Origin of the sequence: Acinetobacter sp. WU_MDCI_Abxd143, assembly GCF_025514195.1 — a bacterium.
GTDB classification, from domain to species: Bacteria; Pseudomonadota; Gammaproteobacteria; order Pseudomonadales; family Moraxellaceae; genus Acinetobacter; species Acinetobacter pittii_H.
On the sequence record NZ_JAHPTH010000002.1, the window covers coordinates 632248 to 673451 of the forward strand.

The following is a 41204-nucleotide window of genomic DNA, read 5'->3' on the forward strand; positions in this document are numbered from 1 at the left end:
GTTAAAGCTAAAACGATAATGCTGGTGCTGTTAAACCAGTCGCGTTCGTGCCCTAAATCGAGCATGAGCTGTAGTGCACCAATCCACAAAATTAACAGACCTAAACCGACCGTGTCGATTCTTAAAGAAATCGTTTCTGTTTCGGCAGGCTTGAGCAATCGTATTGCCGCTAAAACACAAATAATGCCGACCGGTATGTTAATAAAGAAAATCCAGTGCCAAGATAGGTTGTCACTTATCAGACCACCCAAAATCGGTCCTAAAATTGGCCCAACGACTGTAGTCATTGCCCATAGACCCATCGCCTGTGCATGCTTTTCTTGAGGGAAAATACGCATCAGCAAAGTTTGACTGAGTGGCATAAGCGGGCCACCGCATAAACCTTGTCCAATACGGAAAAACACCAGCATACCTAACGAGTTTGCTAGGCCGCACAAAAAAGAAAAAATGGTAAAACCAATCAGACCAAAAATAAAAACCCGAACGGTTCCAAAGCGGCCCGCAAGCCAACCTGTTAAAGGTACACAAATCGCTTCTGCAACAGCATATGACGTAACAACCCATGTTCCTTGTGTACTTGAAACAGCAAGATTACCGGTAATGTGCGGTACAGATACGTTGGCAATGGTCGTATCGAGCACGACCATAAAGTTCGACAAGGCAATAACAAACGCTGCCAGTATTAAACGGCCACCGCTTAGTTCGGCAAAAGGTGTTTGCGTTTTCATAAGCGTTTACTTCGCAGATAAGTCGACTTTTGCTTCCATCGACAAGCCAACACGCAGTGGGTGTTCAGCAAGTTCTTTCGGGTCAAGTGCAATACGAACCGGTAAGCGTTGAACCACTTTAATCCAGTTGCCTGTTGCGTTTTGAGCCGGAATTAAGGCAAAGGCAGAGCCTGTACCACCAGAGAAGCCCATCACTTTGCCGTGATATTCAACGTCATCGCCATATAAATCTGAAGTTAGTGTGACTGCCTGACCCGGACGGACTTTTTTCAACTGACTTTCTTTAAAGTTCGCATCTACATATAAATCGTTAAGCGGCACAATCATCATCATGCTGGTGCCCGGCGCAACACGTTGCCCGACTTGAATATTACGACGCGTAACCACACCATCGACTGGCGCACGAATCACGGTACGTTCCAAATCAAGCTGAGCTTGTTCTACATGCGCTTGTGCAACTTGTACATCAGGTGTTGATGTTTCGCTTACACCCTGAATTAACGCTTCGTTTGCAGCTAAGGTACTTTCAGCAGCTTTACGGCTCGAAGAGGCTTGCGCTAAACCAGCTTTAGCAAGCTCTAGCCCTGCTTTGGCTGTTTCAACTGCACTTTGTGCTTTAGTGAGTTCTTCTTTAGACACTGCACCAGAGGCTGCAAGCTGCGCACGGCGGTTTAACTCTAAAGCGGCTTTGTCATAGTCGGCCTGTGCTTGAGCAACCTGTGCTTTGGCACTGTTAATTTCGTCAGCACGCACCACAACTTGAGAGTTTAAAGAACTACTGTTTGCCGCAGTTTGTTTGTATTGGCGTTTTGCTTTGGCAAGTTCTGCCTCAGCTTGAGCTAATGCAATTTTGGCATCACGGTCATCAATACGAACCAGCACGTCACCACGATGTACCGTTTGGGTATCTTTTACCAAAACCTGAGCGACCTGTCCGCTCACCATTGAAGTAAGTTGCGCGGTTTCTGCACCGACATAGGCATTATCCGTACTCACGGAATTATTTAAAAATAATGCCCAGATTGCATACAAAATAGCGGCGATCAATAAAATCAGCGCAAAAAAACCAAGAAATTTTTTGCGCTTGTTTTGATTGTTTTCATCCGAGGCAGATGTTGTTGGCACTGTTTCTTGTACATTGCTTTGTGCATCAGTCATGGTATGTTCCTAAAGATGAGTTGGCTTTGCCATCAATCTCGCACTACACCTTGTTATAGAGTTTTTATTTTTCTATAAACAAGACATACCGCATTGTCAAAGGAGCTAATTTTAACGCTAAAACCTCATAATATGAGAATAAAAATTTATAACTCATGCGTTCGTTCTAATTAAATTAATGTTTATCTCAAAGATTTTGTAAAAATTTCTGCTTTTTACACACTAAAAAAAGCGCACTTGGCGCTTTTAAATGGTTCAATTCATTGCTTAATAGGCATATGAAGCAATGCCGGCAGCAATGGCTTTATCTTCATCATTGACCATGGTCATGCGCATGGTGCAGCCCTTACGACCTAAACGTAGTACTTCGGCACGGGCAATAAAATATTTACCACGCCCCGGTGCTAAATAATCTACACGCATATCGACTGTTGCCAAACGCGATACTTGCTTAATGGTTTCAGTTAAAGTTTCGGGAGTTGAACGGCGATATAGGTGTTCCATTGCCACAATTCCGCCAATACTATCGAGCAAAGTTGCAGCAACGCCACCATGCAAAATCTGAAATGCCAAATTACCAATTAGGTTGGGTTGCATCTCGATATAGCCTTCAATGTGCCCATCCACCACACGCATAATCATTCCACTATGCTTAAAAAAAGGAGAGCTATTAAACGCCTTACATAATTGGTTGAGAACCACAGTTAAGTCAGTTTTTGCACCTAAATGGATGTTCCCAGTCCAATTTTTCTTTTCTTCACTCATATGTTGCCTAAATTTAAAAGCATGATAAAGACCCATAATTTTGTACAAATACAGCATTATGGGGCTACAATACAGCAGTCGGTTGACAGTAATGGAATATCCGCCAACCTATCCTAGTGTAATACCGAACATCGAGATTGTTATGACTTATACGTTCAATCGTCCTGCATTTCCAGCCACTCGCATGCGCCGTATCCGTAAAAATGACCAGTTGCGTGCGATGGTCAGCGAAACACAGCTCACTACCAATCACTTGATTTATCCAGTATTTGTATTACCGGGACAAAATCAAACCCAAGATATTCCAAGTATGCCAAACATTCAGCGTTTGTCGGCAGATTTGTTACTGAAAAAAGCTGAAAGACTTCTGGAATTGGGCGTATCCAAACTGGCTCTTTTTCCAGTTACCCCGCAAGAAGATAAAAGCCTGACCGCAGAAGCTGCATGGCGTGAAGATGGTTTAGTCCAAACCACCTGCCGTCTGCTTAAAAAAGAATTACCAGAAATGGTGTTAATTACTGATGGTGCCCTCGACCCATACACGACTCATGGTCAAGACGGCATTATTGATGAAACTGGCTATGTGCTAAACGACGAGACTGTAGAATGCTTGATTAAACAAGCCTTAAGTCACGCAGAAGCAGGTGCCGAAGTGATTGCTCCAAGTGACATGATGGATGGCCGTATTGGCGCAATTCGTCAGGCTTTAGAAGCCAATGGTCACATCTATACCAACATCATGGCCTACTCTGCGAAATATGCGTCTAGCTTCTATGGTCCGTTCCGTGATGCTGTTGGCTCTGCATCCAACCTTAAAGGTGGTAATAAATATAACTACCAGATGGACTTTGCCAACCGTGCCGAAGCATTACATGAAATCGCGCTTGATATTCAAGAAGGTGCCGACATGGTGATTGTAAAACCGGGCATGCCATATCTGGATGTGGTACGTGAAGTAAAAGATACCTTTGGTATTCCGACATTCATTTACCAAGTGAGTGGCGAATATGCAATGTTAGCGGGCGCAATTCAAAATGGCTGGTTATCAGACTCAGTGATTTTAGAATCGCTCATGTGCTGCCGCCGCGCAGGTGCAGACGGAATCTGGACTTACTTTGCAGAAACCGCTGCTGAAAAACTCAAGGAAATGAACTAAGTTCGCAGAGAAAGGATAACACTGCATGCATATTGCAATCATTGGCGCGGGCATAAGTGGATTAATGTCTGCGCTGGAGTTGGTTGAACAAGGCTGTAAAGTCAGCATTTTTGATCAACAACAAGCGGGACAAGCAGCCTCTTGGGCTGGCGGAGGCATTCTCTCTCCGATGTACCCTTGGCGCTATGTGCATGCAGTGAACCAACTTGCTAAATTTGGCAAAGCCTCTTATCAAGCATGGAACCAAAAACTCTACCCTATTACAGGGATTGATTTTGAAATTCATGACACAGGCATGCTGATTTTTGATGAAGAAGATTTTGACGTCGGGCTTTCCTACGCCGAGCAGCATCAAGAACCGATGCAGCGCTGTGAATATTTACAAAGAGATGCCTTAGAACAAGTTAATCCGCATATTTCCGAACAATTTCAAGAAGCCATTTACTTCCCTGAACTGTCTAATATTCGCAATCCGCGCGTATTACAGTCCCTGATTAGCTATTTAAAGCAACATCCGAATGTTGAGTTTTTTGAACACACTCCTGTTAAAAAACTGATTCAACAAGGTGATGTCATACAAGCGCTCCAAACCGAAGATGGTCGCAAACATACAGCAGACCATTTTGTAATAACTTCGGGCGCATGGAGCCATTACTGGAACTCACAATTACAACTCGAAATTCCAGTCGAACCTGTGCAAGGTCAAATGCTGTTATTTAAAACCCCTGCTCACTGGCTACCGACCATGTGTATGAATCGAGTCATGTATTTGATTCCACGTATGGACGGTCATATCGTGTGCGGGTCAAGCATGGCACATCGTGGTTTTGACACCTCTACCGATGAAACGACTCAACACAATATTTTAGAAGCGTGTTTAGAAATGGTGCCTGAACTGGCCGATTTCCCGATTGTACATCGATGGGCAGGTCTCAGACCAAGTTCACCAAACGGTGTTCCATACATTGGCAAAATGCCTGAAATGGACAACCTCTGGGCAAACTTTGGGCACTTTAGAAATGGGTTGTGTATGGGCGCAGGTTCTGCGCAATTGCTCCGTCAGCTTATGCTGGGTCAACCGACATTAGTGGATGCCAAAGCATATTCTCCAGAGCGTTTGCAAAATAAAATCTTAGCCTGACGCTAATATATTCTCTAAAGCCATTTTTAATTGAGGATAGGCAAACTCAAACCCTTCTGCTTGTAAAGCTGCGGGTTTGACGTATTGCCCATTTAAGATCAATTGCGACTGCTCTCCTAACAAACAGCGAAAAACTATACTAGGCGCCGACAACAGTGGTTTCTTATTCAAAACTTTGGCAGCTTGTTCAACAAATATCTTTTGGGTCACATTTTCTGGTGCCACGACATTGTGAATTTGAGCAGATTGAGGATGCTTGAATATAAACTCAATTGCGTTTAATACGTCTTCAATATGTACCCATACTACAGGCTGACGTCCGTTACCAATTTGACCGACTAAATTGAGTCGAATAGGAAGCAACATTTTAGGCAAAATGCCACCGCCCTGCCCAAACACTACACCTAAACGAATAATTTTAGTGTTTTGCTGAGGATCTGCTAACGCTGCGCGTTCCCACTCTTGGCAAAGCTCGGACATGAAAATGGGCTGTGGCGAGCTTTGTTCTGTGCACACTTCTGTCCACTTTTCTTGATTATCTATACCGTAATAACCAATTGCGGAGCCAGACACAATTACTTCCGGAAAAATTTGAGATTGATTAAGCCATGCATACAGTTTTCGGGTCGTATTTACACGGCTTTCAATGAGTTGTTTTTTACGTGACTCGGTCCAGCGTTTCTCACCAATATTTGCACCCGCCAAATTCACCACATAATCAATTTGACGGGTCGAAATATCTTCAAACTTTTGTACCCATTGCAAGGCAAGATGGTCAGATGCCTTTCCAGCCTGCCGTGTCACAGCAATCACGTTATAATTTTTTTGTAAGAGGAACTTAATTAAATGCGTTCCGATAAAACCACTGGCACCCGTGATTAATACATTCTTATTCATATTTCCTCCTAAGCTGAGGATTCAAGTTTTATTTAATTGTATAAGACTCATTTATATTTAAACGTATGAGTTTTCGTTGTGATCTATTGCACGTTAAACATTTTGTCAGCCATGCGCTGTGCTTGTTTGCCATAAAACCAGTAGGTAATTAAATAAAGTGGAATAGCTAACATTAAAAGCATAATCACCATAATGCTTAAGAACTGAGGCTGTTTGAGGTAAAGCATAAAGTTTTGCAAAATCTCAGGGTCTTTTCTGGCAAATAAAAATAGGCCAAATAAAACACCGCATAAGTTATAGCCCCAAAAAATCAGACTAAAACCTAAAATAAATTTCTTTTTTTCTTGTACAGTCGGAGCACGGCGTTCTTTCTTTAAAAATTTAAATAAGACAAAAATCATTGCGCCTAAATATGGAACGGCTGTTAAAATACCGCCTACACTCGCTGGTAATAGTGCTGCAAGCACACCTACAATTAAGGTAAGTACAATGCATAAACCAAAAAACCAGAGAAAGTAAGAACGTAATTTGGTCATATTTTTGCCTAATTTATGGGTTCAAAAAAATAATTATAAATTTTTTTCGATTTTTTTTCATTTTTCTGTCAACCAATCCTGATCTCTTGACGTTATATAGGATAACAAGGTCGCAGCAACCGAATACTTCCTTTGCACGGCATCCGCAAAATTGTTTCGGTGACCTTTCATTACGACTCTTTCCTTCCTTCGGATTAGGTTTTGTTAGCAGCCGAAACCCTTGATGAAGTTTTTGACCGACGATTCTCTCATCACTCGAATCGTCGGTTTTTATTTTCTAGCACTTTCATTTATTTTACGCTCAGCATACACAATAGTCCTTTCGTGGCTATAAAGGCTATGCGTATACTTTTTACACCATAAAAATATGATTTAAATAATATGAACAACATTGCCTATTTTGAAATCCAGTCTTCAAACCCTGCCCGCGATGCGCAGTTTTATCAAGCTGTGTTTGGCTGGCAATTTAAACTCGATGAAAACTTACCGATTGAGTATTACCGTATCGAAACGCCTTCAATTATGGGGGGACTATTAAAACGCCCCGCTCAAACCCCTCCGATGGAATATGGCACCAATGCATTTACCTGTTCGGTTCAGGTGGAAAACTTTGATGAAGTGGCTGCAAAAATTTTAGCGCAAGGTGGTATTGTGGCGATGGATAAATTCGCTATTCCTGGTCGTGCTTGGCATGGCTACTTTGTCGATTTAGACCATAACGTTTTTGGTATTTTTCAAGTCGATGAAAATGCAGCTTAAAGATCTTATTTAACGGCTCTATTTATTTTTAATGTATAGCCACCGCCTTTTTATCGGTGGCTATTTCATATTATTTATTCGGCAAAGCTAAAAGTGGCTTCACATGTAATTGGGAAATTCACCGAATTGGCAATCATGCATTCGTGATGTGCTTCTTCATGCAATTTTGCTGCAAGCTCTTGGTCAGTACCTTTTTCTAAAATAACTTCTGGTCTTAAAATAATTTGAGTAAAGTGACCACGTTTGACTGGATCTGTTTCTTCCATAAAACCAAGTGCATGATCGACATAACTCAACACATGAATATGGTTGACTGCACATAGGTGCAAATACCAAAGCTTATGACAAGCTGAAGCTGATGCCACCAATAAATCTTCTGGGTTCCATCTGGTCACATCACCCAAATAAGCAGGGTCTGATGAACCTTGTATCGTGGTCTTTTGAGGATGTTGAATACTAAAATCGCGTTTATAAGAACGATAAGATGAAGTGCCTGTACCCGTATTGCCTTCCCACTGTATTTTTACTTCGTATTTATGAATAGCCATTTTGTTCTCAAAGTTCATGGTTTGACCTGATAGTAACAAAGCAGAGCTTAAGGAGACAAAATAATTCAGATTTCATTGCTGGCTTAAATAACGAGCACTTTAAAATGTCTTGATAAAATCTCCTGCCAATTTATGCTAACGTATCTGTGTTTATTTTGGCTTGATGTCTGTTTCTATGTCCGTACATTTTCTACATACTTCTGACTGGCATTTGGGGCAGTTTTTTTATAATCACTCACGACACTACGAACACCAACAATTTTTAAGCTGGTTGCTCACTCAAATTCAAGAAAAACAACCGCATGCCCTGCTTATTGCGGGTGATATTTTTGATGTTATTAACCCAGGATCTCAAGCACAAAAACAACTCTACCAATTTTTAGCAGATGCCCATCGTATTGCACCGCACATGCAAACACTCATGATTGCGGGTAACCATGACTCAGGCTACCGTATTGAACAGGTTGAACCGCTTTTAGAAAAATACAATGCAAAAACTGTGGGTGTGGTTCGCTGGAATGAAAATAAAACTCTAGATCTCGATCGACTACTTTTACCTATTTATAATCAAAATCAAGAGATTGTGGCGTGGTGCCTTGCCCTGCCTTTTTTACGCTCGGCCGAAATTACGGGCTTTAATGAACATACCACCAACAGCAAAAATGCGATTGCCTATTTGCACCAGCAACTCATTGCAGAAGCTAAACGTCGTAAGACACCAGACCAAGCGCTTATTTTGATGTCTCATGCGCATATGCAAGGTGGGGAAACATCCGACTCTGAACGCCCAATTATTATTGGTAATGAAGAGGCACTTTCAACGACATTGTTTGAAGATGCTGTCGACTATGTCGCTTTAGGGCATTTGCATAAGCCACAAAAAGTAGGCCAGCCGCATATTCGTTATAGTGGTTCGCCTATTCCGCTTTCTTTTAGTGAAATTAACTACAAACATCAAGTGGTAGAGGTCAAAATTGATCCAGCTCAAGAGACAGACAACCGTTTGCAATTTGAAGCTGTAGAAATTCCACGTTGCATACAATTGCACCGCATTCGTGGTGAGCTAAATGAAGTGCTACAACAACTCAAAGCCTTGCCTTACGGCGTGATTGAAAATATTGACCACCGTGAATATGTCGATATTGAATATTATAGCTTAACGCCGCCACAGCCTAATCTACGTCAGCAGTTTGAAGCGGCCCTACCACCTGATCGCTATCGTTTAGTACGTATTTCACGTCAATATGTGAATAAAGACTCGATCAACTCAAATACTACTCAGCAAATCGCACTTGAACCACCAACACCAGAAAAACTCTTTCAAAATATCTGGGAAAAACAAGGTTACAACGCTGATGATGCGGTCTTAAAAGATTTTCTAAGTCTAGTACAAGAAGCACAAAAACATCTTGAAAATGATGCAACACCTTAAGGATATGCCATGAAAATTTTATCCATTCGAATAAAAAATCTGGCATCTCTTTCTGATGAACACTTTATTGATTTTGAAAGCGCGCCTCTCGCCCATGCGGGTCTCATTGCGATTGTAGGGAAAACAGGCGCAGGTAAGTCAACCATTTTAGATGCCATGTGTCTGGCTTTGTTTAATCGGGTGCCTCGCTTGAAAGACAGTGATGGCAAATTAAAAGATGTTGATGGTTCCGAGTTACTGACCAACTCACCTTTAACTGTCTTACGCCGTGGTACAGGACATGGTTTTGCTGAGCTTTGCTTTATTGCACAAGATCAAAAACGCTATTTGGCACGTTGGGAAATTAAACGTGCGCGTGAAAACCCAAATGGCAAATTACAAAGTGTGCAGCGCCACTTAAAATGCCTGACCGACGGTGTCGTGCTTGCAGACAAAGCCAAAGCGGTTGATGAAAAAGTTAAACAAATTACCCAGCTTTCTTTTGAACAATTTACGCGTGCCGTGTTACTTGCTCAGTCAGAAGTGACCGCGTTTTTAAAAGCACGAGACAGCGAACGCGGTGAATTACTTGAGTACCTGACCAACTCCAGCATTTTCGCTAAAATCGGTGAATTGGCTTTTCGTAAAACAGCCGATATTGCAAAGCAGCGTAAACAGCTTGAAGAGTTTTTAGGACATATCGAAATTTTGTCTGATGAAGATATTGCTGCATTTACCGGACAATATCAGCAAGCCGAGCAAAACCATCAACAGTTAGAACAACAAAAAAATGTCTTAGAAAAACAGCAACAATGGTTTGAGCGTAAGGCAAAACTTGAGCTAGAAGTTCAAGTTAAACAGCAACAGTTTCAAACTCAACAAAATCATCATCAACAATTGGCTAGTGAACGTGAGCAATTAAAACGACTCGAAATTTTCTCTGAAATACGCCCACAAGTTTTTCAGCAATCTCAAAATTTACAAACCCTACAACAACTTGAGCCTCAAATTCAGCAAGCTCAAAGCAAGTTTAATGAATTGGTGCAAATTTTTGAAACGAGCCAAAAACAATATCAACTTGCAGAACAACAGCTCAAACAAACGCTCGATTTTGAACAACAGCATCAACAAGCTTTAAATCAAGTTCGGCAGTCTATTCAAGAACGTGCTTTTATTGCCGATGAATATAAAAAGTGCAAAGAAAAGAAAAATGTATTTGAGCAAAAACTCGGTCCATTGCAACAGCAGCAAAACATTGTGCAACAGCATATTACACAGCTTGAGCAGAACCAAGTTCATCTACAACAGCAGCTTATCCATACTCAGCAATACGCTGTATTGGACAAAGGCCTTTCAGCGCATCTGCATCAGCTTGGGCAATTTATTCAAAATTACGAAGCGATTGAACAACAGCTTGGCAATCCTACCCTTGCCCGCCAAAAATTATCGGAAGCTAAAAGTGAACTCGAACAACTCACAGCTTCACTCGGCACAGTTGAACAAGTTGAGTTAAAGCTTGAACAGCAACGTAAAGATAAAGATCAGAAACTTGCTCAAGTCACGCAGTTAGATCTGATTCAGCAAAAAATAAAAATTTATCATGAGCTATATGCTGAGCTTCAGCAATTCTCTGAAAAACAAACTCAAGTATCAGCCCAAGAGCAGCAACTTAAAACCGTTTGCCAGTTAGCTGAACAAGAATACCAAACAGCAAAAACTGAGCGTGAAAAGTTACAGCACATCCTGCAACAACAGCGTTTATTACATACTGAAAATATTGAACAATTACGAGCCAACCTTAAAGACGGCGATGCGTGTTTAGTGTGCGGAAGTACACATCATCCCTATCGTGTTGACAACAGTACAGTCTCTAAAGCTTTATTCGATTTGCAGCAACAACAAGAGCAGCAAGCTGTTGCACTAGAGCAAACTAAGTTTAATGCATGGCAAACCCAGCAACATGCACTTACCCAGTGCCGTGCCGAGCTTGAGCAAGTTCAGAAATATCTAGCTCAACTTCAAACAAAACAATCAAGCCTGCAGCAAGAGCTTGAGCAAACGTTTAAGCTCAATCAATTACATATTGAGCTTAATCAAGCTCCTGAGCAGATCTTGCAAACGCTTAACGAACTCAGACAAACCGCACAAACTGCCATAAGTTCATTTGACTCAGAAAACTTGCGTTTAGTCCAAGCGATTAAACAACACAATCAACTCGTTCAGTCTATTCAGCGTAATGAAAGCTTACTTAATACTGCACAGCAATGGCAACAACAGGTTCAACATATTGTTGAGTGCTTGTCTGAAACAGAACAGCATGCATGGCAGCAGTCGAGTAGCCAAACAGCTAAGCAGACTTGGACTATTCTTGATGCACGCGCTAAGCAGCTTGAGCAACAAGAACAGCTTTCACATCGTTTTGAACAGCAGCAACAAGAACTTAAAATGTTAACTGCTAACTTTGAACAAATGACCAAGCAAATTGATGAGATCGATCAAAATCTCCAAGAGATTACGCTTAAAGGCCAACAAAATAATGAAAAAGCGGTGTCGCTCATTCAGCAAATGACGGGCCTCTCTGATATTAAACCGCATGAATGGTTAATTGAGCATGATGTTAAACGTCAGCACCAACAAACGGCGTATCATGAGGCTAAACAACGTTTTGAACAAACCAGACAGCACTTTGAGCAGCAAAAACAGGCGCTCGATCAACTTAAACATCAGTATAAACACACAGAACAACATCAACAGCAGATTGATGAACAAATTCAAAACTGGTTAAAAGCCCATACTGATTTTGAGATGCATGATCTTACGGCGCTCATGCAAATTAATTCAGCTCAAGAGCAAGATATTCGTAACCGTCTTAATCATGCCGAGCGTTTATTAAGTGAAGCCTCTTCTGCCCTTAAAACCATGCAAGAGCAATTGAGCGAGCACTTACAAACTCAGCCAGATATTGAATATGAAAAGCTTGTTAGCCTTATTCAAGACAATATTGCACAGCTCAAAGCCCAGCTTGAAGTACGTGATCGGCTTAAGCTTAAGCTTGAAGTACATCAGCAAAACCTTGCCAAACAGCAAAAATACGCTGAACAAATTCAAAACATTCAACAAGAAGAACATCGCTGGAGCAAAATTTCAGGTCTGATTGGTGATGCTAAAGGTAAAGAGTTCCGTGACTACGCTCAGCAATATCACCTAGATATTTTAGTGGAACATGCCAACCAGCAACTGGCAATGCTGTCTCAACGCTATACACTAAAACGTCTTGATCAGTCTTTAAGCCTTGCCATTATTGACCATGACATGGATGGAGAAACCCGCTCTGTTGCATCTTTATCTGGCGGTGAGTCATTTTTAACTGCACTGGCCTTGTCTTTAGCGATTGCCAATATGGCATCGGGTTCAATGAAAATTGAATCACTGTTTATTGATGAAGGTTTTGGTACTTTAGATGCCTCATCTTTGCATATGGTCATGAATGCTTTGGACCAATTGCAAAATCAGGGACGTCAAGTCATTCTCATCTCACATATTCAAGAAATGCATGAACGCATTCCTGTACAAATTCAAGTGAAACCACTTGGCGCTGGTGCAAGTACCATTGAAATAGTGGGTTAAAACTAAAAAGCCCCGACATCCTGTCGGGGCTTTTTTAGATTCTGCGTTGGTATGACTCCTGTCGTACCTGTATGCATCCATTCATCACTGTTTATTGTTATTCTTAGAAACATCCTGTTTCCTGATGAGTTCATAGTACGAAAAAAGCGTTGTCTACCATAGCCGCAAAAGGCCGCAATTTCTGTAAGAAATCGCTTACATCAGCCTTTTTGCGAATAGTCTCTAGCTCCAAATAAAGCTGTCCCCACACGTACCATAGTCGAGCCAGCCGCAATTGCAGCTTCTAAATCACTCGACATTCCCATACTTAAAGTGTCCCAATCTTCTGGGTGCGTATGTTGGTCTTTCACAGCATCAAACAAGGCTTTAGCATCTGCAAAAGCGGCAGTATTGTCAGGCGCTGGAATGACCATTAAACCGCGTAACTTGATTTTTGGTAATTGACTGATTTGAGCAACCAGCTCGGCAACTTCATCTGGTGCACAACCATCTTTACTGTCTTGCCCATCAATATTCACTTGCAAACAAATATTCAGAGCAGATTGATCATCACCACGCTGGTTAGATAGGCGCTCGGCAATAATTAAACGATCTACACCATGTACCCAATCAAATTTCTCGGCCAAATGCTTCGTCTTGTTGCGTTGAACATGACCAATAAAATGCCATTCAATATCTAAATCCTGTAAAGCTTCGACTTTATCTAAAGCTTCTTGCAAATAGTTTTCGCCAAATGCTCTTTGCCCTGCTGCATACATTTCACGCAAACTTTCACTTGGATGTGTTTTCGATACGGCTAAAAGTTGTACGGTTTCAGGCGCACGTTGAGCATGTTCACAAGCAGTTTGGATTTGCTGTAATACGTGCTGCCGCGCATCTTGCAGGTAATTCATTGACAAGGTTCTCATTTTCAAAAAACTTTTTTGCTTTTCACCTAAAGCGAGGTGTTGGTAAGCCTCGGTGAAAGCCGTATATTATTCTACAAAATAATGACATATTTTGATTTACTTGGGGAAATTATGGATATTACAGAGCTACTCGCCTTCTCTGTGAAAAATGGCGCGTCCGATTTACACTTGTCTGCTGGCATGCCACCAATGATTCGCGTGGATGGTGAAGTCCGTCGCATTAACTTACCTGCTCTAGATCATAAAGATGTTCATCGTCTGGTCTACGACATCATGAATGATAAACAGCGTCGTGACTACGAAGAAAAACTCGAAACCGACTTTTCTTTTGAAGTACCCAACGTTGCTCGTTTTCGTGTTAACGCATTTAACCAAAACCGTGGTGCAGGTGCAGTGTTTCGTACCATTCCGTCCAAAGTACTCACAATGGAAGATTTAGGCTTAGGCCAAATCTTTAAAGACATTTGTGACTATCCACGCGGCATTGTACTGGTGACAGGCCCAACAGGTTCGGGTAAATCCACCACACTTGCAGCGATGATGGACTACATTAATGAAAACCGTTATGACCATATTTTAACGGTTGAAGACCCTATCGAATTTGTACACCAGTCTAAGAAATGTCTCATCAATCAACGTGAAGTGCATCGTGATACACATGGCTTTAATGAGGCGCTACGTTCGGCACTGCGTGAAGACCCAGATATTATTTTGGTCGGTGAGATGCGTGACCTTGAGACTATTCGTTTAGCACTTACTGCTGCCGAAACAGGACATTTGGTATTTGGTACGCTGCATACCACTTCTGCTGCAAAAACCATTGACCGTGTAATTGACGTATTCCCAGCCGAAGAAAAAGACATGGTTCGTGCCATGCTCTCTGAATCTTTACAGGCTGTTATTTCACAAACCCTGCTTAAAAAGAATGGCGGTGGCCGTGTCGCAGCTCATGAAATCATGATTGGTATTCCTGCCATTCGTAACTTAATTCGTGAAAATAAAGTCGCGCAAATGTACTCAGCTATTCAGACTGGCGCAAATCATGGCATGACCACCCTCGACCAAAGCTTAAAGAATTTGGTGTCTCGCGGTGTGATCAGCCCGCAAACCGCTCGTACTGCTGCAAAACAGCCAGAATCATTTCTATAAAAATAACTAGAGAATAAATATGGATTTTAATGACCTGCTCAACCTGATGGTTGAAAAAAAATCATCCGACCTCTTTATTACAGATGGCGTTGCACCATCAATGAAGATTAACGGGCAAATTGTTCCCATTTCAAAAAATAGTCTTTCAGGCGAAATTATTGGGCAACTCTTACATTCCATCATGAGTGAAAAACAACGCAAAGAATTTGCTGAGACTCGTGAATGTAATTTTGCCATTATGAACCGTGATAAAACTGCCCGCTTTCGTGTGAGTGCTTTTCAGCAACGTGATATGCCAGGCATGGTACTACGTCGAATTGAAACTAAAATTCCTTCAATTGATGACTTGCAATTACCGCCTGTACTTAAAGATTTATCGATGACCAAACGCGGTATCATTATTTTTGTAGGGGCAACAGGTACAGGTAAATCGACATCATTGGCTTCAATGATTAGCTATCGTAACCATAACTCTAAAGGTCATATCATTACCATTGAAGACCCTATCGAGTTTATTCATGAACATGCTGGCTGCATCATTACCCAACGTGAAGTCGGGATCGATACTGATTCATTTGAAGTAGCTTTAAAGAATACTTTGCGACAAGCACCCGATGTAATCTTGATTGGTGAGATCCGTACGCGTGAAGTGATGGATTATGCAATTGGCTTCGCCGAAACGGGTCACTTGGTCTTAGCCACAATGCACGCCAACAACGCTAACCAAGCACTTGACCGTATTATTCACTTCTTTGAAAGTGACCGTCATAGCCAGCTCTACATGGACTTATCGCTTAACTTAAAGGCCATGATTGCACAGCAACTTATTCCGACTCCAGATGGTAATTCGCGCCGTGCAGCGATTGAGATTCTTATTAACTCACCACTAATTTCAGACTATATTCGTAAAGGCGAAATTCATGAAATTAAAGATTTAATGAAACGCTCACGTGAACTCGGTATGCAAACTTTTGACCAAGCACTGTTTGATCTTTATAAGTCAGGCCAAATTACCTACAAAGATGCATTAAAACATGCCGACTCACCAAACGATTTGCGTTTAACAATTAAGCTTGCCGAAGAAGGACCTGATCAAATTGCAGGCACAAATCAGCATTTAACCTTCGACAGGCAGTAATTTCTTCATAAAAAAAGGAAGGTTAAACGTAACCTTCCTTTTTTATTTGTTTTCTTTGTGTGAAAACGATTATTTCTTGCGCAGTACTTCCTGACATTCAGGTTCGTTACAGTAACCGTAGAGGTTTAATGAGTGACCCGTTAAGGTAAACCCATGTTGCTCAGCTACAGCATGCTGTTCTTTCTCGATAACATCATTAGTAAATTCAATAACTTTGTTGCAATTATGGCAAACCAAATGATCGTGATGATCTTCTTGCATAATTTCGAAAACAGAATGATTATTTTCGAAATGGTGGCGCTGAATGATACCTGCAGCTTCAAATTGTGTTAACACACGGTAAACTGTCGCAAGGCCGACATCTTCCCCTTGTTCTAACAAAGTCTTGTAAATATCTTCAGCGCTAAGATGATGTTGTTTTGAATTTTCTAATAATTCCAAAATCTTAATTCGAGGAAGGGTAACTTTAAGTCCAGCTTTGCGCAAATCTTGATTGGAAATAGGCATGAAAAAAGGTCTCTCAACAAATCTCAAGTTGGAATAGGCAATAGAATTTAGATGAAGTATGATCTATCCTTTGATCAAATGCATCATAATTTATTGGGATAGTGTAGCAAAATGCAAAAACTCGTGCTGACGTTATTAGTCACTTCACTCCTTGCCGGTTGTTCAATCTTTGGTGTATATAAGGTTGATATTCCTCAAGGGACTCCATTGACCAAAGCTCAAGCCTCTCAAGTACAAGTCGGCATGAATTTCCAGCAAGTGCGTTTTTTGCTTGGTAGTCCAACTGTGACTGATCCCCTCAATCCTCTACGTTGGGACTACATTTACAACTATATCCCGGGAACTTATGCTAAAAAAGCAAAAATCCCCGCAGCACATGGTCAGCATTTAAAAATTTACTTTGATGGCACTGGCACAGTAACTAAAATTGAAGGTTTAGAAACTATTCCAGAATCGCAACCAGGTTTACCTGCTTCTAAAGAAGCGATTTTAACTGCACCACCACTATAATCGTTTTTTCTAATAAAAATAAACCCCTCAAGTGAAATACTTTGAGGGGTTTTGTTTATGGGGCTTATTGCTTAAAGCGATTACTTTTAATATATCGCCCCACAGGGTTTTTCTCGGCGCGTTTACGTCGTATATCTTTGGGGTTAATCGTTAAAGGTCGATAAACCTCAACTCGATCACCCGCTTGCAAAATCGCATGTGCTTCAACTTTTGCACCAAAGATGCCAAGTTGTAATGGCTCAGGCAAACTGACCTGTGTCTGCAAGCCACTCGCCTCAACTGCTTGTAATGCAGTCATACCAGCTTCAAATGGAATAGCAACTAAAAACTGTTGCTCTGGGGCTGCATAAGCAACCCACACTTGCTGAGCTTTTTCCATCAGATAATTTGTCCAATCACCGCAATCATGGCAATCACAATTGAAAGCGGCAATACAATACGTACCGCAATGCGCCATAAGTTATAAAACAACTCATTGCTAAAATTCATAGATTTACGCAAATGGCTAATTTTCATAATCCAGCCAGCAAAAATGGCATAGATCAAGCAAATGAGTAATCCCCAAAGCATCAAAATCAGCGTAAAGATGTTATGAAGCTCAGGTACAGCCCAAACAGCAATCGCTACAACAATAATCACCCACTGTAAAATAGGCATAAGCTGACGCTGAGCAAGCTGCTCTCTAGCCAATTGCACAAATAACGCTGTTGTCATTACTGCGGTAAAGATCCAAGTAAAAACAGGAAGCTGTGCTTGTAAAGAAAAGAAACCGAAGGCAATCACAGCAATGAGCTGAGCTAACCAAATTGGAAGAACAGTTTTCGTTGCGCCTTCTTGCGTCTGCACCGCACCTACACTATTTTGCCAGTAAAGCCCTAAGCCTAATCCACTCGCAACGAGCGCAAGTACAGTCGCATTACCCCATTCTTTAAACTCAACATTGGTCCAGTGCCAAGGCTGTAAAGTCGTTCCCATCGTGTTAGCTAAAACAAGAGAAGCAATTACACCAATCGTCATCAGTAAGATTAAAATCTGACGTGGAATAAAGGATAAAATGAGGGCCACAACAGCAAGGCCAGCAAAAACAAGTTGTCCTGAAACACTATTATTAAGTTGTGTAGTCAGTAAATTGCCAGCGGTACTTAATACATTACCAGCTAAAAATGGAATAAAAATAACTGCAAGCCAGCCAACCAAACGCCATTTTGGGGAACTATCAGCTTCACGAGTTAAACTTGATAAAGCATTTAAGGCTGTAGTCTTCGACCGTTTTGCTAACGCAATTTCCAAATAACAAACTGGTAGTGCCAATAACAACATTGTGCCTAACCACAATAACCAGAAATCGAGTTGACGATCAATCTGGATACCCATCGTGGGTGCCAATGTCGCCATAATGATGAAAGATAAGCAAAACGCCATCAGGGGCGATAACCATCGTGACATAGGTATGTCCTGCATTATGCATTCCTTGAAAAAGACTATAGATATTTTGCCCGTGTCATGCTTGAAAATCAAAGTTTGCTCAATAAAAAAAGCAAACTACCGAAACGATAGTTTGCCGCGCTAACTGAAATTATAAGTTATTTTTATTTCAGGTTATGAGAAAAACCGAGCAAACCAGTTTTTCCCTTTCTTTTTTTCTTTTTCTCTAATAATTCCCATCATATTTTCTTTTACTGCCCCCACATAATCGGCATCGTCATGTTGAATATGGTTAATTAACCATTTAGCCAAAATTTCCTGTAATTCGGCTTCAATCGTGTGACCCATTTCAAAACGTTCACGATATAGCTCTATTTTTTTAATAAACAAATCATGTACACGTTTATGAGGTACACGATATTTATAATCAGCTTCCTCTTGCAAACTCTCTTCGAAAGTAAAATGTGATTGGGTATAATCGATAATATTATCTAGAACATCTTTAATACGACGTCTATCCTCTTCATCTTTTACATCATCAATCTCATTAATATAATCAAGTATTCGTTTATGTTGCTCATCAATAACATCAATACCCGTATTATATTCTGAAGCCCATTTCATTTTCATACATCTCCCCAATGATGCTTAATGATTGTTGCATAAACTGCATGATATATTTAAAGAATATAAATAAAAACAAACCTATTTTGTCGGCTTTAGCATATAAAAATTAAATTTAACACAAGTTATTGTTTTTATATATTTTAATTAAAATTAACCAACTAAAATAATAAAGTATTTTTTAAACAAAATATTTTATTATTAAATGATAAAAATATATAAATATCCTTATTCATATATTTTAAATGTATTTTATATTAATACTGATCTGCACGTGTAATACGTTTAAGTTCAGGATTTTCCTGTTCGCGCTTTAATCTTTCTACAAAGGTAATAGCCTTTTTAATTGGTTTACCATGTTGAAATAAAATCATTTCACCAGGTTGGTACGCTGTCCAATTTTCATTATGTGTTAAAGGTTCAGTGGTTATTACTGCCACGCGGTCTTCTGGAGTCGTTACCTGGCTAAAATCGACTTCGACATCTAAGTCAATTAAATGAGCATGATTAAATGGATATTCACGAACGAGCCAATGTAATTTAGTAATGGCATAACTAAATAATGCTTTGCCATTAGATAGGCAATAATTAAATGTACCGTATTCTGCAATTTGCGGAGAAATCTTTTCTAATACTTCAAAGATTTGTTTAAGACTTGGCTCTTCATAACCAAATACTTCAACGAGTTGATCGAGCAAATAACAAAATGCCCGCTCACTATCGGTATTACCTACTGGTGTGAAACGTCCACTTAACGGCGGATTAAAGTCATGTAAATCGCCATTATGAGCAAAAATCCAGTGTCGCCCCCACAACTCACGAATAAAGGGATGTGAATTTTCTAAAGTGATTTTGCCTTGAGTAGCTTTGCGAATGTGTGCAATCACATTGCGTGATTTAATAGGATAATTACGAATAAGATCGGCAATTGGAGATTCAACTGCCGACTGGTTATCAACGAATAAACGGCATGCCTTATCTTCGAAAAATGCGATGCCAAATCCATCACTATGATCTGAGGTAATTCCTGCACGTTGTGAAAAACCACGGAAGGAAAAAGTAATATCCGTTGGTGTTGCACAATTCATTCCTAATAGCTGGCACATATCGCTTTTAAACTACTTCTAATTACCCCATCTGCTCTATTGTGCATGAGAGTAAAATGGCTTGCAAATCTCAATATGTGCTGGCTATTACAAAATAGGAAATATGATTAACGCTGCACCATTTTATTCATTACAAATGAGGTCGCGACTTTATTCACCTCAAGAAATACAAAATAATCTAGACAGTTAAATTCTTCATCAAAAAATGCCTGTTTCGATAGTTTTGACTGCATGCTCAGATACATTTGGAATAGCTTAGGCATACGTTCATCTTGTGGAAAGCTAAACTCAGGATATTCAGGTTCATAGATTTTTTTAGAACGAATATCAATCGTTTTGCTTTCAGATAACTGTTGAATCTGGCGATGTGTATAATACGCTCTAGCTAAATTATCTTGCAAATGAATACTGACACAGCCCATTAAATATTTAGCGCGCATTGACCAGAGTACTTTCGGTGCAAGGTTTAACCATAACATTGATAATGCTTTACCATTACGAAAGCGAGGATGTACACAAGTACGGCCTATTTCTAACACATTTGGAAGATGGGATAATTGAGGAACAATATCGAACTCATGAGCACTGTAGCTTTGTGCTATTTCGTGGCCTTGAAATAATTTTAAACGAGTATACGCTACAATTTCTCCAGTCCATTTTTCACGCAAGACTGCGTGTTCACAACCAAAATCGTAAATATCTTGGTCTAAATTATCTTCAAACTTGATTCCGAATTGTTGGCTAAATTGTTGTGCACGAAACCGTTGTACATCTTGTAATTCTTTTAAATTATCAACCCATTCAAAACGAAATTGCGTCTGATTTATTGCTTTATGACGATTTAAAGGTAAAGTCCAGGTTTGGCGATATTGATTAAATTTTTCCAGCATAATGAACGCTCCTAGTGACACCACCTACACTAGTCAAAGCTCATGACAAAAAAATGACTAAATTAAAATGGTATAAAAAAAGACCACCTAGAGTGATCTTTTTATTGAGAATAATGGATTTCTTAAGCTGTTTTAGTGCGGTTAGAAATCAGTGTTCCCACGCCATGATCAGTGAAGATTTCAAGTAAGGATGCATGTGGCACACGACCATCAACAATATGCGCGCTCACAACACCACCTTTAACAGCGTCAAGCGCACAGCCTACCTTAGGAATCATGCCGCCATAGATCACACCTGTTTCAATGAGGCGATCAACTTCTTGCGTCGTAAGGCCAGTTAACAGATTTTTATTTTCATCAAGCACACCACTAATATTGGTGAGCAAAATTAATTTTTCAGCGCCTAATGCTTCTGCAACCTTACCTGCAACTAAATCAGCATTAATATTATAAGTATTGCCTTCTTCATCTACACCTAGTGGTGCAATAACTGGAATAAAGTCACTTTGAGTGAACATTTCCAATACATCTGTTTTAACACCAGTAACTTCACCCACCATACCCAAATCGATATGTTTGATAGAACCGTCTTCTTCTTGCTTTTCCATAAGCAATTTACGGGCACGAAGTAAATTACCGTCTTTACCCGTTAAACCAATCGCACGTCCACCGTGTTTATTAATCAGGTTAACGATTGATTTATTTACACTGCCGCCCAACACCATTTCAACCACTTCCATGGTTGCAGCATCAGTTACACGCATACCGTCAATACGGTCAGATTCACGGCCTAACTGCTTTAAGAATGAATCCACTTGCGGCCCACCACCGTGAACAACAATCGGATTTAATCCTACAGTTTTAAGTAAAACGATGTCTCGGGCAAATGAACTTTCGAGCTCCGGATCAGTCATTGCGTTGCCACCGTATTTCACCACCAGCGTTTTACCAGTAAAGCGTTGAATATACGGCAAAGCTTCAATCAAGATTTTTGCTTTGTCGACACCGATATGCTGATGTTGTGGCATTACGCCTCTCCTTACTTAGGCCTCTGAAAGTTCTTGTGCAATTTGCGGATAGTGTTCTTGCAACATATCCACAAATTTTTGCTGGATTTCCTTTAATCGTAAAGGATTATCTGCATCAAATCGTACTGTAAAGTATTCACCAGTATTTGATGCTCGAATAATGCCAAAACCATCATCAAAATCAAGACGTACGCCATCAATTTTACTAATACGTGCCCCTAAGCGATGACTTAAAATCTCAATATCTTGTAATACATACTTTGGATCAGACTGATAAGTACCAATATAAGTATCTTCTGTACAACATCTTTCTGGATATGGGGCAAATAACTCAGAAATTGTTGTAGCACTCGATTGAGTAAAATACTCCATTACTCGTAATGCGGCATATAAACCATCGTCGTAGCCAAAACCACGGCCATCATTAAACACATAATGACCTGCATATTCTCCACCGAAAATGGCACGCCCACCCGACTGAGACAAATAAGCCCTTAGGAAGCTACTTCCCGTGCGGATCATTTTTGCTTTTCCACCGAGTTTTTCGACAGTCTCTTGAACCATACGTGAACATTTCACATCAAAAACAATCTCTTGCTCTGGATGCTGCTCAAGGCACATTTGCGCAAAAAGCGACAATAAGCGGTCTGCTGTCAATATCTGTGCTTTTTCATCGACTAAAACAACGCGGTCTCCATCGCCATCCAAAGCAATACCAATATCAGCCTGCTGCTCGACCACTGCTTTTCGCAAGCTAGTTAAATGAGCTGCATGTGACGGATCTGGTGCGTGATCGGGAAACTCACCATTTGGATTGGTACGTAAAGCAATGACTTCACAACCCATTTTTTCCAAGATTAGCTTTGAACAATGCCCAGCTGAACCATGTAAACCATCTAAAACAACTTTTAAAGGACGTTTTAACTGAATATCTTTAAAAATAGCTTGTTGGTATTGTTGGCAAAATTCAGCTTTAAATTGCGGTAATGTCAACTCAAGTACAGAAATTGAATGAGATGGTACATAAGTTTGGGCTTCTTCACCCACCTGTTGAATCATTTCCGGAGACGGCGGTTCGCCTTTTAAAATCCACTTAATACCATTATCAGATTTTGGGTTATGGCTTGCTGTCACCATAATGCCATTGCCACCAAAATCTCGTGCAATGTAGTACATCATTGGTGATGAACAGCAACCAATATTGGTTACTTTTAAACCTTGTTCTATTAAAATTTCTTCAATTAAGTGTGCATAGGCTGGGCTTGTGAGACGGGCATCATAGCCAATCACTAATTGAGTTTGTTTTGCTTGTTTGTATTGCTGTGCCAATCCGTAGGCAATTGAACGGACAACGTCCGTGGTTAAGTAAGAAAGTTTGCCTCTAATATCGTAAGCACGAAAAATACTTTTTGGAAATGAGTGTCTTACATTCATAGCGTATCTTCTATTTAAAGATCAATTCGATCTATCGCAAAAACATAGATTATTCAAAATTTTTGAAAGGTTTGTTTGCTAAAAAAGTTAAAAGAATATGAGTAAAGCGTGTTGTAATATAATCCTTTGTAACATTCAAGATGTAAAAAGAAACGCCTGTTCAACAGGCGTTTGATTTTCGTTAATATTTAAAAAACTTATTGTTTACCTGTGTGACCAAAGCCACCAGCGCCACGTAAAGTTTCTTCAAATTCTTCTACTTGCTCAAATTCAGCTTGTACGACAGGTACTAAAACATATTGTGCCAAACGTTCGCCTGGTTCTAGACGGAATGTGGTTTGACCACGGTTCCAAACTGAAACCATCAATTCACCTTGATAATCCGAATCAATCAAACCAATTAAGTTGCCAAGCACGATACCGTGTTTATGACCTAAACCTGAACGCGGTAAAATTAAACCAGCAAAATTTACATCATGAATATAAATTGCCATACCTGTTTTAACTAAAACAGTTTGTCCTGGTTCAATATCAATTGCTTCATCTAAACAGGCACGTAAATCTAAACCCGCTGAACCTGCTGTTGCATATGAAGGTAAAGGCCATTCTTTACCTAAACGCGGATCGAGCAATTTCACTTGAACTTTCATGGGATTTCCTAAAAATTAAAAAAATTAACGCTTTAATAAAGCTTTTAAATTTGCCAGATATTGTTGAGCCTGTTCTTTAGGGTCAACATTAGCCGCAATTTTCTTTTTACGCCCTAACCACTCAAGCTCATCTTGCGGAAGCTCATCAAGGAAACGGCTAGGTGTCATTTGTTTCATCTGTCCACCATTTTTACGCTGTTCCGCTAGAGTTAACGTTAAACCTTGGCGTGCACGTGTAATTCCCACGTACATGAGACGGCGTTCTTCCTCAATGGTTTCTGCTGCAATCGAGTTCTTGTGAGGCAATAGTTCTTCTTCAAGTCCCATAATGTATACATATGGAAATTCCAGACCTTTTGCTGCATGCAAAGTAAGAAGGTTAACTTTATCTGTATCTTCTTCTTCCTGCTGCTGTTCTAACAGATCGAGCAAAACTAGTTTTCGGATGACACTTTCAATATTCTTTTCATCAACATCTTCAGCACGATTAATCAGATTTTGAATACTGGTAAATAAATTCTCGATGTTATCGAGTTTACTTTTCTCTTGTGCAGGTGTAGCGGACTGTTCACGAACGTAATCCATATAACCCGCTTCATTCATCATTTGACGAACTTTAGGCACAGGCTCATCATCTTCTAACAATTCACGCGTAAATGTCGCGATAAAGTCGGCAAACTCATGAAGCTGTGTTTCTGCCTTTTTAGGAAGCACCATGCTTAAACGCTGGTCAGCAGAAGCACCGAGTAAAGACAAATTATTTTCTTGTGAAAATAAGCCTAACTTCTCAAGAGTAACTGGTCCAATTGCGCGTTTAGGCGTATTAATAATACGTAAGAAAGCACTATCATCTTCTGGGTTAATAATAAGACGCAAGTAACTCATCACGTCTTTAATTTCTGCACGGGCGAAGAACGATGTACCGCCAGAGAGTTTATACGGAATTTGCATTTGACGAAGCTGGGTTTCTAATACACGTGCCTGAAAGTTTCCGCGATACAACACAGCATAATCTTTCCAGTTCTTACCGTTCATCAGTTTATGAGTCAGTAGGTCTTTAACCACGCGCTCTGCTTCATCATCATCATTACGACATGTAATGATTCGGATAACTTCACCATGTCCTTTATCGCTCCACAATTTCTTGTCAAAAATATGTGGGTTATTTTGAATCACACAGTTGGCAGCTTTTAAAATACGGCTGGTCGAACGGTAATTTTGCTCAAGCTTAATAATATGTAGATTTGGGAAATCTTGTTTAAGCAATGCCATATTTTCAGGCTTAGCACCACGCCATGCGTAAATCGACTGGTCATCGTCACCTACCGCAGTGAACTGCCCCATTACACCAACTAATAGTTTGACCAAAATATACTGAGCGGTGTTGGTATCTTGATATTCATCGACCAATAAGTAACGGACACGATTTTGCCATTTGTCACGTACTTCTGCATTTTCTTGCAATAAGCGTGTTGGCATAACAATGAGGTCATCAAAGTCAACTGCATTATAGGCACGTAAATTACGTTCATAAAGTTGATAGAGATGTGCAAACTGGACATCTTCAGGCGTTTCACAAGTCGAATGTGCTTGTTCCGGCAAAATCAGATCGTTTTTCCAATCTGAAATTTTCTTCATTGCCTTGGCAATTAATTCTTTACTCTCTGCACCTGACAAATTGTCACGATGCATCAGGTCCATCAAAATACGTTTACAGTCATCTGCATCCAAAATCGAAAAATTAGCTTTTAAAGGTAAATTTTTAAGTTCTAAACGTAAAAGGTTTAAGCCAAAAGTATGAAAGGTAGAAACTGATAAACCTTTTGCTTCCTCACGTGATAAAAGCTTAGTCACACGCTCTTTCATTTCACGTGCAGCTTTGTTTGTGAAGGTCATCGCGGTTATACGATGTGCAGGAATACGGCAATGTTGCACTAAATAGGCAATTTTACGCGTAATTACCGATGTTTTACCTGAACCAGCGCCAGCAAGCACCAATAAAGGGCCCTGAGTATATTTCATGGCTTCTTCTTGCTTGTTGTTCAATTGACTGGCAGATGACATCGTGTATTACCTCTTAATTTTTCGAGCATGATTATAGTCATCTCTTTTTTAGAATCCCAATAGTAAATCTACGGATATGTATAAATGATGTCTAATAATGCAATTTATGCGCCGCAGAATGTCGTGATTATTTCTTGTACTGCACCCATAAAAAAACCACCCGAAGGTGGTTTTTGAAACAATAAACTAGATCTTATTGTTTAGCATAAATGCTGATTTCTACACGGCGGTTTTGTTCACGGCCAGATGCAGTTGAGTTATCTGCGATCGGGTTAGATGAACCATAACCTTGCGCATCGATACGGCTAGCAGATACGCCTTGGCTAGCTAAATAACTACGTACTGATTGAGCGCGTGCTTGTGATAATGGAATGTTGATAGAGTCATTACCAGTGTTATCAGTATAACCAGTTACAAGAATTGCACTCTTGTTATCTTCAGCCAAAGTTTGAGCCACTTTGTTCAAAGTTGCGTAGAAGTTTGGCTTGATGTTTGATTTGTTTGTATCAAAAGTGATGCTACCAGGCATGATCAATTGAACAGAACCATCTGGGTTACGGCCAACGTCTACACCAGTACCCGCCATTTGTTGACGAAGTTTTTTCTCTTTCTGGTCAAGGTATACACCACCAGCAGCACCAAGAACTGCACCAATTGCCGCAGCACGGTTGTTTTGACGGCTAGAGTTTGCATTTGATTTAGAAATACCATAACCAGCTGCTGCACCAATTAAAGTACCTAATGCGGCTTTATCGTATTCAACGCCACCAAGATTATTACCAGTTGTTTGACAACCAGAAAGAACTACTGCTGCCCCTACCACTGTTGAAATAACTAATGCACGCATTGCATGCCTCCTCACTTTGTGTGTTTTGTTGTCTGAATGAATGATGAAACAAAAAGGAAGTATAAAACATTGATATTTTGTTAATAATAAACAGTTTAGTTATTTTTTTGTAATATTTTGATGCACTTTCAGATGCTAGCTCATCACAATTTCTTCATTGTTGTCTAAGATGTCGTTGTATTTCATATTACGATAGTTATAGTTAAACAACTTTTCTATGGATTTTAGACATTCGGGGTCTTTTATATGTCAACTGCACCCAATAAGCAATCTGCGCTAAAAAAAATTACACGTGGACTCACTGTAGGTACAGTCATTACAGGAAGTACTTTTTTTCATGGTCCTCCTGTTCTTGCATTAGGTCTGACCAAGCTCTTAAAAAAATCATCAAAAATAGATGAAACTAATATTCAAATTACAAATAGCTGGTTAGGTGTAAATAACTGGCTCATTGATCATGTTTTACCCAATCTAAAATGGGACATTACCATTGATGAAGGGCTTGATCTGAATATGCAAGGTCGTTATCTCATGACCTGTAATCATCAAAGTTGGGTAGATACGACCGTAAACCAATATTTTGGTTTAACCCGTATGCCCCTTACCCGTTTCTTTACTAAATGGGAACTCATCTTTATTCCTTTTGTTGGGCAAGCATTTAAAATTTTAGGCTTCCCAATGATGAAGCGTCACACCAAAGAACAGATTGCAAAGAATCCTGAACTTAAAGATCGTGACATGATGGAAGCACGTAAAGCTTGTGAACAGCTTTTAAGTCAGCCCTTCACACTATTAAATTATCTGGAAGGTACGCGCTTTACCCAAGAAAAACATGACCAACAAAAATCGCCATATAAACATTTACTTAAACCCAAAGCAGGTGGCTTGGCACTTGCCTTAAATATCCTGGGTGACAAAATTGATGCTTTGGTTGATATGACTATTGTCTATCCTGATGGCGTACCGGGATATAGCGATTTCTGGCTCGGGGACGTTTCAAAAATTGCGGTCAACTTACGTAAAATTGAAATTCCGGAATGGGTACTTGGCGGCAACTACGAAGATGACGCAGCTTATCGTGAACGTTTCCAGCAATGGGTTCATGAAATTTGGACCGAAAAAGATCAACTTATTGAGCAAATGAAGTCTCAATATACCACTGCAAATATTTAAGAAAGTACCCGTTATTATGCAAAACAGTTCTGGGAAAAAAACCAAATACCATCATGTAGATCCAAGCAGCCTTTCATTTAAGCTGTTTTTGGTCTACGACATCTTTATGGTGTTTATTATCATTTTTAACCTGTTCTGTCTTGCTAGTAATTTCTTTTTAATGAGCAGTATTGGGGCATGGTTCTTTGAACATATTCACTTGCCCCAAGTACTCAGCTTTTATCGTACTTCACTCCATCCGTGGGTGATCACATCAGAAGCTTGGTTTATTGGTTTTTTAATTGTTGAGCTACTTGTCCGCTGGGCCATTGCGATTATCAATAAGCACCATAAGCGTTGGTTCTTTTTCCCGTTTATTCACTGGTATGAAATTTTAGCTATTATTCCTCAGCTCCGTTTTTTACGTTTATTCCGCGCTGGGATTATTGCTTATCGCTTACATGAGTTGGGCTATCCAGTTGTTCCTGAAAGCTGGCGAAAAACTGGGTTATTTTACTATCGCGTTGTCATGGAAGAACTTTCCGATCGTGTTGTCATTACCGTGATTGATGGCATTAGATATGAACTTCAAACCAGTTCTAGCCATAAACAGATTATTCACGACTTAGTTAATCATCATCGTGAGCAATTTACTGCTACCCTAACAGTATTATTACAAGAGTCTTTGGCGACTGCTTTAAAACAACAAAAACCGGCCATTACAAAAGGCGTTGGGAAAATCGTAGATCAGGCCATAGTAGATACACCCGAGCTAACCCAATTATTACGCTTAATTCCTTTAGTCGGTGGTCGTATTGAACAGCAAATCCAAAGCATTGGCCAAAGATTAGGTGAAAATATTAGTGCAGGTTTAATTGAACCTTTAATTGAGGGATCACCAAATAATCCAAATCCCATGTATCAACTAATTTCTCAAAGAGTAAGTGAAATCAATATTAATAATCGTCAGCTTGAGCAATTGGTTGAATCTGTCGTGTTCGAGACACTGGAGTCTGTACGAAAACAAGTCAAGGTCAAACAGTGGCAACAAACGCTTGCGGAGTATGATCAAATCAAAGAATAAGCATTTATTTAATTTTTTATGAATCATGCTAGAGAATTGGCACAAATTGTTCTAGCATTTGCCCTATTTACAATAAACTTAACGATATTACAGCTCGTTTAACGCCTTGAAGGAAGACTTATGGCTGATATACGGATTACCGGCAGAATGGTTAACTTTAGCAGGATAACCTTCGATACCAATGATCATGATGTGATCCGCCAGCAATTATCAAATATTTTAAATGAAGGTTCCTATCAGGGAACTTTAGTGATTATTGACAGTACAGTTGAGCAAGAATTAATTGCATTAATTCAACTTCTGGTGAGCTTAGGTTTACAACCAATGGCGGTAATCGACGGTATTTTAGGAGATGAAGCTCGCGCTATTCAATTCCCTGTTTTACCGGCAGATCAACCTTTACAGCGCATTAAAGCGACAGCTGAACAAGTAGCTATTGTGGAAAAACCTGCTACAGCTCCTACCTCATCTTCAGCAGAAACAAAAAAACCACTAAACAAGATAGCGGTCGCTCATATTACCTCTTATCATGATGAAATTTTGCGTACAGGCCAATCCCTTGTACAAGATAACGGCGATATTATTTTAAAGGCTGGCATGAATAGTGGTTCCGAGGTGATTGCATCAGGAAATATACATATTTATGGCACAGTTCGTGGTAGAGTCATTGCTGGTGCGGGCGGGCACGCAGCTGCACGCATTTTTTGCCAATCTTTAGAGGCTGAGCTCGTTTCCATTGCCGGAACGTATTGCGTCGCAGATGATATCCCTAAACATGTGGTAAAAAAGCCAGTACATATTTATTTAAATGAAAAGCAAGAGCTTGAATTTGAAGCTCTAGAACTTTAATTTATTAAGCAAATCACCAAAAAACAGCCCTTTTAAGGGTGTATGACCATAATAGGAGTGGATTCGGTGGCCAAAATTGTTGTCGTAACATCAGGCAAAGGTGGTGTAGGTAAAACTACAACGAGCGCATCTTTTGCAACAGGTTTAGCCCTTCGTGGTCATAAAACTGTTGTGATTGATTTTGATGTAGGCTTACGTAACCTTGATTTGATTATGGGTTGTGAGCGTCGTGTTGTATATGATTTCGTTAATGTTATTAATAATGAAGCACGTCTGCAACAAGCCCTTATTCGCGATAAAGATATCGAAAACCTTTATATTTTACCGGCTTCACAAACACGTGATAAAGATGCGTTGAGCGACGATGGTGTTGCTCGTGTTATTGATGAGTTATCTCAAGAATTTGATTACATCATTTGTGACTCACCTGCAGGGATCGAGCGTGGTGCGATTTTAGCCATGTATCATGCAGATGAAGCAATCATTGTAACAAACCCTGAAATCTCTTCAGTACGTGACTCTGACCGTATTATTGGTATGTTAGATAGCAAGACCAAGAAAGTTGAACACAACGAAGGGCGTATACGTAAACATTTATGTATTACACGTTTTAACCCGGAACGTGCTGACCGTCAGGAAATGCTGACAATTGATGATATTTCTAAAGATATTTTACGCGTACCGACATTAGGTGTTATTCCAGAGTGTCCAAGTGTATTACAAGCATCAAACGAAGGTAAGCCAGTTATTCTGTATTCAGAAACTAAAGCTGGTCAGGGGTATGATGATTTGGTTGCACGCTTCCTTGGCGAAGACCGTCCTTATCGACACATCACAGCTCAACCTAAAGGCTGGTTAGCACGACTATTTGGAGCGTAGATATGGCAGGATTCTGGAGTAAATTATTTAGCAGCGAAGAAAAACCATCAAGTGCTCAAACTGCCAAAGATCGTTTGAAAGTTATTGTTGCTTCTGAACAAGGTTTAGGCCGCCGTTTAAGCCAAGACAAAATTGATCAGATGAAAAAAGAAATCATGCAAGTGGTTAGTCGTTATGTTAGCGGTGTAGGTGAACAGCATATCCAAATGCAAGTTCGCTCTGAAGCTAATATCGAAATGTTAGAAATGAATATCAATTTACCTGAAGAACGATAATTCTATTTCTGACTATTCAATAAATCAGAATCAAGGCAAAATAACGCAAGTTATTTTGCCTTTTTTAAAATGAGGAGATTGTCATGGCATTATCACAGCCAGCAACTTTCAATGAAGAATGGTCCGATGAGCGTGTTTTTGCCTACCTCAACCAACTTCCTCCAAGTGGTGTGAATGCAGATTTTCATGTGCTCTACCATGCTTTCAAACATATGCGCCCAACAGACTATGAACGTCTTTTAACGCAATTTATTGCGGACGGACGCGATATTAATGCCAAAGACCCGGAAGGCCAACGCATCCATGATGTAATTGCTAAGTTTCCGCGTCAATCAGCACCATTTTTAGAAGTTCTAGCAAAGTTTGCTTAAAAATAAAAAGCCTCTTAAAGAGGCTTTTTTCTTATCTAAACTTATCGATTACCAATCAGGAAAATACCAAATACGGTAAAAATACCACCCGAAATACCATCAATCCATTTTGAAAAATTACGATAAGCTGCTCTAAAACTTGGTAACGAGAAAATAAAAGTCACAAAGCAGAACCATAAAATTGTCTCGACTGTAACAATAATAAAGAGTAGCCAGTGAACCTGATCAAGTTGAGGATTAGCTAAAAATAAAGAGAAAACACTACCAAAATAAATAACAGCTTTCGGATTTGATAGATTAGTTATTAGGCCTTTAATAAAAAATAAGTAAGGTGCTTTTGGGAGCTCAACAGCAACATTGCCCTCTTGCTGATTTTTTGAAAAAGCCGAACGTAGCATCTGATAGCCCAACCAACATAGATATAAGCCACCAGCAATGAGCAATCCTTGCTTTAACCAAGCCATTTTCTCAAATATAAGATTTAATCCCATCAGTGCCAAGCACGCCCAAAACATAACACCTGCCGTTATACCAGCAACGACCAGCATAGCGTCTTTACGAGACCGGCTAATGGCAGTTTGAGATACAAGGAAAAAATCAGGCCCGGGAGTAATAAGTGCGCAAAAGTGAATAAAGGCTAAAGTAATCAGAGCTAATAGCATGTCTTTCTCCTGATTTAATTCATTGTTATTTATTTAGGGAAAATACAGTAGCATTTTTTACTAGACGATAAAATCTTTAAGTCATTTATAAATAGGTTCACTTTATTCAAGTTATAAAAAAGCCTCCGAAGAGGCTTAAATTATACGTATTAAACTAGAATATCCCGCTTACCATTAGGGCCCATTGAGCTCACAATGCCGTTCTCTTCCATTTGATCAATAATACGAGCGGCACGGTTATAACCAAGGCTAAATTTACGCTGTAGCGAAGATGTAGACGCTTTTCGAGTTTCTAATACGAATGACACACATTGATCATAGAGTGCATCTCGGTCAGAACCACCCTCACCCTCTTCAAAGCCACGTGATGCAGGCTCTTCATCAAATGGAGTCAAGATTTCATCAATATAATCAGGTTCGCCACGCTCACGCCAAGCATCACAAATACGGTTTACTTCATCATCACTAATGAAAGCACCATGTACACGTTCTGGCTCAATTTTACCTGGTCCTAAGAACAGCATATCACCGTGACCTAACAGGTCTTCTGCACCACCTGCATCCAAAATAGTACGCGAGTCAATTTTACTGTTTACACGTAGTGCTACACGCGTTGGAATATTGGCTTTAATCAAACCGGTAATAACATCAACAGAGGGACGTTGAGTCGCAAGCAATAGATGAATACCAGCAGCACGAGATTTTTGCGCCAAACGAGTAATCATTTCTTCTGCTTTTTTACCCACCTGCATAATCATGTCGGCGAACTCGTCCGCAACAATGACAATAGAGGGTAATGGCGTTAAACGAGGTGCACGTTCTTGTGTCGCAGACTCACTTGGCTTCCAAGTCGGATCAATTAAGTCTTCACCATTCGCAATCGCCTCTTCAACTTTACGGTTGTAGTCACTTAATTTACGAATTTTTAGGAACGACATAAGCTTATAACGGCGTTCCATTTCATTCACACACCAGTTTAACGCACTTACCGCATCTTTCATGTCAGTAACGACTGGAGTTAATAAATGTGGAATATCATTATAGTTTGCAAGTTCGAGCTGTTTTGGATCGATTAAAATTAAACGTAATTGGTCAGGCGTATATTTAAGTAACATCGATAAAATCATCGAGTTTACTGCAACCGATTTACCAGAACCTGTCGTACCAGCAACCAGCATATGCGGTGCTTTAGCCAAATCAGTGAGTACAGGGTTACCTGAAATATCTTTACCCATCGCCATACTAATTAATGCACTTGGGTCTCGATATGTCGGTGTTTCCAGTAGCTCAATCAAACGTACCATTTCACGGGCACTGTTTGGCACTTCAATACCAATGTATGGTTTACCAGGAATGACTTCGACCACACGTACAGATGCCATCGACATTGAACGCGCCAAGTCACGTGAGATATTCGTTACCTTAGAAGCTTTAACACCTGGCGCCAAATCTAACTCAAAGCGAGTTACAACTGGTCCTGGTTGAGCCTCTACTACTTGAGCTTTTACGTTAAATTCTTGCAATTTAATTTCAAGCAATTCAGACAAACGTGAAAGTTGCTCTTCAGTAAAGTTGACTTTCTTATTTGGATCGACCTTATCAAGTAGGTCAAGACCCGGCAAAGTTGGCAAATCCAAACGCTTCTTAGCAACTTGCATTGCACGAGACATTGGGCGGCCTGATGCGTCTGTTAACGGCGCATCAAAATCGAAATCGTCTTCATCAAAATCAGAATTTTCCTGCGGTTTCCCAGCAGTCTCCTGCCAAGCCTCAATAAACTCTTCTTTTGAAAGTTTGTCGGCCTGAATAGTCGTTTGAATAGGAGCTTTTACAAATGCTGAAGATTGCGCATAACTACTTGCTCTCACAGGTTCAGCTGGAGCAATGTCTTCATCTATTAATAAATCATCAAAATCTTCAAAGACTTGTTCGTTTGCTAAATTTTTAGGTGATTGATTTAAATTTGAAATATTTGAAGATGTTTCATTCGCAATATTAACAGATTGCGAAGTTGGTTCGGTTTCTACATGGTGATCTTGAACAAACGGTGTATGCACATCTGTTGCAGTTTTACTGTTCGGAACCGCGGCAAGCAACTCATCAAAAATTTCATCATCATTCCAATCAAGACCATGTAAGTCTTGTTTAGGTGTAGGCTGATTCTGATTCACTTGAGCAATGGTTTGCTGGAATTGCTCATGAGCAGGAACTTGTTCTATTGAGTCGTCAGCTGCTCTTAAAAGCGCATCTATTTCTTGCTTATGACTTGCATCATCACGTTGTAAAGCACGCCATACTTCACCGGTCGCAACTAAACGTTGACTATCTTTTTCAAGTTTATGGGCTTGCTCAAGCGTATGCTCAAAGTTTTGAGTATTAACAACTGGCGCCTCTGCTACAGGTTCAGGACGGCTCTGCTCTTTCGCTAACACATCTGCAAATAAACGCTCAGCAACAGCATCATGTCGTGTTGTTGCTTGCGGTTGAGCTGTTTCAGATGGGGCTGATATCTCTTTCTCATCTGAAGCATTCGCATTTGTCTCTGTATTTTGTGCAACTTTAACAGCTGCTGCTTTGTTGGTAGGTTGAGTTGTTAAGTCATAATCCGATTCACTCGGAGATACATTCTTATAAAATAAATCTTGTAAATAACTTGGTGTCGCTTTGAGCGTAACCCATGTTTTACTCCATTGCACCCCAAATGCAAGTGTAAACAAGACTACCCCGAAAACCAGTAAAAATAAGGTCGCACCGTAAATTGTTAACAATTGAGATAGGCTTTGACCTAGCTCGTAACCAATAATTCCTCCAGCTGCATTATCTAAAGTATCTGCCGGCACATTCCAGTGTAAATAAAGCAGGCTAGACACAACTAGAATTAAGAAGAATTGTGCAGCATAACGAAATGGGCGGTTTAAGAAACTACGTGGCCACCAAACCTGAATTGCTTCAATGAAAAGGAAAATTGGAATAAGCAAACTTGCCCATCCTAAAAAACCAAACAGCAAATCTGCAATCCATGCGCCAGCAATACCGCTTGCATTGGATACTTGCTGAGTATCACTGGAAATATGCATCCAGCCCGGATCAAATGGTGTATATGTTACTGTTGCCAGGAACATATAAATACCAAAAGAAACCAAGAATAATGTCATCAATAAGCGCTGTGCATAAACACTTGACACCGCAGTCATATACTGTCCTGTAACCCATTTAATTATTGGTTTAGAGATGTGAAGAACTACATTTTAGATCTTCAACGAATGAACTTTATATTATGCACTTGTTCTTACAAAAAAGGTGCATGATTCTTTACAGTTGTTGTTAACATAAGGCACTTCTATATTGTTATATAACTTAATTCGATTGACCTGATCAATATTATCCACATCGATTTCACGCTATTGGTCGGCAAATTCACGTATAATTTTCAAAATTCTCGAAATAAATAAGGGTACCCTCAATGAGTGTTCGTCATTCTCGGTTAATTATTCTCGGTTCTGGCCCTGCGGGCTATAGTGCAGCTGTATATGCAGCACGTGCAAACCTTAAACCTACTTTAATTGCAGGTTTACAACTAGGTGGGCAACTTACAACAACAACCGAAGTTGACAACTGGCCGGGCGATCCTGAAGGTTTAACAGGTCCTGCATTAATGGATCGTATGCAAGCACATGCTGAACGCTTTGGTACAGAACTCGTCTATGACCATATTAACGAAGTGGATTTAAATGTACGTCCTTTTGTTTTAAAAGGTGACATGGAAGAATACACATGTGACGCTTTGATTATTGCAACTGGTGCTACAGCTCAATATCTTGGTTTAGAGTCTGAACAAAAATTTATGGGCCAAGGTGTAAGCGCATGTGCAACATGTGACGGTTTCTTCTACAAAAACCAAAAAGTAATGGTTGTTGGTGGTGGTAACACTGCTGTTGAAGAAGCGCTTTATTTATCAAATATTGCTTCACATGTAACGTTAGTACACCGTCGTGATAGCTTACGTTCTGAAAAGATTTTGCAAGATCATTTATTTGCCAAAGAAAAAGAAGGCAAAATCAGTATCATCTGGAATCACGAAGTTGAAGAAGTAATGGGTGACAATACTGGGGTAACTAGTGTTCGCCTTAAATCAACTCAAGATGACTCTAAGCAAGACGTAGAGGTTCATGGTCTATTCGTTGCAATTGGCCACAAACCGAATACTGGAATGTTTGATGGTCAATTAAACTTACGTGATGGCTATATCCAAGTACAAAGCGGTACTTCTGGTAATGCAACAGCAACTTCTGTAGCTGGTGTTTTTGCTGCTGGTGATGTCGCGGATAGTATTTACCGTCAAGCAATTACTTCTGCTGGGTCAGGCTGTATGGCTGCTCTAGATGCAGAAAAATATCTAGATAATCTTTAAATCATAGATTTCTAGAGTTTTTAAAACAGCCGTTCTTATAACGGCTGTTTTTTTATAATAATGGCTAGCTGACATATATTAATTTTTATAGCATAACCTTAAAGCTCATCTTATTTTGTTTTTATGAATACACTTCCACTTTCCCAATTCATTTTTCCTGATCCCATTGAAGCCGATCCAGATGGGCATGGTTTAATTTGTATCGGAGCGGACCTCTCCCCTTCTACCCTATATGAAGCTTATACACATGGTCTTTTTCCTTGGTTTAATGAAGATGAACCTATTTGTTGGTGGAGTCCAGAACCTCGTTGTGTGATCTACCCTCAAAACTATAAGCCAAGCAAATCACTCATTCGGAACATGAAAAAGTACGATTACACCATTACAGTCAATCATGCCTTTGAACAAGTTATTCGCTCTTGCTCTCTACCAAGAAGTTATGCAGACGAAACCTGGATTAGTGAAGATATTATTCAAGGCTACTGTGAGATGTTTAATGCTGGTTATGGTTACAGTATTGAAGTATGGCAACAAGAGGAGCTTGTAGGAGGTTTATATGGTGTTACGATTGGCAAAGGGTGTTTTGGTGAGTCAATGTTTAGCAACGAAACCGATGTTTCAAAAATGGCTTTTTATACATTAATGCTCATAGGACAAGAAAATCAGCTACCATGGATAGACTGCCAACTCGTAAACAGTCACTTAATTAGTCTGGGAGCCAGTACACTTTCTCGTCAAGACTACTTAAAATCGTTACAAGATGTAATTATTCACCCCTCTATCAATTGGAAAAAGTATCAAGAACGTGTATTTTCAAGTAAAACAATAGCATTAGATGCAAAATTAATGGAATGATAACAGGAGGGACCAATCATGAAATCATATCACCCGAAGTCCCTTTTAAATGATCTGCAGTATTATATTACTCCACCTCATGATTGCAGCTATCTAGAAAATAAATCAGCACGCATGGTGTTTTTAGATCCCATCCATCGAATTGATGTGGTCACTCTTTCAGAACTTTCTCGTTTAGGCTTTCGCCGTAGTGGCGACTTTGTTTATCGCCCTGAATGTCACTTATGTAGACAATGTTTGTCTTGTCGTGTTCCAGTTGCCGATTTTCAAATGAACAGCATGCAAAAAAAAGCATGGAAACGAAATCAAGATCTCACTATGACTGTTCTGCCTACGCGACAAGCAGCACAAATTCATTATGATTTATACGAACGCTATATTAATGAACGCCATGCAGATGGCGATATGTTTCCACCTAGCTTAGATCAGTTTGAAAAGTTTTTAGTACATAGCTGTACAGATAGTTTTTTTCTTGAGCTTTGGAAAGACAATCGACTCATTAGTGTTTCTACTTGTGATTTAATGGATGATGGACTATCGGCTGTCTATACATTCTTTGATCCCGATGAGCATCGCAGATCACTTGGTGTGTATTCTATTCTTAACCAAATTGAATATGTTAAATCGCTCGGTTTAGAATACCTTTATTTAGGCTATTGGGTACCGCATTCAGCCAAAATGAACTATAAATCCCAATATACACCTTTAGAACTTCTACTTGATGGACAATGGCGTCGTTTAAACCGATCATTGTCACCAGAAGAAATTCAACAGCTAGGTACTTCTCTTATGACAACGTTACCTTCTGAATGGAACAATTTAATCATTAAATAAAGATGCGAAATCATCTGTACAGGTTTTTACCATAATTACTGCGTGTTCCCGCCCACCTTCTTGAGTAGGATAATAATTGCGGCGCAGGTCAATTTGGTGAAAGCCTGTTTTTTCATATAAACCGATAGCGGCTTTATTACTTTCACGTACTTCTAAAAAGATTTGCACTGGCTGATTTTCTAATTTTTCAATCGATGCATTTAATAACTCATACCCTAAACCCTGCCCTTGCATTTTAGGATCAATTGCCATGAGCAATAAATTCGCCTCATCTAAAACGGGCTGTAAAATACAAAACCCAACCACTCTGTTTTGTGACTCAATCACTGTGCATTGATAGGAATTCAAAGATTCAATAAATTGCTGTTTTGACCAGGGATGGGTTTGAACTGATTTTTCAATTTGAACAACAATATCAACATCAGTGTTTTGCATAATGCGAATCATGAGTCTCAACGCAATGAAGATTCTAAAGTAGTGCGTATTATAAAAACTTCCTGAGAAAAAACGAGCAAAAAAAAGGACAATTGAATTGTCCTTTTTTAAAGTAATTTTAAAGACCTAATTTTTCACGCCACGTTGCCAACAATGCTGTGGTATCCGAATCATTTGGATGAAATTTTGGTCTTAAAAAATCAAGTAGTTCTGGAATTTGACGAGTCATAAAACCTTTACGGCCATACATGAACTTAAGCATGTACTTCGTATCCTTCCAAGTTAATTTATCATCAGTCTTAAGTAACTTCGCAGTAAAATAAGATTGAGTTGCGAAGATTAATGCCATTGCAATAATCAAAGCTGTTGAACGCATAAAGTAAGCTTTCGGACCTTGCCCATACATGCTTGTATACACATCAAATGCCACAGCTTTATGTTCATTTTCTTCAACTGCATGCCACATCCACAAATGATACATAGTGTCATCTTGGAACATAGCCTGAATTTCAGGATTTTGTAAAAGTTCAGCTGCAATCGTCGATGTAAAATGTTCTAGTGCACATGTTCCAGTCAAATCAATCATTTCTTTGGTATAGCCAAAAGGTTTCATTAATTTGGTTACAACAGCTGTACCCATCTTAATGACTTTTCCAGTTTGCTTTTCCATATGGCGCACATCATAACCATAAGCCTGTGCTGAAGCATTAAATGCTAAATGCTCTTTCGAATGCATCGCTTCTTGACCAATAAAAGCACTAATTTCTTTTTGAAGATCTGGATCAGCAAGCTTTGGATCATTTCGAACAGCACGCGTACTATTTACAAAGAACTGTTCGCCCTCAGGAAAAAGGGCTGATAATGCTGTCATAAAATGTGTTAATGCTGCATCATAATTCGCCCAATAGCGTGGGACCTGAGCAAATTCAAAGTCCATACGACGCACAGGAAAACTAGCACCAGCACGATTGGAAATATTTACCTTAGCATTCATCTCAGACTCCTTTTAAGTGAATAGCTAATTCACATATAACTTTATTTATTTTCTTAATATTTATAATCATACGTCTTTCAACGTACCAATTAAGTGCAGATGAGGACAGAGAAATATCAGATGAGGTCATTCATAGACACATAAGTGTGCAAAACCTAGGACCTCTCTCGTTGGACTAGATATAGAAAATAAGAAAAGGACCAATAGTGGTCCTTTATAAATCATGAATTGAAATTATAAACCTAATTTTGCCTTCCAGTTTTTCAATAGGCCCACGGTATCTAGATCATTTGGATGAAAACCAGGTTTAAAGTAAGCTAACATTTCCTTAGCCATACCACTAATAATACCTTTAGATGGGCTATATCCGTATTTATAAATTACTGATAATTCAGATAAATTTAATTTATTGTCTTGCTTTAATAAACGAAGCACAAAAGATGACTGGATCAAAAAGATTAAAGTCATAGCAAACACTAAAGAGCTGGTTCGTAAAGCATAAGCTTTTACACCTTTACCAAATACACCTTCGTATACATCAAAAGCTACGGCTTTATGCTCATTTTCTTCAATAGCATGCCAATACCACATTGTTGACATTGTCTCATCTGTCATAAGCTCTTGAATGTGCTTATTAACCAATAATTGAGAAGCAATAGTAGCGGTAAAATGTTCAAGGGCCGTCGTAGCAGTCAGGTCAACCATTTCTTTTGTCATACCGAAAGGTTTAACAATTTTTACGAAAGCTTTAATTGCTGTTTGAATCGCGGTATCGGTAAATTTCTCTAACGTTTCTACATCGTGACCAAACTTTTGAGCAGAGGCATTAAAGTTCACATGCTCTTGAGTATGCATTGCTTCTTGCCCGATAAAAGCACTAATCTCTTTTTGGAGTGCTTCATCATCTTTAATCGCTGGGTGGTAACGTACTGCTCGTACACTATCTATAAAGAATTTCTCACCAGCTGGAAACAATGCTGACAATGCAGTCATAAAATGTGTAAGTCCAGCAGAACCATTCATCCAATATTCTGGTACATCATTAAAGTCAAAATTCATACGACGTACTGGAAAGCTTGCGCCTGCACGATTCGTAATATTCACTTTAGCATTCATACCCAAAGCTCCTTAATAAGTAACCTTAGTTACTCAAACTTTATTGTTCGTTTTCTTGATTCTTATCATACAAAGTTAATAAAAAGGATTAAGGGTAAATAAGGACATTGAAATATCAGTTAAGGCCAGCTTTTATAGGGATTGTTAGACAATTAAGTATAAAAAAAGCGCTCTAAAAAGAGCGCTTTTTTTCACTGAAAGTGATTATGCAGTTACTTTCGCAACAACACCAGCACCTACAGTACGACCACCTTCACGGATCGCAAAACGTAGACCTGGGT

At 39.6% G+C, this 41204-nt stretch carries 40 protein-coding genes and 1 pseudogene (1 of these 41 running past the window's edge); 17 read left to right on the plus strand and 24 right to left on the minus strand.

Translation table 11 applies throughout. The annotated features are described in order from the left end of the window. The 3 genes from KTI79_RS07835 to KTI79_RS07845 all read right to left on the minus strand — a co-directional run. A protein-coding gene (locus KTI79_RS07835) for a DHA2 family efflux MFS transporter permease subunit (protein WP_032055139.1) crosses the window boundary here: on the minus strand, positions 1–728 show its beginning. Its footprint begins 796 nt before the window's first position; 728 of the gene's 1524 nt are visible here — the first part of the coding sequence; its start codon is at positions 726–728; the stop codon falls past the left edge of the window. A gap of 6 nt (positions 729–734) precedes the next feature. Further along, positions 735–1886 carry an EmrA/EmrK family multidrug efflux transporter periplasmic adaptor subunit gene (locus tag KTI79_RS07840; protein ID WP_086376083.1) on the minus strand — a complete coding sequence of 384 codons (1152 nt, stop codon included), beginning with the start codon at positions 1884–1886 and terminating at the stop codon, positions 735–737. 267 nt (positions 1887–2153) lie between these two features. Next, a complete protein-coding gene (locus KTI79_RS07845) occupies positions 2154–2651 on the minus strand; it encodes a thioesterase family protein (RefSeq protein WP_002121786.1) in 498 nt (165 codons plus the stop codon). A 142-nt stretch (positions 2652–2793) separates the two neighbouring features. On the opposite strand from KTI79_RS07845, the gene hemB reads away from it, so the two are divergent. Both hemB and KTI79_RS07855 read left to right on the plus strand, forming a co-directional pair. After that, on the plus strand, positions 2794–3807 hold the full coding sequence (hemB, locus tag KTI79_RS07850) for a porphobilinogen synthase (RefSeq protein WP_000222569.1): 1014 nt from the start codon (positions 2794–2796) through the stop codon (positions 3805–3807). Positions 3808–3832: 25 nt separating this feature from the next. Further along, complete coding sequence (locus KTI79_RS07855) at positions 3833–4948, plus strand: NAD(P)/FAD-dependent oxidoreductase (RefSeq protein WP_032055141.1); 1116 nt, start codon at positions 3833–3835, stop codon at positions 4946–4948. On the opposite strand, the gene KTI79_RS07860 is transcribed toward KTI79_RS07855, so the two are convergent. Further along, positions 4940–5845 carry a TIGR01777 family oxidoreductase gene (locus tag KTI79_RS07860; RefSeq protein ID WP_032055142.1) on the minus strand — a complete coding sequence of 302 codons (906 nt, stop codon included), beginning with the start codon at positions 5843–5845 and terminating at the stop codon, positions 4940–4942. The two genes, KTI79_RS07855 and KTI79_RS07860, sit on opposite strands and share 9 nt — an antisense overlap. 83 nt (positions 5846–5928) lie before the next feature. Next, a complete protein-coding gene (locus KTI79_RS07865; RefSeq protein ID WP_032055143.1) occupies positions 5929–6381 on the minus strand; it encodes an ABZJ_00895 family protein in 453 nt (150 codons plus the stop codon). A 381-nt stretch (positions 6382–6762) separates the two neighbouring features. Between KTI79_RS07865 and KTI79_RS07870 the strand changes: the two genes are divergently transcribed. Further along, complete coding sequence (locus KTI79_RS07870) at positions 6763–7140, plus strand: VOC family protein (protein WP_005303175.1); 378 nt, start codon at positions 6763–6765, stop codon at positions 7138–7140. A 74-nt stretch (positions 7141–7214) separates the two neighbouring features. Here KTI79_RS07870 and KTI79_RS07875 read toward each other — a convergent pair whose 3' ends face one another. Further along, the gene (locus KTI79_RS07875) at positions 7215–7688 is read right to left on the minus strand and encodes an OsmC family protein (RefSeq protein WP_032055144.1); all 474 of its coding nucleotides are present in this window, start codon (positions 7686–7688) and stop codon (positions 7215–7217) included. 163 nt (positions 7689–7851) lie between these two features. Between KTI79_RS07875 and KTI79_RS07880 the strand changes: the two genes are divergently transcribed. Further along, a complete protein-coding gene (locus KTI79_RS07880; protein WP_032055145.1) occupies positions 7852–9120 on the plus strand; it encodes an exonuclease SbcCD subunit D in 1269 nt (422 codons plus the stop codon). A gap of 9 nt (positions 9121–9129) precedes the next feature. After that, positions 9130–12726: an AAA family ATPase gene (locus KTI79_RS07885; protein WP_032055146.1), complete on the plus strand. Its 3597-nt coding sequence runs from the start codon at positions 9130–9132 to the stop codon at positions 12724–12726. A 200-nt stretch (positions 12727–12926) separates the two neighbouring features. On the opposite strand, the gene KTI79_RS07890 is transcribed toward KTI79_RS07885, so the two are convergent. After that, entirely contained in the window at positions 12927–13619 is a 693-nt protein-coding gene (locus KTI79_RS07890; protein WP_032055147.1) for a YggS family pyridoxal phosphate-dependent enzyme, read from the minus strand. 126 nt (positions 13620–13745) lie between these two features. Here KTI79_RS07890 and KTI79_RS07895 point away from each other — a divergent pair, with 126 nt between their 5' ends. Then, positions 13746–14783, plus strand: a complete 1038-nt coding sequence (locus KTI79_RS07895; protein WP_002121749.1) for a type IV pilus twitching motility protein PilT — start codon at positions 13746–13748, stop codon at positions 14781–14783. 19 nt (positions 14784–14802) lie between these two features. After that, the gene (locus tag KTI79_RS07900) at positions 14803–15921 is read left to right on the plus strand and encodes a PilT/PilU family type 4a pilus ATPase (RefSeq protein ID WP_032055148.1); all 1119 of its coding nucleotides are present in this window, start codon (positions 14803–14805) and stop codon (positions 15919–15921) included. 69 nt (positions 15922–15990) lie between these two features. On the opposite strand, the gene fur is transcribed toward KTI79_RS07900, so the two are convergent. Continuing rightward, positions 15991–16428 carry a ferric iron uptake transcriptional regulator gene (gene fur, locus KTI79_RS07905; RefSeq protein WP_002121758.1) on the minus strand — a complete coding sequence of 146 codons (438 nt, stop codon included), beginning with the start codon at positions 16426–16428 and terminating at the stop codon, positions 15991–15993. Between the two features lie 111 nt (positions 16429–16539). On the opposite strand from fur, the gene KTI79_RS07910 reads away from it, so the two are divergent. After that, positions 16540–16938, plus strand: coding sequence for an outer membrane protein assembly factor BamE (locus KTI79_RS07910; protein WP_002121740.1), 399 nt, complete (start codon positions 16540–16542; stop codon positions 16936–16938). A 64-nt stretch (positions 16939–17002) separates the two neighbouring features. On the opposite strand, the gene KTI79_RS07915 is transcribed toward KTI79_RS07910, so the two are convergent. The 10 genes from KTI79_RS07915 to KTI79_RS07960 form a co-directional block, all read right to left on the minus strand. Next, positions 17003–17317, minus strand: coding sequence for an RnfH family protein (locus tag KTI79_RS07915; protein WP_014205982.1), 315 nt, complete (start codon positions 17315–17317; stop codon positions 17003–17005). Further along, a complete protein-coding gene (locus KTI79_RS07920) occupies positions 17317–18384 on the minus strand; it encodes a membrane protein (protein ID WP_032055150.1) in 1068 nt (355 codons plus the stop codon). The genes KTI79_RS07915 and KTI79_RS07920 overlap by 1 nt, the downstream gene beginning before the upstream one ends. 153 nt (positions 18385–18537) lie before the next feature. Continuing rightward, positions 18538–18993: a bacteriohemerythrin gene (locus tag KTI79_RS07925; RefSeq protein WP_002121698.1), complete on the minus strand. Its 456-nt coding sequence runs from the start codon at positions 18991–18993 to the stop codon at positions 18538–18540. A gap of 251 nt (positions 18994–19244) precedes the next feature. Next, positions 19245–20093 (minus strand): class II glutamine amidotransferase, encoded by an 849-nt coding sequence (locus KTI79_RS07930; RefSeq protein WP_032055151.1) that lies wholly within the window; start codon positions 20091–20093, stop codon positions 19245–19247. A 107-nt stretch (positions 20094–20200) separates the two neighbouring features. Beyond that, positions 20201–20983: a GNAT family N-acetyltransferase gene (locus KTI79_RS07935; RefSeq protein ID WP_016144532.1), complete on the minus strand. Its 783-nt coding sequence runs from the start codon at positions 20981–20983 to the stop codon at positions 20201–20203. 122 nt (positions 20984–21105) lie between these two features. Beyond that, positions 21106–22011, minus strand: a complete 906-nt coding sequence (argB, locus tag KTI79_RS07940) for an acetylglutamate kinase (RefSeq protein ID WP_032055153.1) — start codon at positions 22009–22011, stop codon at positions 21106–21108. A 15-nt stretch (positions 22012–22026) separates the two neighbouring features. Next, complete coding sequence (locus KTI79_RS07945) at positions 22027–23445, minus strand: phosphomannomutase/phosphoglucomutase (protein ID WP_032055154.1); 1419 nt, start codon at positions 23443–23445, stop codon at positions 22027–22029. A gap of 197 nt (positions 23446–23642) precedes the next feature. Next, the gene (dut, locus tag KTI79_RS07950; RefSeq protein WP_086376082.1) at positions 23643–24095 is read right to left on the minus strand and encodes a dUTP diphosphatase; all 453 of its coding nucleotides are present in this window, start codon (positions 24093–24095) and stop codon (positions 23643–23645) included. A 24-nt stretch (positions 24096–24119) separates the two neighbouring features. Continuing rightward, positions 24120–26159: a UvrD-helicase domain-containing protein gene (locus tag KTI79_RS07955; protein ID WP_005070868.1), complete on the minus strand. Its 2040-nt coding sequence runs from the start codon at positions 26157–26159 to the stop codon at positions 24120–24122. 193 nt (positions 26160–26352) lie between these two features. Next, on the minus strand, positions 26353–27006 hold the full coding sequence (locus tag KTI79_RS07960) for an OmpA family lipoprotein (RefSeq protein ID WP_005070886.1): 654 nt from the start codon (positions 27004–27006) through the stop codon (positions 26353–26355). A gap of 246 nt (positions 27007–27252) precedes the next feature. Between KTI79_RS07960 and KTI79_RS07965 the strand changes: the two genes are divergently transcribed. The 6 genes from KTI79_RS07965 to KTI79_RS07990 all read left to right on the plus strand — a co-directional run bounded on the left by KTI79_RS07965 (position 27253) and on the right by KTI79_RS07990 (position 31616). Then, positions 27253–28179 (plus strand): acyltransferase, encoded by a 927-nt coding sequence (locus tag KTI79_RS07965; protein WP_014205978.1) that lies wholly within the window; start codon positions 27253–27255, stop codon positions 28177–28179. A gap of 16 nt (positions 28180–28195) precedes the next feature. Next, positions 28196–29242 (plus strand): hypothetical protein, encoded by a 1047-nt coding sequence (locus KTI79_RS07970; protein ID WP_032055155.1) that lies wholly within the window; start codon positions 28196–28198, stop codon positions 29240–29242. A gap of 120 nt (positions 29243–29362) precedes the next feature. Continuing rightward, positions 29363–30091 (plus strand): septum site-determining protein MinC, encoded by a 729-nt coding sequence (minC, locus tag KTI79_RS07975; RefSeq protein ID WP_016142000.1) that lies wholly within the window; start codon positions 29363–29365, stop codon positions 30089–30091. A 66-nt stretch (positions 30092–30157) separates the two neighbouring features. Further along, complete coding sequence (minD, locus tag KTI79_RS07980) at positions 30158–30970, plus strand: septum site-determining protein MinD (RefSeq protein WP_016142001.1); 813 nt, start codon at positions 30158–30160, stop codon at positions 30968–30970. 2 nt (positions 30971–30972) lie between these two features. Continuing rightward, complete coding sequence (gene minE / locus KTI79_RS07985; RefSeq protein ID WP_000896934.1) at positions 30973–31245, plus strand: cell division topological specificity factor MinE; 273 nt, start codon at positions 30973–30975, stop codon at positions 31243–31245. Between the two features lie 83 nt (positions 31246–31328). Continuing rightward, the gene (locus KTI79_RS07990; protein WP_002121755.1) at positions 31329–31616 is read left to right on the plus strand and encodes a PA4642 family protein; all 288 of its coding nucleotides are present in this window, start codon (positions 31329–31331) and stop codon (positions 31614–31616) included. Positions 31617–31657: 41 nt separating this feature from the next. On the opposite strand, the gene rhtC is transcribed toward KTI79_RS07990, so the two are convergent. Both rhtC and KTI79_RS08000 read right to left on the minus strand, forming a co-directional pair. Next, positions 31658–32278, minus strand: a complete 621-nt coding sequence (gene rhtC, locus KTI79_RS07995; protein ID WP_031947563.1) for a threonine export protein RhtC — start codon at positions 32276–32278, stop codon at positions 31658–31660. Between the two features lie 149 nt (positions 32279–32427). Further along, the gene (locus tag KTI79_RS08000) at positions 32428–35472 is read right to left on the minus strand and encodes a DNA translocase FtsK (RefSeq protein ID WP_032055156.1); all 3045 of its coding nucleotides are present in this window, start codon (positions 35470–35472) and stop codon (positions 32428–32430) included. Positions 35473–35741: 269 nt separating this feature from the next. Between KTI79_RS08000 and trxB the strand changes: the two genes are divergently transcribed. The 3 genes from trxB (at position 35742) to KTI79_RS08015 (ending at position 38378) form a co-directional block, all read left to right on the plus strand. Next, positions 35742–36689 (plus strand): thioredoxin-disulfide reductase, encoded by a 948-nt coding sequence (gene trxB / locus KTI79_RS08005; RefSeq protein ID WP_032055157.1) that lies wholly within the window; start codon positions 35742–35744, stop codon positions 36687–36689. A 123-nt stretch (positions 36690–36812) separates the two neighbouring features. After that, positions 36813–37544 carry a leucyl/phenylalanyl-tRNA--protein transferase gene (aat, locus tag KTI79_RS08010; protein WP_016803285.1) on the plus strand — a complete coding sequence of 244 codons (732 nt, stop codon included), beginning with the start codon at positions 36813–36815 and terminating at the stop codon, positions 37542–37544. Between the two features lie 18 nt (positions 37545–37562). Beyond that, positions 37563–38378: an arginyltransferase gene (locus KTI79_RS08015; RefSeq protein WP_004703325.1), complete on the plus strand. Its 816-nt coding sequence runs from the start codon at positions 37563–37565 to the stop codon at positions 38376–38378. Here KTI79_RS08015 and rimI read toward each other — a convergent pair. The 4 genes and pseudogenes from rimI to KTI79_RS08035 all read right to left on the minus strand — a co-directional run. Beyond that, complete coding sequence (gene rimI, locus KTI79_RS08020) at positions 38364–38825, minus strand: ribosomal protein S18-alanine N-acetyltransferase (protein WP_032055158.1); 462 nt, start codon at positions 38823–38825, stop codon at positions 38364–38366. The genes KTI79_RS08015 and rimI overlap by 15 nt on opposite strands. Positions 38826–38931: 106 nt before the next feature. Next, positions 38932–39807 (minus strand): metal-dependent hydrolase, encoded by an 876-nt coding sequence (locus KTI79_RS08025; protein ID WP_002121736.1) that lies wholly within the window; start codon positions 39805–39807, stop codon positions 38932–38934. A 234-nt stretch (positions 39808–40041) separates the two neighbouring features. Then, positions 40042–40923: a metal-dependent hydrolase gene (locus tag KTI79_RS08030; RefSeq protein ID WP_032055159.1), complete on the minus strand. Its 882-nt coding sequence runs from the start codon at positions 40921–40923 to the stop codon at positions 40042–40044. 204 nt (positions 40924–41127) lie between these two features. Further along, a pseudogene (locus KTI79_RS08035) lies at positions 41128–41204 on the minus strand (elongation factor Tu); the annotation flags it as partial.

Coding starts and splice junctions, on each gene's coding strand:
- KTI79_RS07840 (WP_086376083.1), bottom strand. CDS start 1,886: ATGACTGATGCACAAAGCAATGTACAAGAAACAGTGCCAACAACATCT.
- KTI79_RS07845 (WP_002121786.1), bottom strand. CDS start 2,651: ATGAGTGAAGAAAAGAAAAATTGGACTGGGAACATCCATTTAGGTGCA.
- hemB (WP_000222569.1), top strand. CDS start 2,794: ATGACTTATACGTTCAATCGTCCTGCATTTCCAGCCACTCGCATGCGC.
- KTI79_RS07855 (WP_032055141.1), top strand. CDS start 3,833: ATGCATATTGCAATCATTGGCGCGGGCATAAGTGGATTAATGTCTGCG.
- KTI79_RS07860 (WP_032055142.1), bottom strand. CDS start 5,845: ATGAATAAGAATGTATTAATCACGGGTGCCAGTGGTTTTATCGGAACG.
- KTI79_RS07865 (WP_032055143.1), bottom strand. CDS start 6,381: ATGACCAAATTACGTTCTTACTTTCTCTGGTTTTTTGGTTTATGCATT.
- KTI79_RS07870 (WP_005303175.1), top strand. CDS start 6,763: ATGAACAACATTGCCTATTTTGAAATCCAGTCTTCAAACCCTGCCCGC.
- KTI79_RS07875 (WP_032055144.1), bottom strand. CDS start 7,688: ATGGCTATTCATAAATACGAAGTAAAAATACAGTGGGAAGGCAATACG.
- KTI79_RS07880 (WP_032055145.1), top strand. CDS start 7,852: ATGTCTGTTTCTATGTCCGTACATTTTCTACATACTTCTGACTGGCAT.
- KTI79_RS07885 (WP_032055146.1), top strand. CDS start 9,130: ATGAAAATTTTATCCATTCGAATAAAAAATCTGGCATCTCTTTCTGAT.
- KTI79_RS07890 (WP_032055147.1), bottom strand. CDS start 13,619: ATGAATTACCTGCAAGATGCGCGGCAGCACGTATTACAGCAAATCCAA.
- KTI79_RS07895 (WP_002121749.1), top strand. CDS start 13,746: ATGGATATTACAGAGCTACTCGCCTTCTCTGTGAAAAATGGCGCGTCC.
- KTI79_RS07900 (WP_032055148.1), top strand. CDS start 14,803: ATGGATTTTAATGACCTGCTCAACCTGATGGTTGAAAAAAAATCATCC.
- fur (WP_002121758.1), bottom strand. CDS start 16,428: ATGCCTATTTCCAATCAAGATTTGCGCAAAGCTGGACTTAAAGTTACC.
- KTI79_RS07910 (WP_002121740.1), top strand. CDS start 16,540: ATGCAAAAACTCGTGCTGACGTTATTAGTCACTTCACTCCTTGCCGGT.
- KTI79_RS07915 (WP_014205982.1), bottom strand. CDS start 17,317: ATGGAAAAAGCTCAGCAAGTGTGGGTTGCTTATGCAGCCCCAGAGCAA.
- KTI79_RS07920 (WP_032055150.1), bottom strand. CDS start 18,384: ATGTCACGATGGTTATCGCCCCTGATGGCGTTTTGCTTATCTTTCATC.
- KTI79_RS07925 (WP_002121698.1), bottom strand. CDS start 18,993: ATGAAAATGAAATGGGCTTCAGAATATAATACGGGTATTGATGTTATT.
- KTI79_RS07930 (WP_032055151.1), bottom strand. CDS start 20,093: ATGTGCCAGCTATTAGGAATGAATTGTGCAACACCAACGGATATTACT.
- KTI79_RS07935 (WP_016144532.1), bottom strand. CDS start 20,983: ATGCTGGAAAAATTTAATCAATATCGCCAAACCTGGACTTTACCTTTA.
- argB (WP_032055153.1), bottom strand. CDS start 22,011: ATGCCACAACATCAGCATATCGGTGTCGACAAAGCAAAAATCTTGATT.
- KTI79_RS07945 (WP_032055154.1), bottom strand. CDS start 23,445: ATGAATGTAAGACACTCATTTCCAAAAAGTATTTTTCGTGCTTACGAT.
- dut (WP_086376082.1), bottom strand. CDS start 24,095: ATGAAAGTTCAAGTGAAATTGCTCGATCCGCGTTTAGGTAAAGAATGG.
- KTI79_RS07955 (WP_005070868.1), bottom strand. CDS start 26,159: ATGTCATCTGCCAGTCAATTGAACAACAAGCAAGAAGAAGCCATGAAA.
- KTI79_RS07960 (WP_005070886.1), bottom strand. CDS start 27,006: ATGCGTGCATTAGTTATTTCAACAGTGGTAGGGGCAGCAGTAGTTCTT.
- KTI79_RS07965 (WP_014205978.1), top strand. CDS start 27,253: ATGTCAACTGCACCCAATAAGCAATCTGCGCTAAAAAAAATTACACGT.
- KTI79_RS07970 (WP_032055155.1), top strand. CDS start 28,196: ATGCAAAACAGTTCTGGGAAAAAAACCAAATACCATCATGTAGATCCA.
- minC (WP_016142000.1), top strand. CDS start 29,363: ATGGCTGATATACGGATTACCGGCAGAATGGTTAACTTTAGCAGGATA.
- minE (WP_000896934.1), top strand. CDS start 30,973: ATGGCAGGATTCTGGAGTAAATTATTTAGCAGCGAAGAAAAACCATCA.
- KTI79_RS07990 (WP_002121755.1), top strand. CDS start 31,329: ATGGCATTATCACAGCCAGCAACTTTCAATGAAGAATGGTCCGATGAG.
- rhtC (WP_031947563.1), bottom strand. CDS start 32,278: ATGCTATTAGCTCTGATTACTTTAGCCTTTATTCACTTTTGCGCACTT.
- KTI79_RS08000 (WP_032055156.1), bottom strand. CDS start 35,472: ATGACTGCGGTGTCAAGTGTTTATGCACAGCGCTTATTGATGACATTA.
- trxB (WP_032055157.1), top strand. CDS start 35,742: ATGAGTGTTCGTCATTCTCGGTTAATTATTCTCGGTTCTGGCCCTGCG.
- aat (WP_016803285.1), top strand. CDS start 36,813: ATGAATACACTTCCACTTTCCCAATTCATTTTTCCTGATCCCATTGAA.
- KTI79_RS08015 (WP_004703325.1), top strand. CDS start 37,563: ATGAAATCATATCACCCGAAGTCCCTTTTAAATGATCTGCAGTATTAT.
- rimI (WP_032055158.1), bottom strand. CDS start 38,825: ATGATTCGCATTATGCAAAACACTGATGTTGATATTGTTGTTCAAATT.
- KTI79_RS08025 (WP_002121736.1), bottom strand. CDS start 39,807: ATGAATGCTAAGGTAAATATTTCCAATCGTGCTGGTGCTAGTTTTCCT.
- KTI79_RS08030 (WP_032055159.1), bottom strand. CDS start 40,923: ATGAATGCTAAAGTGAATATTACGAATCGTGCAGGCGCAAGCTTTCCA.